The sequence below is a fragment of the Kitasatospora sp. NPDC096128 genome (assembly GCF_040303105.1).
Taxonomy (GTDB): Bacteria; Actinomycetota; Actinomycetes; order Streptomycetales; family Streptomycetaceae; genus Kitasatospora.
In genome coordinates, this window is record NZ_JBEOSP010000003.1 from 169,802 (window position 1) to 224,291 (window position 54,490).

Here is a 54,490-nt window from a genome sequence, read left to right on the forward strand (position 1 = left end):
AGCGCCGCCCCCGGGTACCGCACCGAACCGGCCGCCACCCCGACCACACCGCGCCGGTACTTGTCGCTCTCCGCGCCCGGCTGCGGCAGCAGCGCGGCCACGTCCGCGTGCTGCAGGGCCGTCACCGCCGGCTCCGGCGGCGCCAGCCCGATGTCCACCAGCTGCACCGCGCCCGCGTACGAGGCCCCCGGGTCGATCAGCAGCCCGGGCTTGTAGGTGCCGAAGCAGACCGTGACGTCCGCGCGCAGCGCCTCCCCGGGCACCTCGCCGCTGTCCGCCGCCACCCCGCTCGGCAGGTCCACGGCCACCACCACCCCGCGCCGCCCGGCCCGGGCGTACGGCACGGCCTCGGGGCGCAACCCGCCCCGGCCGCCGATGCCGACGATCCCGTCCAGCACCAGGTCCGCGCGCGAGAAGTCGGCCAGACCGACTTCCTGCTCCGCCGTCACCCGTCCGCCCGCCGCCCGCAGCGCCGCCAGCCCGCCCGGGTGCGCCTTCCCCGGCGCCAGCAGCACCGCCGTCACCCGCGCCCCGCGCCGGGCCAGCGCCGCCCCGGCGTACAGCGCGTCACCCCCGTTGTCCCCGCTGCCCGCCAGCACCGCCACCCGGCCGCCGTACACCCGCCCCCGACGCCCGATCAGCAACCGCGCGCAGGTCGCCGCCAGCCCGGCCGCCGCCCGCTGCATCAGCGTGCCCTCCGGCAGCCGCGCCATCAGCTCGGCCTCGGCGGCCCGGACGATGTCCACAGGGTGTGCATGACGCATGGGGAGAACTCCTTCAGCAGTCGGCTACCGCCGACGCTAGCCCGCGTCCCCACCCCGCGGGAGCCGGGCCTGCGGCACACTTTCGAGTGACACCCACTTCGATCCCCCACCGGCTTGAGTCCGTGCACCTACCTTGTGGCTCGACACGAACCAGCAGGAGGGAGAAGGGCCATGGTCGCCATGCCGGCAGTCGAGCACCCGCTGGACCAGGACAGCGTCCTCCAGGCGTTTCTGGAGCTGGACACGCCGCCCGGTTTCAAGGCCGAGCTCATCGAGGGGGAGATCGTCGTGACGCCACCGCCTGACGGCGACCATGAGGACGCCATCGCCCGGTTCGCCCGCGCGGTTGCCCGTGAGGCGGCCGAGGAGCTGTACGTCAGCGGCGGGAAGGGATTGATCACCCCCAAGGGCCGTTTCATTCCAGACGCAACGGTCGCTCCCGTCGGCCATTTCCGCGCCCAGGATTCGTGGTCATCCGCAGTGGGAGTCGAACTGGTCCTTGAAGTGACATCGATCAACCCACACAAGGACCGCGAGTCCAAGCGCCTGGGCTACGCCGCTGCCGGCATCCCGTGCTACCTGCTCGTCGACCGCAGCGAAGGCACGGTGACGCTGTTCACGGATCCGAAGGACGGCGACTACACCACCCTTCACGAGACCGAATTCGGTAGGCGCATCAAACTCCCCGCCCCGTTCTCCTTCACGCTCGACACGGCGCCCCTGCGGTAGGGCACAGCCACCGCAGGGGCGCCGTCGTCGGCGTGGGGCCGTACTACTCGACGGTGACCGACTTCGCCAGGTTGCGCGGCTGGTCGACCTCGTGGCCCTTGGCCGTGGCCAGCTCGCAGGCGAAGACCTGGAGCGGGACGGTGGAGACCAGCGGCTGGAGCAGGGTCGGGGTCGCCGGGATGCGGATCAGGTGGTCCGCGTACGGCACGACGGCCTCGTCGCCCTCCTCGGCGATCACGATCGTGCGGGCGCCGCGGGCCCGGATCTCCTGGATGTTGGAGACGATCTTGTCGTGCAGGATCGACCGCCCGCGCGGCGAGGGCACGACCACCACGACCGGCAGCCCCTCCTCGATCAGCGCGATCGGGCCGTGCTTGAGCTCGCCCGCCGCGAAGCCCTCGGCGTGCATGTAGGCGAGCTCCTTGAGCTTGAGCGCGCCCTCCAGGGCCACCGGGAAGCCGACGTGGCGGCCGAGGAACAGCACCGAGCGGGCGTCGGCCAGCGAGCGGGCCAGCTCGCGCACCGGCTCCATGGTCTCCAGCACCTGCTCGACCTGCTTCGGCGCGTCGCCGAGCTCGCGGATGATGGTGAAGATCTCGTCGCCCCACTTGGTGCCGCGCACCTGGCCCAGGTAGAGGGCGACCAGGTAGCAGGCGACCAGCTGGGTCAGGAACGCCTTGGTGGACGCGACCGCGACCTCCGGCCCGGCGTGGGTGTACAGCACCGCGTCCGACTCGCGCGGGATGGTCGAGCCGTTGGTGTTGCAGATCGCCAGCACCTTGGCGCCCTGCTCGCGGGCGTGCCGCAGCGCCATCAGGGTGTCCATGGTCTCGCCGGACTGCGAGATGGCGATGACCAGCGTGCCGGGGCCCATGATCGGGTCGCGGTAGCGGAACTCCGAGGCGACCTCGACCTCGCAGGGGATGCGGGTCCAGTGCTCGATCGCGTACTTGGCGATCATGCCGGCGTGGAAGGCCGTGCCGCAGGCGACGATGACGACCTTGTCGACCGAGCGCAGGTCCGCGTCGGAGATCCGCAGCTCGTCGAGGGTCAGCCGGCCGTCGGTGCCGATCCGGCCGAGGAGGGTGTCGGCGACGGCCTTCGGCTGCTCGGCGATCTCCTTGAGCATGAAGTAGTCGTAACCGCCCTTCTCGGCGGCGGAGGCGTCCCAGTCGACGTGGTACTCGCGCACCTCGGCCGGGGTGCCGTCGAAGTTGGTGACGGTCACGCCCTCCCGGCGCAGCTCGACGACCTGGTCCTGGCCCAGCTCGATCGCCTCGCGGGTGTGCGCGATGAAGGCGGCGACGTCCGAGGCGAGGAAGTTCTCGCCCTCGCCGCGGCCCACCACGAGCGGGGAGTTGCGGCGGGCACCGACCACCACGTCGGGCGAGTCGGCGTGCACGGCGACGAGGGTGAAGGCGCCGTCCAGCCGGCGGCAGACCGCCCGCATCGCCTCGGCGAGGTCGCCCTGGTAGACCTCGCCGAGCAGGTGGGCGACGACCTCGGTGTCGGTCTCGGACCGGAGGGTGTGGCCGCGCTCGGCGATCTCCGCGCGCAGCTGGGCGAAGTTCTCGATGATGCCGTTGTGGACCACGGCCACCCGGCGGTCGTCGTCCAGGTGGGGGTGGGCGTTGGCGTCCGTCGGGCCGCCGTGGGTGGCCCAGCGGGTGTGGCCGATGCCGGTGGTGCCGTCGGGCAGGGGGGACTCGGCGAGCGACTTCTGCAGGTTGCCGAGCTTTCCGGCCCGCTTGTCCGTGACGAGACCCCACTGCCCCTGGGAGTCCTGGACCTGCACCGCGACACCGGCCGAGTCATAGCCCCGGTACTCCAGTCGCTGCAGGCCCGCGATTACTACGTCGAGGGCGGACTGCGCGCCCACGTATCCAACAATTCCGCACATGCGTGCCAGCATAAGGGCGGTTCTGTGGCCGTTTTCCCGTCTTTCCCGGCTCGCGCCAACGCTGCGTGACCGACACCACAACCACGGTGAACACCGCTACGGCTCACAATGGAGCACGTGCTGACCGAACTCTGTACCCGGGGAGCTGCCGCGCCCGGCCCGTCCCCGTCCCCCTACGTGGACCTCAGCCGGGCCGAGTGGAGTGCGCTGCGCGAGCGTACGCCGCTGCCGCTGACCGCCGAGGAGGTGGAGCAGCTGCGCGGCCTCGGCACAGCCCTCGACCTCGACGAGGTGCGTGACGTCTACCTGCCGCTGTCCCGGCTGCTGAACCTCTACATCCACGCCACGCACGAACTGCGCGGCGCGGTGGGCACGTTCCTGGACACCCCGGACACCGAGCGCACCCGCACGCCGTTCGTCATCGGCGTGGCCGGCTCGGTCGCCGTCGGCAAGTCGACCACCGCCCGCCTGCTCCAGGCCCTGCTGGCCCGCTGGCCCGAGCACCCGCGGGTCGAGCTGGTCACCACCGACGGCTTCCTGCTGCCCAACGCCGAGCTGCGCCGCCGCGGCCTGATGGCCCGCAAGGGCTTCCCGGAGTCGTACGACCGCCGGGCGCTGATGCGCTTCGTCGCGGACGTGAAGGCGGGCAAGGACCGGGTCAGCGCACCGGTGTACTCGCACCTGGTGTACGACATCGTGCCCGACGAGCGGCTGACGGTGGAGCGCCCGGACATCCTGATCGTCGAGGGCCTGAACGTGCTCCAGCCGGCCCTGCCGGGCACCGACGGCCGGACCAGGCTCGCGGTGGCGGACTACTTCGACTTCTCGATCTACGTCGACGCCCGCACCGACGACATCGAGCACTGGTACCTGGACCGCTTCCGCAAGCTGCGGCAGACGGCCTTCCAGGACCCGAACTCCTACTTCACCCGGTTCACCGAGGTGCCGGAGGAGGAGGCGATGGAGTACGGCCGCCAGGTCTGGCGCACCATCAACAAGCCCAACCTGCTGGAGAACGTGCTGCCGACCCGCGGCCGGGCCACCCTGGTGCTGCAGAAGGGCTCCGACCACAAGGTCCGCCGGGCGCTGCTGCGCAAGCTCTGAACACCGGTAGAACACCCCGGTAGGCCGACGACAGGCGAAGCACACGGCGAAGGGCCCCCGCACCGCGCGGGGGCCCTTCGTGGTTCCGGGGACCGGGCTCAGCCCAGGTGGGTGCGGACCGCCTCGGCGAGGCGCTGCCCGACCGCCTCGGCCTGCACCGGGTCGGCGGCCTCGACCATGACCCGCACCAGCGGCTCGGTGCCGGAGGGGCGCAGCAGCACCCGGCCGGTGGAGCCCAGCTCGGCCTCGGCGGCGGCGACCGCGGCGCCCAGCTCGGCGCTGGTCCCCACCCGGCCCTTGTCGACGCCCTTGACGTTGATCAGCACCTGCGGCAGGCGGGTCATCACGGCGGCCAGGTCGGCCAGCGGCTGCTTGGTGGCGGCCAGGCGGGCGCCCAGCATCAGGCCGGTCAGGGTGCCGTCGCCGGTGGTGGCGTGGTCGAGCAGGATGACGTGGCCGGACTGCTCGCCGCCCAGCGCGAAGCCGTGCTCCTTCATCGCCTCCAGCACGTAGCGGTCGCCGACGGCGGTCTCCACCAGGTCGATGCCCTCGCGCTCCATCGCCAGCTTGAAGCCGAGGTTGGACATCACGGTGGCGACCGCGGTGTTGCGGCGCAGGGTGCCGGCCTCCTTCATGGCGACGGCGAGGATGGCGATGATCTGGTCGCCGTCCACCTCGTCGCCCTCGGCATCGGCGGCCAGGCAGCGGTCGGCGTCGCCGTCCAGGGCGATGCCGAGGTCGGCCCGGTACTCCTTCATCGCGGCGCGCAGCCGGTCGAGGTGGGTGGAGCCGACGCCGTCGTTGATGTTGAGGCCGGTGGGCTCGGCCCCCAGGGTGTGGACGACCTCGGCGCCGGCCCGGGCGAAGGCCTCGGGGGCGACGTAGGCGGCCGCGCCGTGGGCGCCGTCGATGACGACCCTGATGCCGTCCAGGCGGTTGGGCAGCACGCCGATCAGGTGGGCGACGTACTTGTCGAAGCCCTCGGTGTACTCGCGGACCCGGCCGACGGCCGCGCCGGTCGGGCGGTTCCAGTCCTCGCCGCCGACGGTGTGCTTGCGGTAGTGGGCCTCGATCGCGTCCTCGATCCGGTCGTCCAGCTTGTGGCCGCCGCGGGCGAGGAACTTGATGCCGTTGTCCGGCATGGCGTTGTGGCTGGCGGACAGCATCACGCCGAAGTCGGCGCCGAGCGCGCCGGTGAGGTACGCCACGGCGGGGGTGGGGAGGACGCCGACCCGGAGCACGTCGACGCCGGAGCTCGCCAGGCCCGCGATGACCGCGGCCTCCAGGAACTCGCCCGAGGCACGGGGGTCACGGCCGACCACCGCGACCGGCCGGTGCCCGTCGAAGGCGCCGGCCTCGCCGAGCACGTGGGAGGCCGCCACCGACAGGCCGAGCGCCAGCTCCGCCGTCAGGCCCTCGTTGGCCACGCCGCGTACGCCGTCCGTACCGAAGAGTCGTCCCACTGTCCCGTCCTCCATCACCATGCTCGGAACCCACCGATGATCCCGGCCGCCGCACGTTAGCCGGGGAACACGTCGCCCCGGAGTACACGAGGTACTCCGGGGCGACGGTTTGCGCAACCAGGGGGTGCACCGCCAGGGCGGGCCGCACCCCCGGGGTACGACTAGCGCTTGCTGTACTGCGGCGCCTTGCGGGCCTTCTTGAGACCGGCCTTCTTGCGCTCGACGGCGCGGGCGTCACGCATCAGGAAGCCGGCCTTCTTGAGGGCGGCGCGGTTGTTGTCCACGTCGGCCTCGTTCAGGGCACGGGCCACGCCGAGGCGCAGCGCGTAGGCCTGGCCGGAGACGCCGCCACCGCTGATGCGGGCGACGACGTCGTAACGGCCGTCCAGCTCGAGGAGCTTGAAGGGCTCGTTCACGGTCTGCTGGTGCACCTTGTTCGGGAAGTAACCCTCGAGGGTGCGACCGTTGATCTTCCACTGGCCGGTGCCGGGGACGATGCGCACGCGGGCGATCGCCTCCTTGCGACGGCCGAGGCCGGCGCCCGGGGTGGCCTCGCCGAAGCGGCCGGCCAGCGACTCGGAGGTGTAGCTCTCCTCGGAGGTGTACTCGCCCTCGACGGCCTCAACGGCCTCGTCGAAGTCGACCTCAAGGGTTTCAGTGGTCTCGGCCACGATGTTCCTCAGCTCTTTTCAGTGTTGGGGGGCTTGGTGGCCGAATTACTGCGCGACCTGGGTGATCTCGAACGGCACCGGCTGCTGGGCAGCGTGGGGGTGCTGGTCGCCCGAGTAGACCTTCAGCTTGGAGAGCATCTGGCGACCCAGGCTGTTCTTGGGGATCATGCCCTTGATGGCCTTCTCGACGGCCTTCTCCGGGTTGTTCGCCAGCAGGTCGTCGTAGCGCACCGAGCGCAGACCGCCCGGGAAGCCCGAGTGGCGGTAGGCCAGCTTCTGGGTCTTCTTGTTACCGGACAGGTGCACCTTGTCGGCGTTGATGATGATGACGAAGTCACCAGTGTCAACGTGCGGCGCGTAGATCGCCTTGTGCTTGCCCCGGAGGAGGTTGGCGGCCTGGGAGGCCAGGCGGCCCAGCACGACGTCGGTCGCGTCGATGACGTGCCACTGACGCTGGACGTCGCCGGGCTTGGGGCTGTACGTACGCACGGTCGTAGCCTTCGCTTTTCAGTGAGTGAGTCCTGACAGGAGCACCGGGACGGAAGAGCAGCCTGACCACCCTTGGACGCAATTCAAGGGTGATCGCTGGTCGTCGACCTGATGTCTCCGGCGTACCGACCTCTCACGTGAGATAGAGCGAGCCAATACGCACATCAAGCGTCCAGGTTACCGGGCGGGCGGGAAGGGGTCAAAAAACGCCGACCGCCCACCCCGCCGTCACTCAGCGTTCGCGCTCCACCCGGGTGACGTCCCAGACCGGCTCGGTCGATTCAAAGACCTTCCCGTCCGCGCCGAACACCAGGAAGCGGTCGAAGGTCCTGGCGAACCAGCGGTCGTGGGTGACGCACAGCACCGTGCCCTCGAAGGCCTCCAGCCCCGCCTGCAGCGCCTCGGCGCTCTCCAGGTCCAGGTTGTCGGTCGGCTCGTCGAGCAACAGGGCCGTCACACCGGAGAGTTCGAGCTTGAGGATCATCAGCCGGGCCTGCTGTCCGCCGGACAGCGACTCGAACTTCTGCTCCTCCTGGCGGTCCAGCTCGTACCGGCGCAGCGCGCCCATCGCGGCGCCGCGGCTGAGCGCGTGCTCCTCCTCGATGATCGAGCGCACGGTGCGGCCGAACAGCTCCGGGTGGGCGTGGGTCTGCCGGAAGTGGCCGGGGACGACCCGGGCGCCGAGCTTCCAGGCCCCGGTGTGCTCGACCGTGGTGTCCCCCGCGAGCAGCCGCAACAGGTGCGACTTGCCCGCGCCGTTGGCGCCGAGCACCCCGATCCGCTCGCCGTAGAAGACCTCCAGGTCGAAGGGCTGCATCAGCCCGGTGAGCTCCAGCCGCTCCATCGTGAAGGAGCGCATGCCGGTGCGCCCGCCCTTGAGCCGCATGGTGATGCTCTGCTCGCGCGGGGGCTCCTCCGGGCGGCCGGCCTCCTCGAACTTCTTCAGCCGGGTCTGGGCGGCCGCGTAGCGGGTGGCGAGCGCGTGGCTGACGGAGGCCGCCTGACGCAGGGTGACGACCAGCTTCTTGAGCTTGGCGTGCTCCTCGTCCCAGCGCCGGCCCAGCTCCTCGAACCGCGCGAAGCGGTCCTTGCGGGCCTCGTGGAAGCTGTCGAAGCCGCCGCCGTGCACCCAGACACTGCTGCCGGCGGCACCGGACTCGACGCTGATGATCTTGTCGGCGGACTTGGAGAGCAGCTCGCGGTCGTGCGAGATGAACAGGACGGTCTTCGAGGTGGCCTTGAGGGCCTCCTCCAGCCAGCGCTTGGCCGGTACGTCCAGGTAGTTGTCCGGCTCGTCGAGCAGCAGCACCTCCTCCGGGCCCCGCAGCAGCGCCTCCAGCACCAGCCGCTTCTGCTCGCCGCCGGAGAGGGTGTTCAGGCCGCGCCACTGGGCCTTGTCGAAGGGCATCCCGAGGGCCGCCATGGTGCAGACGTCCCAGTCGGTCTCGTAGTCGTAGCCGCCGACGTCCGCCCAGTCGGAGAGCGCCTGGGCGTAGGCCATCTGCGTCTTCTCGTCGTCCTGGGCGATCATCGCCAGCTCGGCGGCGTCCACCGCGCGGGCGGCCACGGCGATCCGCTCGGGGGCGACCGAGACCAGCAGGTCGCGCACCGAGGCATCGGCCGGCAGGGCCCCCGGGGTGGCGCTCTGGTCCTCGCGGCCGGTGGTGCCGACGAACTGGCGCATCACGCCGAGCCCGCCACTGATCGTCACCGTGCCGCCGTGCGGCTGGATGTCCCCCGCGATCATGCGCAGCAGGGTGGTCTTGCCGGCCCCGTTGGCGCCGACCAGCGCGACCGCGGCGCCCTCGCCGACCCGGAAGGACGCGTCGTCGAACAGCACCCGCCCGTCCGGCAGGTAGTACTCCAGGTGCGAAATCTCGACGTGTCCCATGGGAGCGATTGTCCCAAGCGGACGCCCCGGGCCAAAACGGATTACAAAGCCGGGGGCTGCCCCGGGAGCGTGCGCATCCGCCGGGCCTGCCGGTTGCGCTCGGCGAGCTGGTCGTCCGCCGGGTAGCCGACCTCCTCGAGGGTCAGCCCGTAGGGCCGGATCACGTTGACCGCCGAGTTGCGCACCCCGCCGGCCAGCACCTCGCCGGGGAACTCCACCGGCCGGTGCCCGTCGCCGACCAGCAGCATCGCGCCGACCAGCGCCCGGACCATGTTGTGGCAGAACGCGTCGGCCCGGACGGTGGCCACCGCGAGGCTGCCCTCCTGGCTCGCGTAGCCGTCCACCGGGACGCGGTCCCAGTGCAGCTCCAGCAGGGTGCGGATGGTCGTGGCGCCCTCGCGCTTCTTGCAGTACGCGGCGAAGTCGTGCTCGCCGAGCAGCAGCTTCGCGGCCACGTTCATCTTCTCGACGTCCAGCGGCCGGTCGTGCCACAGCACGTGCCCGCGCAGCAGCGGGTCGACCCCGCCGGGGTGGTCGGCGACCCGGTAGGCGTACCGGCGCCAGATCGCCGAGAAGCGGGCGTCGAACCCGGCCGGCGCCTCACCGACCCGGTAGATCCGGACGTCCCCGGGCAGCCGCCCGGCCAGTCGGCGCAGCAGCTTCTCCCGGTGCGCCTCCCACAACTCGGCCGGGAGGTCGACGTGGGCGACCTGGCCGCGGGCGTGGACGCCGGCGTCGGTGCGGCCGGCCACGGTCAGCGGGAACAGCTGCGGACTGCGGGTGACGACCTGCAGCGCGGTCTCGATCTCCTCCTGGACCGTCCGCCGGCCGCCCTTCTGGCGGGCCCAGCCGGAGAACTCGGCGCCCTGGTAGGCGAGGTCGAGCCGGACCCGGACGTACCCGTCCGCCGGTCCGTCCTTCACCGGCGGCTGCTCGGCGCAATCGTTGACCACTTGCTCCCGCTCCTACGAATAAGGAACGGGCCCGCTCCCCCATCGCTGGGAGAGCGGGCCCGCATCACACCTGGAGGTGTCAGGCCTGCTCGGCGGCCTCGGCCTCGTCGGCCTTGGCCTCGACCTTGGCGTCGGCCTCCTTGACGGCACGCTTGGTGGCGGCCTCGGCCTCGCCGACGGCGGTCTGCGCGACGGTCAGCGCCTCGACCAGCTCGATCACGGCCATCGGGGCGTTGTCGCCACGACGGGGACCGATCTTGGTGATACGGGTGTAACCACCCGGGCGGTTCTCGTAGCGCGGCGCGATCTCGGTGAAGAGGGTGTGCAGCACCGAGATGTCGGTGATGGTCTTGCGCACCAGGCGACGGTTGTGGATGTCGCCCTTCTTCGCCTTGGTGATCAGCTTCTCCGCCAGCGGGCGCATCCGACGGGCCTTGGCCTCGGTCGTGGTGATGCGGCCGTACTGGAACAGCTCCCGGCACAGACCGGCGAGCAGCAGCGGCTCGTGGTGCGGGCCGCCGCCGAGGCGGGCACCCTTGGTGGGACGCGGCATGGTGACTCCTTGTATCTCCGACTACGGCCGTATCAGGTACCGCAGCGGGCGTACCGGCACTGTTGCCGGTACGACTTGCCATGACGACGGGGGCGGCTCCGTGGAACCGCCCCCGCGGCCAAATCTCTTAGTACTGCTCGGTCTCCGCGTAACCCGCGTCGTCCAGGTCGTCGGCGCCGAAGGCGTCGGCGGCGGCGGTCGGGTCGAACCCGGGCGGGCTGTCCTTGAGGGCCAGGCCCATGCCGGCCAGCTTCGCCTTGACCTCGTCGATCGACTTCGCACCAAAGTTGCGGATGTCGAGCAGGTCGGCCTCGGAGCGGGCGACGAGCTCACCCACGGTGTGGATGCCCTCGCGCTTGAGGCAGTTGTACGACCGAACGGTGAGCTCCAGCTCCTCGATCGGCAGCGCCAGGTCGGCGGCCAGGGCGGCGTCCGTGGGGGACGGGCCCATGTCGATGCCCTCGGCGTCGATGTTCAGCTCGCGGGCGAGGCCGAACAGCTCCACCAGGGTCTTGCCGGCCGAGGCCATGGCGTCGCGCGGACGCATGGCGGGCTTGGTCTCGACGTCGACGATCAGCTTGTCGAAGTCGGTCCGCTGCTCGACACGGGTGGCCTCGACCTTGTAGGTGACCTTCAGCACGGGGCTGTAGATCGAGTCGACCGGGATGCGGCCGATCTCCTGGCCGGAGGCCTTGTTCTGGACGGCGGAGACGTAGCCGCGACCGCGCTCGACGGTCAGCTCCATCTCCAGCTTGCCCTTGCCGTTCAGCGTGGCGAGGACCAGCTCGGGGTTGTGCACCTCGACACCCGCCGGCGGGGCGATGTCGGCTGCGGTCACGACGCCCGGGCCCTGCTTGCGCAGGTACATCACGACCGGCTCGTCGTGCTCCGAGGAGACGACCAGCTGCTTGATGTTGAGGATGAGGTCGGTCACGTCCTCCTTGACGCCCGGCACGGTGGTGAACTCGTGCAGGACGCCGTCGATGCGGATGCTGGTGACAGCGGCACCCGGGATCGACGACAGGAGCGTGCGGCGCAGGGAGTTGCCGAGGGTGTAGCCGAAGCCCGGCTCCAGCGGCTCGATCACGAACCGCGAGCGGAACTCGTCGACGACCTCTTCGGTCAGCGAGGGGCGCTGAGCGATAAGCATGGGGGGTGTTCCTCCAGTTGTCTTCGGCACCCACTATTTGATGCCGACAGGACCAAGCGTACGGGGTCCCGCAGAAAACAGGACCCCGTACGTGGTTTAAAGCGTTACCCGCGTGCCCGAAGGCGCTGCGTCAGACGCGGCGGCGCTTCGGCGGACGGCAGCCGTTGTGCGGGGTGGGGGTGACGTCCTGGATCGAGCCGACCTCCAGGCCGGTGGCCTGGAGCGAGCGGATCGCGGTCTCGCGGCCGGAGCCCGGACCCTTGACGAAGACGTCGACCTTGCGCATGCCGTGCTCCTGCGCGCGACGGGCAGCGGCCTCGGCGGCCATCTGCGCGGCGAACGGGGTGGACTTGCGCGAGCCCTTGAAGCCGACGTGACCGGCGGAGGCCCAGGAGATCACGTTGCCCGCGGGGTCGGTGATCGAAACGATGGTGTTGTTGAACGTGCTCTTGATGTGCGCGTGGCCGTGAGCGACGTTCTTCTTTTCCTTGCGGCGGATCTTCTTCGCGCCGGCAGCCTGACGACCCTTGGGGGGCATAAGTCTGTTCTCCTACTGAGGTGGTCGGTCCGCTGACCCGCGGGCCGGAGGGATGTCCGGTTACGGGACGGACTACTTCTTGCCCGGCTTCTTCTTGCCGGCGATCGCGCGACGCGGGCCCTTGCGGGTACGCGCGTTGGTGTGGGTGCGCTGGCCGCGGACCGGCAGGCCACGGCGGTGACGCAGACCCTCGTAGCAGCCGATCTCGACCTTGCGGCGGATGTCGGCGGCCACCTCACGGCGGAGGTCACCCTCGACCGTGTAGTTGGCGTCGATGTACTGGCTCAGCTTGACCAGGTCGTCCTCGGTGATGTCGCGAACGCGGACATCCGGGTTGACACCGGTCTCGGCGAGGGTCTGCTGGGCGCGGGTACGGCCGATGCCGTACACGTACGTAAGGGCGATCTCGATCCGCTTCTCACGGGGGAGATCAACGCCGGCGAGGCGTGCCATTCAAGGCTCCTGTGGTTCTTCAGAGGTCTGACAGGCCACCTACTCCGACACCTCACGGTGAGGGAGCCCCGGCCTCTGACCGGGGGCGGCAGTCCGTCCCGTACGGGACGGATCGGGTGACCCGCGTATGACGTTTTCGCGTCGCGCGAAGTACTACGAGAAATGCGGGAGGGAGATCAGCCCTGGCGCTGCTTGTGGCGCAGGTTGTCGCAGATCACCATGACCCGGCCGTGACGGCGGATCACCTTGCACTTGTCGCAGATCTTCTTGACGCTCGGCTTGACCTTCATGTTCAGGTTCTCCGGGTCTAGATCTGACGTTCTTACTTGTAGCGGTAGACGATCCGGCCGCGCGTGAGGTCGTAGGGGCTGAGCTCCACGACCACCCGGTCGTCCGGCAGGATGCGGATGTAGTGCATGCGCATCTTGCCACTGATGTGCGCGAGGACCTTGTGACCGTTCTGCAGCTCGACCTTGAACATCGCGTTCGGAAGAGACTCGATCACGGTGCCCTCGATCTCAATGGCGCCTTGCTTCTTAGCCATGAACTGCGAGATCCACCTTCCGGGACCGGCTACCGTATGCGGAACGCTCGTGCGAACCTGGGTTCACCCCGCCCCCGAAGGGAAGAGGGCGTGCTGAAGCACGCTACGAGTGAGCCGACGGTCCATCCTACGCCAGCGCGTCCCACGGGCCAAAACGGGGGCACCGGAAGGAGTCCACCGTCACATCGGGTGCGTCAGACCCCGCTGGACACGGTGACCGGGTCGACGTGGGCGGTGCAGGCCGAGCAGCGGCGGGCGGCCTCGGGTATCTCGGTCAGGCACTCGGGGCAGGGGCGCTTCGGGGTCTTCGGCTTCTTCGGCAGGTACCGCTCGGAGGCCTTGGTGATCGGCAGAACGACGCAGAAGTACAGCACCGCGGCGGTCATGAAGAAGGCGATCAGCACGTTCAGGAACTGGCCGTACGGGAACTTCACCCCGCCGATGTCCGCCTTGTAGGAGCTGAAGTCGCCGGCCGCTCCGACCACCACACCCACCAGCGGGGTGAGGAAGGCCGACACGAAGCCGGTCACCACCGCGGTGAACGCGGCACCGATGACGACACCGACCGCCATGTCGACGACGTTGCCGCGCATCATGAAGTCGCGGAATCCCTTGAGCACTGCGCTCTCCTGCTCGCTCGTAAAGCCACTGACGGCCACTGACTGCCACTGCCAGCCGCTAAAAATAGGACAAAAGCCCTGGAGGTCCAAACCTCCAGGGCTCTGATCCCTTGTCAGGAGCGGCAGTCGACCGCCTCGGCGACTACGCCAGCGGGTCCGGAGCAGCGGTGACACCCAGCTTGGCGAGCTCGGCCTTGCCGCCGTCGAAGGCCGTCAGCACCAGCGGGCCCTCCTCGGTGACGGCCACCGAGTGCTCCCAGTGCGAGGCCCAGGTGCCGTCGTTGGTGACGACCGTCCACTCGTCGTCCAGCACCGCGGTGTGCGGGGTGCCCAGCGAGACCATCGGCTCGATCGCCAGCACGGTGCCCGGGATCAGCTTGGGGCCCTTGCCGCGGCCGCGCTCGACGTAGTTCAGCACGTGCGGCTCCATGTGCATCGCGGTGCCGATGCCGTGGCCGCCGTAGCCCTCGGTGATGCCCCACTTGCCCTTGGGCGGCAGCGGCTGGCGGCGGATGAAGCCCTCGATCGCCTTGGAGACGTCCACCAGGCGGTTGTTCTTCTTCATCTGGGCGATGCCGGCCCACATCGAGCCCTCGGTCACCCGGCTGAGCATCTCGACCTCGGGGCGGACCTCGCCGACCGCGACGGTGATCGCCGAGTCGCCGTGCCAGCCGTCCAGGATGGCGCCGCAGTCGATCGAGATGATGTCGCCCTCCTGCAGCACCCGCTCGCCCGGGATGCCGTGCACGACCTCGTTGTTCACCGAGGCGCAGATCACCCCCGGGAACCACAGGCCGCCGTGGTGGGCGCGGAAGTTCGAGGTGGCGCCGTGGTCGGTGATGACCTTGTCGGCGATGTCGTTGAGCTCCTGGGTGGTCACCCCGGGAGCGACCGCCTCGCGGCAGGCCTTGAGCGCCTCGGCGACGACCAGGCCGGCCGCCCGCATCTTCGCGATCTGCTCAGGGGTCTTGATCTCCACCATCAGGTCACGCCTTCCAAGTCCGGAATACCACTGCCTACCACCGTACGACGTCGAAAACGGCCGGGCCGCCCGCTCCACGGGCGACCCGGCCGTCACGCGTACCTCGCTGAGGGAACTCAGCCGTTCTGCTTCAGCGCCTCGATCGCGCGCTGGGTGACCTCGTCCACCTTGCCCAGGGCCGAGATCGTCGCCACCAGGCCCTGCTGGGCGTAGTAGTCGATGATCGGCTCGGTCTCCGTGTGGTAGACCTCCAGGCGGGTGCGGACCGCTTCCTCGGTGTCGTCCGAGCGCTGGTACAGCTCGCCGCCGCACTCGTCGCAGACACCCTCCGCCTTCGGCGGGTTGTACGCGACGTGGAACACGTGGCTGCCGTTCTTGCGGCACAGGCGACGGCCCGCGATCCGCTTGACGACCTCGTCCTCGGGGACCTCCAGGTCCAGGACGCCGTCCAGCTTGATGCCCTGCTCGGCGAGGAAGCCGTCGAGCGCCTCGGCCTGGCCCAGGTTGCGGGGGAAGCCGTCGAGCAGGAAGCCGTTCTCGGCGTCCGCCTGGAGCATGCGGTCCTGGGCCATCCCGATGGTGACCTCATCCGGTACCAGGCGACCCGCGTCCATGTAGCCCTTGGCCTCGAGCCCCAGCGGGGTGCCCTGGCCGATGTTGGCGCGGAACAGGTCTCCGGTGGAGATGTGGGGGATGGACAGGGTCTTGGCGAGCAAGTGCGCCTGAGTACCCTTCCCGGCCCCGGGAGGACCAACGAGGACGATACGCATCAGCGGAGGAACCCTTCGTAATTGCGCTGCTGGAGCTGGCTCTCGATCTGCTTCACAGTTTCGAGTCCGACGCCGACGACGATGAGCACGCTGGTGCCGCCGAACGGGAAGTTGGTCTGCTGTCCGAAGGCGACCAGGGCGATCATCGGGATCAACGCGATCAGGCCCAGGTAGAGCGAACCCGGCCACGTGATCCGGGTCAGCACGTAGTTCAGGTACTCGGCCGTCGGCCGGCCGGCCCGGATGCCCGGGATGAAGCCACCATACTTCTTCATATTGTCGGCAACTTCTTCGGGGTTGAAGGAGATGGCGACGTAGAAGAAGGCGAAGAAGACGATCAGCAGGAAGTAGGTGGCCATGTAGATCGGGTGGTCACCCTTGACGAAGTTCTGCTTGATCCACACCGCCCAACCCGCCTGGCTGTTGGTCAGCTGGACCACCAGCGCGGGGATGTACAGCAGCGACGAGGCGAAGATGACCGGGATGACACCGGCCTGGTTCACCTTGAGCGGGATGTAGGTCGAGGTGCCGCCGAACGCCCGGCGGCCGATCATGCGCTTCGCGTACTGGACCGGGATCCGGCGCTGGGCCTGCTCGACGAAGATGACCAGCATCACAACGATGACGCCGACCGCGACCACGGAGAGGAACTCGACCCAGCCGCCGCCGATGGTGCCCGACTGCTTGATGGCCCACATCGAGGACGGGAACTGCGCGGCGATCGAGGTGAAGATCAGCAGCGACATGCCGTTGCCGATGCCGCGGTCGGTGATCAGCTCGCCCAGCCACATGATGAACGTGGTGCCGGCCGTCATCGTGAGGACCATGACCGCGATCCGGAACACCGAGGTGTCCGGCACGATCTGGTTGGCGTACACGCAGCCCGAGAACAGCGCGCCGCTGGAGGCCGTCGCCACGATGCCGGTGCCCTGGAGCACGGCGAGCGCGATGGTCAGGTAGCGGGTGTACTGGGTGATCTTCGCTGTGCCGGCCTGGCCCTCCTTCTTCAGCGCCTCGAGTCGCGGGATCACGACGGTGAGGAGCTGGAGGATGATGCTCGCGGTGATGTACGGCATGATGCCGAGCGCGAAGATCGTCAGCTGGAGGAGCGCGCCACCGCTGAACAGGTTGACGAGTCCGAAGAGGCCGTTGTTCTTGGTCTCCTTCACGCACTCGTTCACGGCCGTGAAGCTCACGCCCGGAATCGGAATGTGCGAGCCCAGCCGGAACAGCACCATGATGCCCAGCGTGAACAGCAGCTTCTTGCGCAGGTCGGGCGTCTGGAACGCCCGCGCGAACGCACTGAGCACGGTGCCTCCTGCGCCTCCCGCGCGTCGTCGGCGGGAGGGTCGGTCCTGAATGGGGAGTTTGCGGTACGGGCCCCCGTACAGACGGCACAGGCGAGCCTACGCGCAGCCTACAAGGGAACTCCACGGACTCTAACAGTGCGCGGCCACTCGAAAGAAGCGCGCACTGTCCCTCCCCCACTCACGGGGGTACGGGATGCCCGGTTTTGCCACACAAAAGAACGAGGGCCGCAGCCACCTGATTTCGGCCCGGGAGTGAAAGCCGCGGTAAAAGCACGAGCCCCGCACCTCCCGGAGGAGATGCGGGGCTCGAAGCCGTTGATCGGCGGGTTCAGCGGGCTCAGACGAGCTCGGTGACCGTACCGCCGGCGGCCTTGATCTTCTCGGCGGCCGAGCCGGAGACGGCGTCGACCGTCACCTGCAGCGCAACCGAGACCTCGCCGGTGCCGAGCACCTTGACGAGGGAGTTCTTGCGAACCGCGCCCTTGGCGACCAGGTCCTCGACCGTGACCTCTCCACCCTGCGGGTAGAGCTCGGCCAGCTTGTCGAGGTTGACGACCTGGAACGTGATCTTGAACGGGTTCTTGAAGCCCTTCAGCTTCGGCAGGCGCATGTGGAGCGGCATCTGGCCACCCTCGAAGCGCTGCGGAACCTGGTAGCGGGCCTTGGTGCCCTTGGTACCACGACCGGCGGTCTTACCCTTGGAGCCCTCACCACGACCCACACGGATCTTGTCGGTCTTGGCACCCGGGGCGGGACGCAGGTTGTGGATCTTGATCGGGTTGTCGCCCATGATCAGTCCACCTCCTCAACCGTCACCAGGTGACGGACCGTGTGGGCCATCCCGCGGATCTCGGGACGGTCCTCCTTCACCACGACGTCGTGCATGCGCTTGAGACCAAGCGAACGCAGGGTGTCACGGTGATTCTGCTTGCTGCCGATGTACGACTTGGTCTGCGTGATCTTCAGGCGAGCCATCAGGCGCTCACCCCAGCAGCACGAGCGCGCAGCAGGGCGGCCGGGGCCACGTCCTCCAGCGGCAGGCCACGACGGGCGGCGATCTCCTCGGGGCGCACGAGGCCCTTCAGAGCAGCCACGGTGGCGTGCACGATGTTGATCGCGTTGTCCGAGCCCAGCGACTTCGACAGGATGTCGTGGATACCGGCGCACTCCAGGACGGCGCGCACCGGACCACCGGCGATAACACCGGTACCGGGGGCGGCGGGCTTCAGCAGCACGACGCCGGCGGCCTTCTCACCCTGGATCGGGTGCGGGATGGTGCCCTGGATACGGGGGACCTTGAAGAAGTTCTTCTTGGCCTCCTCGACACCCTTCGCGATGGCGGCCGGAACCTCCTTCGCCTTGCCGTAACCGACACCCACGGTGCCCTCGCCATCGCCAACCACGACGAGCGCGGTGAAGCTGAAGCGACGGCCACCCTTGACAACCTTGGCAACACGGTTGATCGCGACGACGCGCTCGACGTAAGCGGTCTTCTCGACGGCCTGGGCGTTGCCCTGACCATCACGCTTACGGTCGCGCCGCTCGCCACCCGTGCCGCGACCGGCGCCGCCTTCGCGGCGCTGGGGTCCAGCCATTGGAATTACCTCTCTCGTTTACGTCCGTCGACAGAGTCGACGAGCGGCTTAGAAGTCGAGCCCGGCCTCGCGAGCCGCGTCCGCCAGGGCGGCGATGCGGCCGGCGTACCGGTTGCCCGCGCGGTCGAAGACGACCGACTCGATGCCGGCGGCCTTGGCGCGCTCGGCGACCAGGCTCCCGACCTTCTTGGCCAGCTCGGTCTTGTCGCCCTCGGCGCCCTTGATGGACACGTCGAGGGTGGACGCCGACGCCAGGGTGTGACCCTTGGCGTCGTCGATGACCTGGGCGACCATGTGACGGTTCGAGCGCGTCACAACGAGGCGCGGACGCACCTCGGTGCCGACGACGCGCTTGCGAACGCGGATCGCGCGGCGCTTGCGAGCGGCGGCCTTGTAGGCGTTGCCCTTGCCGATCTTGACAGAGACACTCATCGCTTACTTACCACTCTTTCCGACCTTGCGGCGGATGACCTCGCCCGCGTACTTGACACCCTTGGCCTTGTACGGGTCGGGCTTGCGCAGCTTGCGGATGTTGGCGGCGATCTCGCCGACCTTCTGCTTGTCGATGCCGTCCACGTGGAACTTGGTGGGCGACTCGACGACGAAGGAGATGCCCTCCGGCGCGGTGATCAGGATCGGGTGGCTGTAGCCCAGCGCGAACTCCATGTCGGAGCCCTTCGCCGTGACTCGGTAGCCGACACCGCTGATCTCCAGCGACTTGCGGTAGCCCGCGGTCACGCCGGTGATCATGTTCGCCACCAGCGTGCGGGTCAGGCCGTGCAGGGCCTTCGAGCGACGCTCGTCGTTCGGGCGGGTGACGAGCACGGTGCCGTCCTCGCCCTTGCCGATCTCGATCGGCTCGGCGACGACGTGGGTGAGGGAGCCCTTGGGGCCCTTCACCGAGACCGCCTGGCCATCGATGGTGACGTCCACGCCAGCGGGGACCTGGATGGGCAGCCGTCCAATGCGCGACATTGCTGTACCTCCGTTTCCCGAATTACCAGACGTAGGCGAGAACTTCTCCGCCTACGCCCTTCTTGGCGGCCTGCTTGTCGGTCAGGAGGCCGGAGGACGTGGAGATGATCGCCACGCCCAGGCCGCCGAGAACCTTCGGCAGGTTGGTGGACTTTGCGTAAACGCGCAGACCCGGCTTGCTGATGCGCTTGATGCCGGCGATGGAGCGCTCACGGTTGGGACCGAACTTGAGCTCGATGGTCAGCTTCTTGCCGACCTCGCCCTCAGCCGGCTCCTCAACCTTGTAGGAGGAGATGTACCCCTCCTGCTGCAGGATCTGGGCGACGTGCGCCTTGATCTTGCTGGCCGGCATCGCCACGGTGTCGTGGTACGCCGAGTTCGCGTTACGCAGACGCGTGAGCATGTCTGCGATGGGGTCGGTCATGGTCATGATGGCCTCAGGCCTCTCTCGCCGTGGTTTCTCCGCGCCAGGTCCCCCCACCGCACTCGGAACGAGTGCGTCGGGGGCACAAGCGCAGGGGACCTGCGACGTAGTAAGACTGGGTGCGAGCCCTGGAAGGGCCACGGTCATCCATGGGGAAGCCGTGGCAGGGGGCCCGACCCCACTACCTTACGGGAATCCGTACGGCAGCCCAAAAACAGGCGGTGTGGGATCGGGCACCTCTGCTTCGCTGGTGTGCCCGGAGCTCTGGGCCCTCTACTGGGAGAGGACTACCAGGAGCTCTTGGTCACGCCCGGCAGCTCGCCGCGGTGCGCCATCTCACGGAGGCAGACACGGCACAGGCCGAACTTGCGGTACACCGAGTGCGGACGGCCGCAGCGCTGGCAGCGGGTGTAGGCCCGGACGCCGAACTTCGGCTTCCGCTCGGCCTTCGCGATGAGGGACTTCTTCGCCATGTGTTACGCCTCCTTGAACGGGAAGCCCAGAGCGCGCAGGAGCGCCCGGCCCTCGTCGTCGGTCTGGGCGGTGGTCACGACGGTGATGTCCATACCGCGCTGACGGTCGACCTTGTCCTGGTCGATCTCGTGGAACATGACCTGCTCGGTCAGACCGAAGGTGTAGTTGCCACGGCCGTCGAACTGCTTCGGGGAGAGACCGCGGAAGTCACGGATTCGCGGCAGGGCCAGCGAAACCAGACGGTCCAGGAACTCCCACATGCGGTCACCACGAAGGGTGACGTGGGTGCCGATCGGCTGGCCCTCGCGCAGCTTGAACTGCGCGATGGACTTGCGAGCCTTGGTCACGGCCGGCTTCTGACCGGTGATCGCGGTCAGGTCGCGGATCGCGCCCTCGATCAGCTTGCTGTCACGGGCGGCCTCGCCGACACCCATGTTGACGACGACCTTGACCAGGCCGGGCGTCAGCATGACGTTCTCGTACGAGAACTGCTCCTGCAGCTGACCCTTGATCTCGGAGTTGTAACGCTCCTTGAGGCGGGGGGTCACCTTCTCAACAGACGTCTCAGACATCAGATGTCCTCACCGGTTCGCTTGGCAACGCGGATCTTGTTGCCCTCGTCATCGAAGCGGTACCCAACGCGGGTGACGACCTTCTTGCCGTCCTTCTCCACGACCAGCTGGACGTTGGAGACGTGCACCGGGGCCTCGACGGTGACAATGCCACCCTGAGTGCCCGGGCCCGGCTTGGTGTGCTTCTTGACCCGGTTGACACCCTCGACCAGGACCTTGTTCTCAGCCGGCATGGCCTGGATGACCTTGCCCTGCTTGCCCTTGTCCTTGCCGGTGATGACCTGGACCAGGTCACCCTTCTTGATCTTCATGCTGTTCGCCATGAGTTAGAGCACCTCCGGCGCAAGCGAGATGATCTTCATGAACTTCTTGTCACGCAGCTCGCGGCCCACCGGGCCGAAGATGCGGGTGCCACGGGGGTCACCATCGGTGTTCTTCAGAACGACCGCGGCGTTCTCGTCGAACCGGATGTACGAGCCATCCGGACGGCGACGCGACTTCACGGTACGGACGACGACGCACTTGACGACGTCACCCTTCTTCACCGAACCGCCGGGGATCGCGTCCTTGACGGTCGCGACGATGACGTCCCCGATACCGGCGTAGCGGCGACCGGAGCCACCGAGAACGCGGATGCAAAGGATTTCCTTCGCGCCCGTGTTGTCGGCGACACGCAGTCGCGACTCCTGCTGGATCACAGCTTTCTCCTGATCGTCAACGAGAGCTGACGGGCCGGCCGCTGCTCACACCAGCGCCCGCGAGGGACCTGGTGCACATACGGCCGTACCGCATCAACTTCGTTACTTGGCCTTCTCGAGGATCTCGACGACGCGCCAGCGCTTCGTCGCGGACAGCGGGCGGGTCTCCGCGAGGAGCACCCGGTCGCCGATGCCGCAGGCGTTCGCCTCGTCGTGCGCCTTCAGCTTGTTCGTACGGCGGATGACCTTGCCGTACAGAGCGTGCTTGACGCGGTCCTCGACGGCGACGACGACGGTCTTGTCCATCTTGTCGCTGACGACGAGACCCTCACGGGTCTTGCGGAAACCGCGCGTCTCGTTGGTGTTCTCAGTCATCAGGCGTTCTCCACCGTCTCGATGCCCAGCTCGCGCTCGCGCATCAGGGTGTAGATCCGCGCGATGTCCTTGCGGACGAGCTTGAGCCGTCCGTGGTTGTCGAGCTGCCCGGTCGCCGCCTGGAAGCGGAGGTTGAACAGCTCCTCCTTGGCCTCACGGAGCTTGGCAACGAGACCCTCGTTGTCCAGCTCGCGGAGGTCAGCAGCCTTGGTGCCGGCCGACATCAGCTCTCACCTGCCTCGCGCCGGATGATCCGGCACTTCATCGGGAGCTTGTGAGCTGCGCGGGTCAGCGCCTCACGAGCCACCTTCTCGTTGGGGTACGACAGCTCGAACATGACCCGACCCGGGTGCACGTTCGCGATCCACCACTCGGGCGAACCCTTACCGGAACCCATGCGGGTCTCGGCCGGCTTCTTGGTGAGCGGACGGTCCGGGTAGATGTTGATCCAGACCTTGCCGCCACGCTTGATGTGACGGGTGACGGCGATACGAGCGGACTCGATCTGCCGGTTCGTCACGTAGGCCGGGGTGACGGCCTGGATGCCGTACTCGCCGAACGCGAGCTCGGTGCCACCCTTCGCAGCGCCGCGGCGCTTCGGGTGGTGCTGCTTGCGGTGCTTGACCCTACGGGGGATCAGCATTGGGGTCAGGCCTCCGTTCCGGTGTTCTCGGCAGCCGGAGCCTCGACGGCCGCGGCCGCGGGGGCCTCGGCAGCGGCGGGGCGACGGCCACGGCCACCGCGCTCGCCACCACGGCGCTCGCCACCGCGGGCGGGACGACCACCCTCGGGACGGGCCGGGCGGTTGCCCGAGCGGGCAGCGGCGTTCTCAGCGCGGACCTCGGCGATGTTCTTGACGTCGCCCTTGTAGATCCAGACCTTCACACCGATGCGGCCGAAGGTCGTCTTGGCCTCGAAGAAGCCGTAGTCGACGTTCGCGCGCAGGGTGTGCAGCGGCACACGGCCCTCGCGGTAGAACTCCGAACGGCTCATCTCGGCGCCGCCGAGACGACCGGAGCACTGGACCTTGATGCCCTTGGCGCCGGACTTCATGGTGCCCTGCATCGACTTGCGCATGGCACGACGGAAGGAGACGCGGGAGGACAGCTGCTCCGCGACGCCCTGAGCCACGAGCTGGGCGTCCAGCTCGGGGTTCTTGACCTCGAGGATGTTCAGCTGGACCTGCTTGCCGGTCAGCTTCTCGAGGTCGCCGCGGATGCGGTCGGCCTCGGTGCCACGACGCCCGATGACGATGCCGGGACGGGCGGTGTGGATGTCGACGCGGACGCGGTCGCGGGTGCGCTCGATCTCGACCTTGGAGATGCCGGCGCGCTCCATGCCCTTCGTCATCATGCGACGAATGGCAACGTCTTCCTTGACGTAGTCCTTGTACAGCTTGTCGGCGTACCAGCGGGACTTGAAGTCCGTGCTGATGCCGAGGCGGAACCCGTGCGGGTTAACCTTCTGGCCCATTACCGGGTCCCTTCCTTGCTGCTGACGACCACGGTGATGTGGCTGGTCCGCTTGCGGATCCGGTAGGCACGACCCTGCGCACGCGGACGGAACCGCTTCAGGGTCGGGCCCTCGTCAACGTACGCCTCGCTGATGACGAGGTCGTCCACGTTGGAGTGGTTGTAGTTGTGCGCGGCGTTGGCGATGGCGCTGTCGAGCACCTTGCCGACCGGCACGGTGGCGGCCTGCGGAGCGAAACGCAGGACGGCCTGGGCCTCCGTGGCCGGCAGGCCACGGATGAGGTCCACCACGCGGCGGGCCTTCATGGGCGTGACGCGGATGTACCGCGCCTGGGCCCTGGCTTCCATGGTTGTCCCCTTGCTGGTGTAAGTCATTGAGTCGGTAATCTCGCTGGCGACTAGCGACGCTTCGACTTGCGGTCGTCCTTGACGTGACCGCGGAAGGTACGCGTCGGCGCGAACTCGCCGAGCTTGTGGCCGACCATCGACTCGGTGACGAACACCGGGACGTGCTTACGGCCATCGTGCACCGCGATCGTGTGGCCGAGCATGGCCGGGAAGATCACGGAGCGACGGGACCAGGTCTTGATGACGTTCTGGGTACCCGCCTCGTTCTGCGCGTCCACCTTCTTGAGAAGGTGGCCGTCGATGAAGGGGCCCTTCTTGAGACTGCGCGGCATCTGACCTGCTCCTAGCGCTTCTTGTTGGTCTTGCGGCGGCGCACGATGAGAGCGTCCGACGCCTTCTTCGGGCGACGGGTGCGACCCTCCTTCTGGCCCCACGGCGAGACCGGGTGGCGGCCACCAGAGGTCTTACCCTCACCACCACCGTGCGGGTGGTCGATCGGGTTCATGGCGACACCACGCACGGTCGGGCGGACGCCCTTCCAGCGCATACGGCCGGCCTTGCCCCAGTTGATGTTCGACTGCTCGGCGTTGCCGACCTCGCCGACGGTCGCGCGGCAGCGCGCGTCCACCAGGCGGATCTCACCGGAGGGCATGCGCAGGTGCGCCATCTTGCCCTCACGCGCCAGCAGCTGGATGCCGGAGCCGGCGGAGCGGGCCAGCTTGGCACCGCCGCCGGGACGCAGCTCCACCGCGTGGATGGTGGTACCGACCGGGATGTTGCGCAGCGGCAGGTTGTTGCCCGGCTTGATGTCGGCGCCAGGGCCGTTCTCAATCCGGTCACCCTGCGTGATGCCACGCGGCGCGATGATGTAGCGCTTCTCGCCGTCCAGGTAGTGCAGGAGCGCGATGCGCGCGGTGCGGTTCGGGTCGTACTCGATGTGCGCGACCTTCGCCGGCACGCCGTCCTTGTCGTGACGACGGAAGTCGATCACGCGGTAGGCGCGCTTGTGACCGCCACCCTGGTGGCGAACGGTGATCCGACCGGCGTTGTTACGGCCGCCCTTGCTGTGCAGGGGGCGAACCAGCGACTTCTCCGGGGTGGACCGCGTGATCTCTACGAAGTCGGCCACGCTGGAGCCACGACGGCCCGGCGTAGTCGGCTTGTACTTGCGGATGCCCATTTGGCTCTCTCGTCCTCGTCCTTATCGACGATCACGATCCCCGTTAGGAGACCGGACCACCGAAGATGTCGATGCGGTTGCCCTCAGCCAGCGTCACGATGGCGCGCTTGGTGTCCTTGCGCTTGCCAAAGCCCGTCTTGGAGCGCTTGCGCTTGCCCTGACGGTTGAGCGTGTTGACGGACTCGACCTTGACCGAGAAGACCGCCTCGACGGCCTGCTTGATCTGGGTCTTGTTGGCACCGGGCGACACGACGAACGTGTACTTGTTCTCGTCGAGGAGCGAGTAGCTCTTCTCCGAGATGACCGGCTTCACCAGGACGTCACGGGGGTCCGTGAACGTCTTGCTCGTGATCTCTGCAGCCATCAGGCGGCGCTCCCTTCGAGCTCGCCCTCAGCAGCCACGGCCTTGGCGGACGCGGCCGGACCGGCCACGAAACGCTCGAAGGCGGCCTGGGTGAAGACCACATCGTCGGAGACGAGCACGTCGTAGGTGTTCAGCTGACCGGCGTCCAGGATGTGCACGTTCGGCAGGTTGCGGGCGCTCTTGAGACCCAGCTCGTCGGCACGCTCGACGACGAGGAGGATGTTCTTGCGCTCGGTGATCTTGCCGAACAGACCCTTGGCGGCCTTGGTCGACGGCGCCTCGGTCGCGGTCACGTCGGTGACGACGTGGATGCGGTTGTGGCGGGCCCGGTCGGTGAGCGCACCGCGCAGGGCGGCGGCGATCATCTTCTTCGGGGTCCGCTGCGAGTAGTCGCGCGGCACGGGACCGTGCACAACGCCACCGCCGGCGAACTGCGGCGCACGGGTCGAGCCCTGACGGGCGCGGCCGGTGCCCTTCTGGCGGTACGGCTTCTTGCCGCCACCGCGGACCTCGGCGCGGGTCTTGGTCTTGTGGGTGCCCTGACGGGCCGCAGCAAGCTGCGCCACGACGACCTGGTGCATCAGCGGAACGCTGACCTTCGCGTCGAAGATCTCGGCCGGCAGCTCGAGGCTGCCGGTCTTGTCGCCCGAGGGCGACAGGATGTCAATGGTGCTCATATCCTCACAGCCCCTTCGCCGCGGTGCGGACGAGGATGAGGCCGCCGTTCGGGCCCGGGATTGCGCCCTTGATCAGGAGCAGCCCCTTCTCCGCGTCAACGGCATGGATGGTCAGGTTCTGGGTGGTCACACGCTCGTGGCCCATCCGGCCGGCCATCCTCACGCCCTTGAACACGCGACCCGGGGTGGCGCAGCCACCGATCGAGCCGGGCGAACGGTGCTTGCGCTGCACACCGTGACCGGCGCCGAGGCCCCGGAAGTTGTGGCGCTTCATGACACCGGCGAAGCCCTTGCCCTTGGAGGTGCCGGTCACGTCGACCTTGACACCCGCCTCGAACAGCTCGGCGGTGATCTCCTGGCCCAGGGTGTACTCGGACGCGTCCGAGGTACGGAGCTCGACCAGGTGGCGACGGGGGGTGACACCGGCCTTGGCGAAGTGGCCCGCGAGGGGCTTGTTCACCTTGCGGGGGTCGATCTCGCCGAAGCCGATCTGGACGGCGTCGTAGCCGGCCGGGCTGTCGGCGGTGTGGACCTGGGTCACGACATTGGGCCCAGCCTTGACGACGGTCACCGGGACGACCCGGTTGTTCTCGTCCCAGACCTGGGTCATGCCGAGCTTCTCGCCCAGGATGCCCTTAATCTGCTTAGCCATCTTCGGTGCGCCTCTCAGAGCTTGATCTCGATGTCGACGCCAGCCGGCAGGTCGAGACGCATGAGCGAGTCAACCGTCTTCGGCGTGGGGTCGAGGATGTCGATCAGACGCTTGTGAGTGCGCATCTCGAAGTGCTCGCGCGAGTCCTTGTACTTGTGCGGCGAGCGGATGACGCAGTACACGTTCTTCTCAGTGGGCAGCGGCACCGGGCCTGCGACCTGCGCACCAGTACGGATCACCGTCTCGACGATCTTCTTCGCCGAGGAGTCGATGACCTCGTGGTCGTAGGCCTTGAGCCGGATGCGGATCTTCTGTCCCGCCATGGCTACTCAGTAGTCCTTTGTCCTTAGTCACTGCACGACTTCTCCGCCGACCCCCGCGCTCGGGCGTGTCGCACTCGCGCTTGCAAAAAACCGGCGAAGTACTTCGTCGGTTTCGAACTTTCGGGGTGAGGAGAGCCGGGTCGAGGCCCCGCACACGCTTCCCGGAAGATTCCCGTACTTTCGCCCCGCAGCTGCCGTGGCGTAGAAGTCACGCTTGACGGCCATCACGGGAACGACGAGTACATGGGACTCGCTTCCGGTCCTCCCGGCGGGAGGCGCGCAGCATCGGCACTCAACCGAGCAACTTGGACATACTGCCACATGGAGCAGCCCGGATGCCAATCGGGGCCGGTGAGGCGTACCTCACCGGCCCCGATGGGGTGGAACGGCTGCTCAGCCCTTGCGCCAGAGCACCCAGCCGCGCTCAGCGCTGTACTTCGCGACGTGCCAGCCCGGGAGCGGCTTCTCCCAGCTGGACTCCGGCTTCGGCTCGACTTCCTTGCCCTTGGCGTCCTTGGCGACGTCCTCCTTGGGCTTGGGGTAGGTCAGCAGCATGGCGGTGGCCTGCTCCGGCGGGGTGTTGCCGTGCTTGACGTTGCTGGTCCAGACCCGGCCCTGGTAGACCTCGAAGGCCAGCGACATCCGGGTGCCCCAGGGGAGGTCCCAGTCCAGGATCACGCTGTCGTCCTTGCCGATGCCGGCCTCCTTGGCCAGGCCGACGGACTCGTACTTGCGGGTCTTGGAGTGCGGCTCGGCGACGTTGTCGGTGACGGCGACCGTGGCGAAGGCGGCGAAGATCGTCAGGCAGCCCACGACGGCCGCGACCACCCGGCGCCCGCCGGCCACCCGCAGCAGCAGGCAGGCGGCCAGCACGGCGAGCGCGCCGATCGTCGTGCGGCCCATGTGCAGGCCGTCCCAGGTCGAGGCGAGGAACTGGGCGTCCGGCACGGCCCACGGGATGATCCAGACGTTGAGCTTGGAGCCCGCGTACTCGGTGACCGACAGCCCGGCGACCACGAGGACCACCGCGCCGACCCCGGCCAGCCGCAGCACCGAACGCGTCCCCGCCCGGAACAGCACGGCCAGGCCGACCACCACGAACACCGGCACCAGCACGGCGCAGTAGCGGGCGTACACCCAGTTGTCGACGCGGTTGTCGTCCGCGAGGCCGGCGGCGGAGGCCAGCGCGGTGCCGCACAGCATGGCGACCATGCAGAAGGCCACCACCCGCTCGGCCACCGGGAACCGGCGCTGGAACACGGCCACCACGCACAGCACGAAGGCGATCGCCCCGAGGCCGTAGGTGGAGATCATGAAGTACCAGAGCTCGCCGAAGGTCCGGACGATGATCGTGCCGAGGAACTTGCGGGTCTCCAGGTTGTCGAAGACCTTGTTGCCGACCCCGGCCCCCGGCACGTCCTTGAACTGGCCGGTGACGTAGGAGGCCAGCAGCTTGACGCCGAGGAAGGCCACCCCGAGCGCGCCGATCCCGACCGCCGAGGAGAGCCGCGGGGCCCAGCCGAAGGCCAGCACCACGAGCAGGACCAGCGCGGTCAGCGCCACGACCACGCCGCCGCGGTCGTGGGTGGCCATCGAGTAGCCGGCCGCCAGGCTCATCGCCACCGCGTGCAGCGAGCGCCGGCGCAGCGATCCGGGCGAGAGCCAGCCGTGCATCCCGATCAGCCAGACCAGCAGGAGCACCGGGAGGACGGCGTCCGTCATGACGAACTGGGAGTAGAAGATCACCGGCGGGAACAGCGCGACCGCGGTCCCCGCCAGGAAGGCGTGCGGCCGGCCCAGGCCCAGGCGGCGCGCCGCCACGAAGGCCAGCGGGAAGACCAGCGCGTTGAGCACCGCGTTGATGCCCATGATCAGGTGGTACGCGGTCGCGGGGTTGTCGGCGATCCGCAACGCCGGTGAGATCAGCAGCGGGTAGCCGCCGGGGATGATCACACCGGTGGGCATCTCGCTGGCGGGCCGGCCGGCCAGCACCCGCGCGATCGCGAGGTAGCCGTCCTCGTCCGCGTGCACCGAGGGGTAGTAGTTGTGGATCGACAGCGACAACCGGAAGGCCAGCTGCGCGAGGTAGCCGAGCAGGACGGCCGTCGGCCAGAACCAGCGGTGGGCGGCCAGAGCCCTCAGTCGGAGAAGCGCGGCCGGAGGGGCCTGCTTCTCGGCGGCCCCGGTCTCGTTCCCGTCACCGCCCTCCTTCAACATCTGCCCGTCGGTCGCATGGGCAGAATCGATCAGCGGCTGCACCGGGACACTTCCCTCGTTGTTGGAACCAGCACTTGTCATGTCTTTCTCACAGGTGCCCGCGAGTCGCCCACACGCACCCCCAGTCGTCGGATCGCACGGGAAGTCTGCCATGCGGCCCGATGTGCAGCCACCGTGATCATTCGGTGAATCGTGCACGTCCGAACGCCCTGGGCAACCGCCTCTCCACGTCCGCCCGCCCATCGCTCCGCGACCACCCGCACGTCGCCCGCCGTCCTGGACAACGCGGGGGCGACGGGCGGGCGTTCAGCCCCGGCCCGCCGCCCGCGGCGGATCAGCTGCTGCGGACGGCGCGACCGACCATGGCACCGGCGTGGGCGAAGTCACCCGCGCCGAGGCGCCCGGCGGCCACCATCAGCGCGTGCAGCCGGGACGACAGGTGCAGGTCGGCCGAGCGGGCCGCGGCGTTCCAGCCCTTGGCGCGCAGCTCCTTGGCGATCAGCGCGTAGTACTTCAGCTCCTCGTCGAAGCGCTTGCCGTCCTTGACCCGGTTCGAGGAGTCGCTGGCCTGGTGACGGCGGTAGCGGAACACCTCGCGCTCGTCGACCAGCAGGTTCCCGCCCTCCATGAGCATGTCGACCATGAACGCCAGGTCGTGCACGGCGTCGATGTCCGGACGGTACGGGATCTTCGACAGCGCGGACTGCCGGTAGAGGAGCGACGGGGTGTACAGCCAGTTCCCGGACAGCAGGCTCTTCACCGCGTCCTCACCGCTGATCAGACCGGCCTTGCGGGCCGGGGCGGCGATCCGGCGCTTGACCTTGTCGCCGATGCCGAGCGACGGCACCAGGTTCCCGTCGCTGTCCATCACCTTCACGCCCGGCTGGACCGCGATCGCGTGCGGGTCGGCCTTCATCCGCTCCAGGACGACGTCCAGGTAGTCGGGCTCCAGCAGGTCGTCGGCGCCCATCATCGAGACGAACTCGCGCTCGGCCAGGGTCGACGCCTTGTAGGTGTTGCCGTTGGGGCCCAGCCGCTCCTCGTTGCGGACGTAGCGGATCCGGTCGTCGTTCAGGCCCTCGATGTACTCCAGCGCCCGGTTGCCCGGGTACTGGTCGTCCACCACGGTCAGCCGCCAGTCCTGCTGGTGCTGGGCCCGGATGCTGTCGATGGTGGCGAACAGGTACTCCGGGTCGCCGTAGTACGGGATGACGAAATCGACGCTCATGACGGCGCCGCACCTCCTGGTCCTGGATCACACTTCGGTGCCGCCCGGCCGCGGCCGTCGGGCGGGTCCAGTCAACCAGCTTCCGGCCGGTGATCACCCCGCGGTGCCGTTCCCGAGCACCGCACCACCCCCTGGCGGAGCGGTCCGGTGGACCCCCCGGTTCACCACCCCCGTCGGAATCGTGGATTTCCCCGCTTCATCCGGAATCGTCGATCGACGCGGCAGGTGTCCACTTTGTCAGCGGATTCCCGGCATTCCGTACACATTCGGAGGCGATTTACCGCTCCTGTTAAAGTCCCCTTCGGGGCACCGCGCCCCCACCGGGTTTCGAAGGGCTCCCGAATGACCATCAGCGCACTCGACGAGCTCGAAGAGACGAGCCGGCCGCGCACCACTCCAGCTGATTCCACCACCTCCCCGCGGCCGTCCGCCGGCCGCCCGGAATCGCGGTGGTGGCTGATCGCCGAGGGCGCGACGGGTGTGATAACGGCCCTGTTCGCGACGTGGCTCGCGCGCTACGTGAACGTGAACCCCATGCTGCGGATGGGCCAGGTGAGCGGGCTCGCCTCGCTCCAGCTCTTTCTGCTGCTGATGCTCGGGGCGACGCTCGCCGTGGTCATTCCGACAATGCGCCGCTGGAATCTGCTCCCGGTGCAACTCGGCGCGGCCGCAATCTCCGGACTGGCCACCGGAATAACCGCGGCGGGCATCTCGGTCGCGCTGAAGGGCACCAGCTGGCCGCTGAACGGCCAGGACGGCGACTCGGTGACCCTGCAGAACTGGGCCTACCAACTGCTCCACGGCGGCTCGGTGGACCAGACCTATCCCCCGCTCTTCCCCCACCTGCTGAGCCTGACCACGCGCTTCGTCACCGACGGCGACCCGGGCCACGCGCTCAAGCTGCTCGACCTGGTGTTCACCGCGCTGCTCGGCCCCACCGCCTACCTCGCGTGGCGGCTGCTGCTGCCCCCGCTGTGGGCGCTCGGGATCGGCGTCACCGCCGCGCTCCCGCTGATGGACCCGTACAAGCCGTACACCTCGATGGTCCTGGTCGGCCTGCTCCCCGTGCTGGCCAAGCTGATCCAGCTGATCCAGCGCGCCCAACTGCTGCGCCGGCGCGAGGCCGTACTGCTCGGCGCGGCCGTCGGCGGCACCCTCGGGGTGCTGTTCCTGCTCTACTCCGGCTGGTTCGTCTGGTCCGCCGCGGGGCTGGTCGTGCTCGGCCTGGTCCTCCTGGTCCGGCTGCAGCGGGTGCACGGCTTCCGCGCCCTGGGCGTCGCCGGGCTGCTGCTGGGTACCACCGCCGGAACGTTCCTGCTGGTCTCCGGCGCCTACCTGTACCGGCTGCTCACCGCGGCCGGTGCGGCCGTCGACCGGTACTGCTACTTCGACGTCTACACCGAGCCCACCTACTTCGCGATGTCGGGCAGCGACGTGCCCGGGGCGCTGGCGTACAGCAGCTGGCCGCTGCCGGGCGAGATCGGCGGTGTCGGCCTGTTCGTGCTGCTGCTGCTCGCCGGGGCCGGCGCGGCGCTCGCGCTCGGACCGCGCAACTCCGTCGTGCTGGCGGTGGCCGCGGCGGCGGCGAGCGCCTTCCTGATGCGCTACTGGTACGCGTCGCACATGTTCCAGAACCAGGCGATCATGCTCTACCCGCGCACCAACGCCCAGCTGCTGTACTGCTTCGTCGTGCTCACCGGCCTCGCACTCTTCCTCGGCGCGGAGCGCTACCGCGGCCGGCGGCTCAAGACCGAGCGCGCGCCCGGCCCGATGGCCGTCGGCCGCACGCCGCGCGGCGCCGTGGTGGGCGCGTTCTGCGCCCTCGGGCTGCTGTTCGGCATGGCCGCCTCCTCCACCGCCAGCGCCTACATGCCGCAGGACCCGAAGCTGCGGTCCGGCTACGGCAACTTCGCCTGGACGGCGCAGACCCTGCGCTCGCCGTCGGGCAGCTGCTCGCCGTACACGACGGCGGAGGCCTGCCGGGCGTCGGCACCGCCGGAGGAGGTCGCGGTCTTCCTGGAGCAGAAGGCCGCCGAGCAGGCGCGGCAGCTACAGCTCCAGCAGGGGCAGCCGCTGAAGTCGCCCTGCTCGGACTACAACCCGTACCCGAAGGCCGGCGGCCGCGACTCCTCCTCCGGTCGGCTCACCGCCGCGATGGCCGCCCTGGTCCGCGGCTGACCGCGGCCCGGCACCCCGGTACGACGAAGCCCTTCCCGCGGATGGACGCGGGAAGGGCTTCGTGGCGTACGGGTCGGATCAGTGGCCGTCGAGGGCGTAGATCCTGACCGGGTCGTTCCCGCTGACCAGCCGGAACCGGGTCGGGGCGGTCTCCACCCGGTCGACCAGCTGCTTGTCCCGCCAGCCGGACGGGTCGAGCGCGAGGTACTGCGCGCCCGCGCGGTGCAGGGAGGCCTCGAAGGTCGTGAGGTCGTTGTCGCCCTGGACCTGGACGAGCTTGCGCTCCATCTTCATGCCCATCAGCGGCAGCCGGATGTCCGGCCCGGTGTCCGAGAGCGCGATGACCGAGCCCTTGGGCAGCTTGCGCGCGCTGGGGAAGGTGAACCACGGCCAGACCGTGTCCTGCTGGGTGCGGGTGTTGCGCATCAGGTCGACGGCCTCGTCCACCGTGTAGTGGTGCCAGTCCGAGGCCTGCACGAAGGTGGGCTCGCTGGTCCGCCACATCGAGTTGCCGGTGGTCCCCACCAGGGCGAACCCGACGGCCACCGCGACCGCCCAGCGGGCGTACCCGGCCGCTCCGGCCGGCCGCTCGCTCGTCCCGGTGACCCAGGTCAGGAACACCGCGAGGAAGACGCCGCCGAGGATCGGCAGGTAGACGGTGTAGCGCGCCCACCACGGGCCGGGGCTGGCGGCGGCCATCACCAGCATCGGCAGCAGCAGGCCCAGCAGCGGCGCCCACTGGCGGCGCACCACGAAGACGACCAGGCCCAGCAGCACGCCGGGCAGCAGCACCCAGAGCCAGCCGGTGCCCAGGCCGCCCAGCCGCTGGTCGTAGGAGAAGGGGTTGGCGACCGGGGTGGTCCAGGACTCCCAGAGCTGCGCCGGAACGCCGCCGGCGGACTTGATCACGCCCGGGGTGTTGTTGACCATGATCAGGTCCTGGACGGTCCCCTTGCCGGTGAACCCGAACATCGTGAACGGGTAGAAGGGGTTGTCGTACTTGATCCAGGTCCGGATGTACCAGTACGAGGACAGCAGCACCGAGGGCAGCACCATGGCCGTGCCGAGGACCACCAGCCGGCCCACCCCGTACCGCAGGGTCACGGCGGAGCCGGAGTCGGCGGCGGCCGCGCGGCGGTCCGCGAGGAAGGTCACCACGACCTGGCCGATGCCCACCGCGACGACGCAGGCCATGGTCAGCAGGTTGGAGGCCTTGACGCTGGTGCCGAGCGCCAGCGCGAGGCCGGCCAGCCACAGGTGGTTGAGCCGCCCCTCGACGGCGCCCCGGCCGCTCGGCAGGGCCAGCACGAACTGGAACGCGGCCGCCGCGGTGGTCGCCGCGCCCACGTCGACGTAGGAGGTCGAGGACTGGGCGATGACGGCGGGGATGGTCAGGAAGCCGAGGCCGGCCAGCAGCGCGTGGTCCCGGCGGGCGCCGAACCGCACCGCCAGTCCGACCGCGGCGGTGAAGCCGAGCAGGAAGAAGGGCAGGCCCGCGGCCCAGGACCAGCGCAGGGTGTGGGTGAAGACGCCGGCCCAGGCCCCGAGGACCTCCTGGCCCTGCGGGTAGACGTCCGACCAGAACGCGGCCGGGGTGTGGCCTATCCGGCCCTCCTGGATCCACTGCGCCGGGCCGACCAGGTGGTACCACATGCCGTCCCACTCGCTGGGCAGCACGAACGAGCCGAGCGCGATCCGCCAGCCGTACACCGTCAGCACCAGCAGCGCCAGGACGACCACGGCCGGGTTGCGCCAGATCGACCCGCAGCGGCGGACCGCGCGCAGGACGCCGGAGACCGTCTCGCGGTGGCGGATCAGCAGCGCGGGCCGGGTGCGCACCACGACCACCTCGGCCGCACCGACCAGGACGGCCGCGGCGAGCATCGGAACCGGCTTGAGGCCGTGCACCGGAACGCCGATCAGCAGGGCCAGCCCGATCAACTGGGCCACCGCCGCCATGATCCAGCCCGAGACGGCCTCAGCGGCGCGCCACGGACCTATCGCTCCGATCACATGCGCCGTTCCGACGGCCGTCGCCAAGAGAGCTGTCAACAGCCCCAGTACGCCCACGAGAGATCCTCAACCCATCCACAATGCGGCCTCATGCGGCGCTTGACAGTGACCTGGGCGACGGTACCAGAGGCATCCAAACGCCTAATCGATTACCCAACCGGAGGTAAATTGTCCGAATAGTCACCGCTCGTCCCGTGCGTAGGAGCGGCATAAGAGGGGTGTGGGGGGTGCTCGAAGGGCGTTCGAGCCGGTCTGTATCCTTGCCGTGCACGCGTGTCGCCGGGGGGCTCCCAGGGCTGCCAGGGGTCAGTGGTGCCGAGGTTTCTGCGGTACCGAGGTGACGCCCGAGTCCCCCGCACCAGGAGGCGCGCTTTCCCGCTTCTTCGTCAGAGGACAACCAGAATGGCCCAGATTCTCCGGGCGTTGCAACGGGTGGACAACCAAGTCCACCGATCGGTCCGTGAGCGGTTCGGCGACAAGCGTTCGGTTGACGTCAGCAAGGCCCTGTCCTGGACCGGCGAGCACGCCGCAGGCTGGCTCGCGCTCGGTGTCGCCGGTGCGATCGTCGACAGCGAGCGCCGCGGCAGCTGGCTGCGGGCCACCGCCGCCGTGGCCGGCGCGCACGCCGCCAGCATGGCCGTCAAGCGCGTCGTGCGCCGCCCCCGGCCGAACGGCCCGGGCATGGAGCCGCTCGTGAAGACCGCCGGGAAGCACAGCTTCCCGAGCTCGCACGCCACCTCCTCCGCCGCCGCGGTGGTCGCCTTCGCGCCGCTGCTGCCCGCGGCGACCATCGCCCCGGTCGCCGGCGCGGTGTGCTTCTCCCGCCTGGTCGTCGGTGTCCACTACATGTCCGACGTGGTCGGGGGCGCCGCGCTCGGCGCCGCCGTCGCCGCGGCCGGCCGGTCCTGGATCACCAAGGGACGCCAGGCCGATGTCTGAGGCGACCCTGGATTCCCCGATCGAGGCCGCTCCGGACATAACCGCCGCGCAGGAGTTCCGCGCCGCGGTCGAGGCCGACACCGCGCCCGCCGTCCGCCCGTTCCGGCTCAAGGCGCTCCCCGGCGGCCTGATCCGCAACGCCCGGCCCCGCCAGTGGGTCAAGAACGTGCTCGTCCTCGCCGCTCCCGGCGCGGCGGGCATGCTCACCCACAGCCACGTGCTGCGCCAGGTCGGCATCGTCTTCGTGCTCTTCTGCGCGGCGGCGTCGGCGATCTACTTCCTCAACGACGCCATGGACGTCGAGGCGGACCGCGCCCACCCGACCAAGCGCAACCGCCCGATCGCCGCCGGCATCGTGCCGCTGCCGGTCGCCTACCTGTGCGCCGCGCTCCTCGCCGGCGGCGCCATCACCGGCGCCCTGCTGCTCTGCAACACCCCGACCGCCATCGCGCTCGGCTGCTACCTGGTGATGCAGTTCCTGTACTGCACCGGGCTCAAGCACATCCTGGTGGTCGACCTCGCCTTCGTCACCTCCGGCTTCCTGATCCGCGCCATGATCGGCGGCCTCGCCGCCGGGATCCAGCTCTCCCAGTGGTTCCTGATCACCACCGGGTTCGCCGCGCTCTTCATGGTCGCGGCCAAGCGCTACTCCGAGCTGGTCAACATGGGCGACAAGGTCGGCAGCTCGCGCAAGGTCCTCGCCGAGTACAGCGACAGCTACCTGCGCTTCGTCTGGCAGGCCTCGGCCGCCGTCACCGTGCTCAGCTACTGCCTCTGGTCCTCCGACCACACCGGCAACGCCGACACCGCGCTGCGCCAGATCACCGTGCTCCCGTTCGTCTTCGCCATCCTGCGGTACGCGGTCTTCGCCGACCGCGGCGCCGCCGAGGCCCCGGAGAACGTGGTGCTGAAGGACCGTCCGCTGCTGCTGCTCGGCGCCATCTGGGCCGGGCTGTACGGCTTCTCCGTCCTGGGTACCGTCTGACATGGCGAGCCGTGAACAGCTCCGTTCCGCACTGCCGGAGCTGCTGAAGTTCGGGGTCATCGGCGGGCTCGGCTACGCCACCGACGTCGTCCTGTTCGTCCTGCTGCGCGACCCGCTCGGCCCGGTCCTCGGCAAGGTGGTCTCGCTGAGCGCCTCGACCGCGGTCGCGTTCGTCGGGAACAAGTACTGGACGTTCCGGGAGCGCCGGGCCGGCGCGCCGACCGGCGGGACCGGCCGGGAGACCGCGCTGTTCCTCGTGGTCAACCTGGTGGGCGCGCTGGTCCAGCTCGGCTGCCTCGGCTTCTCGCACTACCTGCTCCACCTGACCAGCCCCACCGCGGACCTGGTCTCCAGCAGCGTGATCGGCATGGCCCTGGCCACCGCCCTGCGGTTCTGGGGCACCAGGACCCTGGTGTTCCGCGAGGCCCGCGCCTGAACCGTCCGACCGTACGAGGAAGGGCCGCACCGATGGGTGCGGCCCTTCCTCGTATGCGCGCCCCGCCCTGCGGGGCCGCCCGGTCAGTTCTCGGAGCCGACCGGGGCGTCCAGGCGGTCGTTGTTGTGCCGGATGCCCTCGGTGATGGCCACGGTGCGGGCCAGGTCCGTGAGCTTCTTCTCCAGCGAGCGGAAGCGCAGGTAGGTGTTGAGGGTGAGGAAGCCCATCGCGATCACCATCAGGTAGAGCACCAGGTCGGTGCCGCGGCCGACGCCGAGGGCGGTGGCCAGCTTGGTCACGCCGGCCGGCCACAGGATGGCGACGACGTTGACGACCACGAACAGCGAGAAGGCGATCCGCTTCCACGCCCGGGTGTTCGCGGCGTCCCAGCGCCGGACGAACAGGAGGGCCATGGCCACCGCGGCCACGACCAGGATCAGCTGGATCCAGAGGTGATTCATCGGCGGTTACGCTCCCGCAGCGAGATGTCGAAGAGGATGTTCACGCCGTTGATCAGGGACTGGCCCTTGGCGCGCGAGTAGTCGGTGTAGAGGATGTCCACCGGCAGCTCGGCGACCCGCAGGTCCGAGCCGGCGAGGAAGGAGACGATCTCCGAAGCGTGCGCCATGCCGTTCATGGTGATCTTGATGCGGCTGGCCGCTTCGCGGTTCATCACGCGCAGACCGTTGTGCGCGTCGGTGAGCTTCAGCTTGCGGGCCGTCGGGCTGACCGCCGCGGCGGTGCGGAGCACCACCCGCTTGATCCACGGCACCTGGCCGGTCTGCTCGATGAAGCGGGAGCCGAGCACGATGTCGGCCTCGCCCTCGCGCAGCAGCGCCACCATCTTCTCGACGTCGGCGGTCTGGTGCTGGCCGTCCGCGTCGAAGGTCGCGAAGTACTCGGCGCCGTCCTGGGCCAGGGCGTACTTCAGGCCGGTCTGCAGCGCGGCGCCCTGCCCCAGGTTGACCGGGTGGCGCACCAGGTGCGCGCCGGTCGTCATGACGTGCTTGGCGGTGTCGTCGGTGCAGCCGTCGTCGATCACCACGATGTTCGGGAAGGTCTTGCGAGCCCCCTCCACGACCTCGGCGATCACCTGGCCTTCGTTGTAGGCCGGGATCACCAGCCAGACGTTGTCATACTCGGACACAGGTGCTCCATGCTTGGCGAACGGCACGGCGTCCCGTGCCTCGGGTCTGTCTGTCGGTGATGATCATGGGCGACGGCCGATCACGGTCCGGTCCCCCGCCTCAGGAGGTCCGCAGCGGCTCGGCCGCGGTCCGGTCGGCGGGTGCTGCGGGCCGGGAGGGGAAGGCGCGGTACAGCGACCACAGCATCAGTACGGCACTGACCAGCGAGCCCGCCAGGTACGCGAACTCCGCGCGGAGGCCGACGGCACCCGGAGCGAGCGCGACAGCCACCAATGCTACGGAACCGGCGGTCCAACCGACCAGCTGGCGCCGGTGCTGGGCGCTCGACATCAGCGCCTGACCGAACACCGTCGCGAGGACGTAGCAGAGCGTCCCGAAGACCAGCCAGGTGAAGTCCAGCGGGCCCAGGACGTCCTTGGCGTTGAAGAGCAGCGGGTTGAGCTTGGAGCCGAGCACGATCACCGGCAGGCCGCCGCCGATGCACATCGCGGCCACGATCGCGGTGGTGCGGGTCAGCACCTTGCGGAACTCGGCGTGGTCGCCGGCCGCGGCGGCGCCGGAGAGCGCGGAGACCATCGAGGCCTGGAGGGCGCTGTAGGCGAACAGCGGGGCACGGGCCATCACCACCGCCTGGCCGATCGCGAAGACCAGCGCGTCGGAGGCCTCGGAGTGCTTCGGCGAGAGCAGGCGGACGCAGACCACCGTCGCGTTGACGACCAGCTGGCTGAGCATCACCGAGGCGATCAGCAGGCCGAGGCCGCCGGTCAGCTGCTTCCAGGACACCTCCGGGCCGGGGGTGCGCTCGGCGAGGGTGTCGCGCAGGCCGATCAGCGAGGCGGCCAGCGGGGAGACGAAGAGGATCAGGCCGAAGACCAGCGCCGAGTGCAGGCCGACCGCCGCGGCCAGCGCGGCCAGGCCGATCCGCAGGCCGCCGTCGACCGCCAGCTGCGTGCCGTACGGGCCGAACAGCCCGAGGCCGGCCAGCGCACCGCGGGCGACCGAGCTGACCGCGAGGCCGGCCAGGCCGCCGGCCAGCGCGAGCACCAGGGCCCGGTCACCGCTGAACAGCAGGTCGGCGACCGGGCGGGCGGCGACCGCCAGCACCGCGCAGACCGCGACCAGGAGCCCCATGGCGAGCAGCAGCATCCGCCGCACCGCGGGCAGCGCGCCGTGTCCGGCGACCTTGCGGGCGGCCACCAGGCGGGTCAGTTCGAGCTCGACGGGCTGGAAGAGCCCCCACCCCACGGACATCACGATGGTCCAGAGCATCGTCACGTTGGCCTTGCCGACGGCGCTCAGGCTGTAGCCCACGAGCGCCATGTAGACGTACGCGGAAGCCCCGAGCACCACCGTGCCACCGACCACGAGCCGGGCCCCCGGGGGAAGTACCCCGAGCAGCTTGGCGATCGGGTTCTTCATCACATGACCACCGAATTCACCGGCCGGCCTTGCCACACGTCTCCGCACGAGGCCGGCCGGGCCGTGCGATTGCTGTGAATAGTAGCGGGTGGCCGTGAATGCCCGGTGCGCGTCGGTTTCCCGGCGGACTCCTCGTCGGGCCCGGGGGCAGTGCGGCCCCGGGGCTGCGTCCGGAGCACGTCCGGGTCGCCCGGTACGGCGACCGTCACCCCCTGCTCCGCCCCAGCATACCGAGCGCCCCATTACCCCATGTGGCCGAGGGGTGCAAAACGGGCGTCGGCGAACGGCCGGGCCGGGTGGCGGCCCGGCCGGTCCGGCCGGCGGTTCAGGAGCCGGAGGACGGTCCGGACGGTCCGGCGGGCCCGGCGGGCCCGGCGCGGAAGACCCAGACCTTCAGCAGGACGAACCGGGCCACCGTGGCCAGCCCGTTGGCGACCACCAGCCCGCCGACCTCGACCGGCCGGGAGGCGTCCGGCACCACCCGGTCGAGCAGGGCGAGCACCCCCGAGCTGAGGCCGAGCCCGATCAGGAAGGCCACCGCACCCTGCAGCTGGTGGCGGACCATCCCCTGCGAGCCGACCACCCCGAAGGTGAAGCGCCGGTTGGCCGCCGTGTTGGCCACCGCGCTGACGGCCAGGGCGATCAGGTTGGCTGCCTGCGGGTCGGTGAACCACCGCGCGACGACGAACAGCCCGAGGTAGAAGACGGTGCTGAGGACGCCGATGACCAGGAAGGACGGCAGCTGGCGGCGGGCCCCGGGGGCGGGCCCGGCGGGCTCCTCGGTGGGCGTCACAGCCCCCGGCCCCGCTGCTCGTCGTCCTCGGCCGAGTCGTAGCCGACGAAGTAGGTCGGCCGCGCCTGCACCGCCGAGTAGATCCGGCCCACGTACTCCCCCAGCAGCCCGACGCAGATCAGCTGCACGCCGCCGAGGAAGAGCATCCCGATGAACAGCGAGGACCAGCCGGGCACCGTCGACCCGAGCGCGTACGAGACGGTGGCGTGGATCCCCAGTGCGATGCAGACCACGAAGCTGACCAGGCCGAGGTAGGTGGCCAGCCGCAGCGGGGCGGCGGAGAAGTTGGTGATGCTGTCCAGCGCGAGCCGCACCATCTTGGACAGCGGGTAGTGGGTGCCGCCGGCCACCCGCTCCTCGCGGACGTACACCACCTCGCCGCTGGGGAAGCCGAGCCACGGCACCAGCAGCCGGTAGACCGGCTGGTGCTCGGGCAGCTGCTTGAGGGCGTCCACGGCGGCGCGGCTGAGCAGCCGGAAGTCACCGGCCTGGTTGGGCATCCGCTTGCCGACCAGCCGGCGCATCAGCCAGTAGTACGCGCCCGCCGAGCGCCGCTTGAAGGCCGTGTCGGTGGCGCGGTCCCCGCGCACCCCGTAGACCACGTCGAAGCCCTGCTCACGGGCCAGGTCGAGCATCTCCGGGATCTTCTCCGGCGGGTCCTGGAGGTCGGCGTCGATGCTGACCACGTAGTCGCCGAGCGCCCGGTGGATGCCGGCGGTGAGCGCGGCCTGGTGCCCGGAGTTGCGGGAGAAGCGGACGATGCGGAACTCGGGCCAGTCCTGCCGGATCTTCTGCATCAGCACGGGTGTGGCGTCCCGGCTGCCGTCGTCCACCCCGACGACCTCGTAGTCGACCCCCAGCCCGTCCAGGATCGGACGCAGCCGCTCGACGGTCAGCGGGAGCGCCTCCTGCTCGTTGTAGATCGGCATCACGACCGACAACAGCGGTGCCGTAGACATGCGTTGGATCCCACTTTCCGCGACGGCGGGGCTGGATGGTCAGCCGACCATAACAGTCGGCCATGAGCGGCCCGTGAGAGGAAGTGCGCCCAGGTGAGCGCGGGGTTGGACGCCGAAGGGCCCCACGCACCGCGAGGTGCGTGGGGCCCTTCGGACTGGCCTGTACGAGGCAGGCAGGTCAGAGCATCAATTACTTGATGATCTTGGTGACCTGGCCGGCGCCGACGGTGCGGCCACCCTCACGGATGGCGAACTTCAGGCCCTCCTCCATGGCGATCGGCTGGATCAGCGCGACGGTCATGGCGGTGTTGTCGCCCGGCATGACCATCTCGGTGCCCTCGGGGAGGGTCACGACGCCGGTCACGTCCGTGGTACGGAAGTAGAACTGCGGGCGGTAGTTGTTGAAGAACGGGGTGTGACGGCCACCCTCGTCCTTCGACAGGATGTAGGACTGGGCCTCGAAGTCGGTGTGCGGCGTGACCGAACCCGGCTTGATGATGACCTGGCCGCGCTCGACGTCCTCGCGCTTGATGCCACGGAGCAGCAGACCGACGTTCTCACCGGCCTGGCCCTCGTCGAGCAGCTTGCGGAACATCTCGATGCCGGTGACCGTGGTGGTGGTCTTGGTCTCCTTGATGCCGATGATGTCGACAGTCTCGTTGACCTTGAGGATGCCACGCTCGATACGACCGGTGACGACGGTGCCACGACCGGTGATCGTGAAGACGTCCTCGATCGGCATCAGGAACGGCTGGTCCACGGCGCGGGCCGGGGTCGGGATGCTCTCGTCGACCGCGTGCATGAGGCCGAGGAGCTTCTCGCCCCACTCCTTGTCGCCCTCCAGCGCCTTCAGCGCGGAGACGCGGACGACCGGCAGGTCGTCGCCCGGGAACTCGTACTCGGAGAGCAGCTCGCGGACCTCGAGCTCGACGAGCTCCAGGATCTCCTCGTCGTCCACCATGTCGGCCTTGTTCAGGGCGACGACGATGTAGGGGACGCCGACCTGGCGGGCCAGGAGGACGTGCTCCTTGGTCTGCGGCATCGGGCCGTCGGTGGCGGCGACGACGAGGATCGCACCGTCCATCTGGGCCGCACCGGTGATCATGTTCTTGATGTAGTCAGCGTGACCGGGGCAGTCGACGTGGGCGTAGTGACGCGCCTCGGTCTGGTACTCGACGTGCGCGATCGAGATGGTGATACCGCGCTGACGCTCCTCCGGCGCCTTGTCGATCTGGTCGAACGGCGTGAAGGGGTTGATCTCCGGGTACGCGTCGTGCAGCACCTTGGTGATGGCCGCGGTCAGCGTGGTCTTGCCGTGGTCGATGTGACCGATGGTGCCGATGTTGACGTGGGGCTTCGTCCGCTCGAACTTCGCCTTGGCCACTGAGTCCTCCTGAGGACAGTTCCTGTACGCCGTGCTGACGTCAGTTGGTCTTTGATACGGGCCCGGCCCGGGTGCCTGAAGCACCTCGCGCCGCCCCGTGGGTGGGGGGCGGGAGGCCCCGGGAAGATCCGTCTCCGGATCCTCCCGGGTCGCCTCTCGACAGCCTAAGGGGTGTGAATCATCCCGAATGTCGGGACGTCACTCGCCCTTGGACTTGGCGATGATCTCCTCGGCCACGGCCTTGGGGACCTCGGCGTACGAGTCGAACTGCATCGAGTAGCTGGCGCGACCAGAGGTCTTGCTGCGCAGGTCACCGACGTAGCCGAACATCTCGGAGAGGGGCACCAGCGCCGTGACGACGCGGGCACCGTGACGCTCGTCCATGGACCGGATCTGGCCACGGCGAGAGTTGATGTCGCCGATCACATCGCCCATGTAGTCCTCGGGCGTGGTGACCTCGACGGCCATCATCGGCTCGAGGAGGACCGGCTTGGCCTTCTTCGCGCCTTCCTTGAAAGCCATCGAACCGGCGATCTTGAACGCGAGCTCGGAGGAGTCGACGTCGTGCGCCTGACCGTCGAGCAGGCTCACGCGGACACCCTGCAGCGGGTAGCCGGCGAGGATGCCGAACTCCATGGCCTCCTGGCAACCGGCGTCGACCGACGGGATGTACTCCCGCGGAACGCGGCCACCGGTGACCTTGTTGACGAACTCGTAGCCCTCGGCCTGCTCGAGCGGCTCGATCGCGATCTGCACCTTGGCGAACTGACCGGAACCACCGGTCTGCTTCTTGTGGGTGTAGTCGATGCGCTCGACGGCCTGACGGATCGTCTCGCGGTACGCGACCTGCGGCTTGCCGACGTTGGCCTCGACCTTGAACTCACGGCGCATACGGTCGACCAGCACCTCGAGGTGCAGCTCGCCCATACCCGCGATGATGGTCTGGCCGGTCTCCTCGTCCGTGTTGACCTGGAAGGACGGGTCCTCCTCGGCGAGACGCTGGATGGCGACACCCAGCTTCTCCTGGTCACCCTTGGACTTGGGCTCGATGGCGACGCGGATGACCGGGGCCGGGAAGTCCATGGACTCCAGGATGACCGGGTTCTTCTCGTCGGCCAGCGTCTCACCGGTGGTGGTCTGCTTGAGGCCCATGACGGCGACGATGTCGCCGGCGCCCACCGACTCGATCTCCTCACGCTTGTTCGCGTGCATGCGGTAGATCTTGCCGATGCGCTCCTTCTTGCCCTTCACGGCGTTCAGCACCGAGGTGCCGGACTCCAGGCGACCGGAGTAGATCCGGACGAAGGTGAGCTTGCCCAGGTGCGGGTCGGACATGATCTTGAACGCAAGGGCGGCGAGGGGCTCGTCGTCCGAGGCCTTGCGGGAGATCTTGGTGTCCGGGTCGTTCGGCTTGGTGCCCTCGACGGACTCGATGTCCAGCGGAGACGGCAGGTACTTGACGACCGCGTCGAGCAGGGGCTGAACGCCCTTGTTCTTGAAGGCGGTACCGCAGAAGATCGGGGTGAAGTCCGAGTTCAGGGTGCCCTTGCGGATGACGTCCTGCAGCAGCTCGACCGGGATCTCCTCGCCCTCGAGGAAGAGCTCGGCGATCTCGTCGCTGATGGTCGAGACGGTGTCGATCAGCTGCTCGCGGTACTCGTCCGCCTGCTCCTGCAGCTCGGCCGGGATGTCGACGATGTCGTACATCTCGCCCTTGGCGGCCTCGGCCGACCAGATCAGGGCCTTCATGCGGACCAGGTCGACGACGCCCTGGAAGTCCGACTCGGCACCGATCGGGAGCTGCATCACCAGCGGGGTGGCGCCGAGGCGCTCCACGATGGTGTCGACGCAGAAGAAGAAGTTCGCGCCCGTGCGGTCCAGCTTGTTGATGAAGCAGATGCGCGGGACGCCGTAGCGGTCAGCCTGCCGCCACACGGTCTCGGACTGGGGCTCGACACCGGCGACACCGTCGAACACCGTCACCGCGCCGTCGAGGACGCGCAGCGAACGCTCCACCTCGACGGTGAAGTCGACGTGACCCGGGGTGTCGATGATGTTGATGGTGTGGTCGGCATCGTCGACGGTCCAGTGACAGGTCGTCGCGGCCGACGTGATCGTGATGCCGCGCTCCTGCTCCTGCTCCATCCAGTCCATGGTGGCAGCGCCATCGTGGACCTCACCGATCTTGTACGACACACCGGTGTAGAACAGGATCCGCTCGGTGGTGGTGGTCTTGCCCGCGTCGATGTGCGCCATGATCCCGATGTTGCGGACCTTGGCGAGGTCAAGGGAGGTTGCAGCCATGGTGGCTCGTTCTCTCTCTGTCTAGTGACGGGGTACGGACTACCAGCGGTAGTGCGCGAAGGCCTTGTTGGACTCGGCCATCTTGTGGGTGTCCTCGCGACGCTTCACGGAAGCGCCCAGGCCGTTGCTGGCGTCGAGGATCTCGTTCATCAGGCGCTCGGTCATGGTCTTCTCGCGACGGGCGCGGGAGTAACCGACCATCCAGCGCAGCGCCAGGGTGCTGGCGCGGCCCGGACGGACCTCGACCGGAACCTGGTAGGTCGCGCCACCGACACGGCGGGACTTGACCTCGAGGGCCGGCTTGACGTTCTCCAGCGCGCGCTTCAGCGTCACGACCGGGTCCGAGCCGGTCTTCTCACGAACGCCCTCGAGGGCGCCGTAGACGATCCGCTCGGCGGTGGAGCGCTTGCCGTGCAGCAGGATCTTGTTGACCAGCTGGGTGACGACAGGGGAGCCGTAGACCGGGTCGATGATGACCGGGCGCTTCGGGGCGGGGCCCTTACGAGGCATTCTTACTTCTCCTTCTTGGCGCCGTAGCGGCTGCGAGCCTGCTTGCGGTTCTTGACACCCTGGGTGTCAAGCGAACCGCGGATGATCTTGTAGCGGACACCAGGAAGGTCCTTCACACGACCACCGCGCACCAGCACGATGGAGTGCTCCTGCAGGTTGTGGCCCTCGCCCGGGATGTAAGCGGTGACCTCGATCCCGCTGGTGAGGCGCACACGGGCGACCTTGCGAAGCGCCGAGTTCGGCTTCTTCGGGGTGGTCGTGTACACACGCGTGCAGACCCCACGACGCTGCGGGGAGCCCTTCAGCGCGGGAGTCTTGTTCTTCTCGACCTTGTCCTGCCGGCCCTTTCGGACCAGCTGCTGGATCGTAGGCACCGTTTCTCCGTTTTCTGTGTGCCAAGGCTTGGTGGAACTAACCTGCGGTGTCTCCCTTGCACACAACCCCGTGGTCGACCCACGCGGTCGGGTGTGTTGGGCTTTTTCCGACACGGAATCCCATGGCTGATGTACAGCGACGGCGCTCTACGCGCGGCGCGCTTTGGGGCGCTCCGGCTTGGCGCGGCGGCCGGTGTGCATGCACGCACAAGGACCCGGGGACACCCCAGGCACAAGGTCAGAGCGTACCTAGCGCATGGGGCTCGGTCAAAACAAATGCAACGCCGCAGGTCGCGGCCTTCGACCGGGTGTCGCCCCGGTGTCCCGTGCGCGACCGGCCGGTGTCGGGCCGCCTTCCACCCGCTCTACCACAGTCGACGGGCACCCGCCAGCGGGGCGGCCGTCACGGGACCGGGGGCGGGGGCACGCCCGGGCCGCCGCTGGACACCATGACGGCGCCCAGCAGGACCATCAGCACCCAGAAGGCCAGGCCGAGGTACCCGATGACCAGCCCGGCGACCGCCGCCCAGTCGCCCTCCAGGTTCCGGCGGCGGATCTGCGACCGGGCGATGTGGCCGGTGACCACCGCGACCGGCGAGGCGCCGACCAGGCTCAGGACGAAGGAGGCGACCGCCAGCCCGCTGGTGGGGCCGGGCCGCGGCGGCGGCATCGGCAGGAAGGTCGCCGGGACGGGCTGCGCGGGCTGGGCGGGCTGGGGCGCCTGGACGAGCGGCGCGACCGGCATCGGGCCGACCGGCAGGTCGGCCACCAGGGTGGCCAGCTGGCCGTAGGTCTGGGCGGCGGCCGCCGCCTCGTGCCGCTGCTCGTACTCCTGCGCGGACAGCCGGCCCTCGGCGAAGGCGGCCTTCAGCACGTCGATCGTGCGGTCCCGGTCCGCGTGCCCGGCGCGCATCCCGACCTGGCCGACCGGCTGCGGGGCGGGCGCCCACGCCGGTTGCCGTTGCGGGTCCTGGTCGCCCCACCCCTGAACGGACATCCGCCACCTCCCGGCACCGCGGCACCCCCGCGCGCTCACTGGTCCTCATAGTGCAGGACGAACCGGGGAACTGAGTAGTTGCCGAATCGGACCAGCAGCTCTCGAAAGCCGTCACCCCGCGGCGCGCCTCACCCGTTCGGCGGACAGCCTCAGGGGATGCTCAAAGCGGGCGACAGCCCGTTCGGCCGGTGCCAGTCTGGGATCCGGAGCAACCCCACCACCCCGCGTCCACCCACGAGCACAGACAGAAGGCCGCCATGCAGGCGTCAGTACCGTCGCCCTCCGAACCGACCCCCGCCGGCCGGCCCGGACCGGACACCCCGTCCGCCGTCAGCATCCAGGGGCTGTGGAAGCACTTCGGTACCCAGGCCGCGGTCGCCGGGCTCAGCCTGGAACTGCCCGCGGGTGCGTTCATCGGCCTGGTCGGGCCGAACGGCGCGGGCAAGACCACCACGCTGTCCATGGTCACCGGCCTGCTCCGGCCCGACCAGGGCAGCGTGCTGGTGCACGGCACCGACGTGTGGGCCGACCCGGTCACGGTCAAGGCCCGGATCGGCATCCTGCCCGAGGGCCTGCGGATGTTCGAGCGGCTCAGCGGGCGCGAACTGCTCCAGTACACCGGCCGGCTGCGCGGCCTGCCCGCCGCCGAGGTGGACCGCCGCGCCGAGGAGCTGCTGGCCGTCCTGGACCTCGGCCGGGACGCCGACAAGCTGGTCGCCGACTACTCCACCGGCATGCGCAAGAAGATCGGCCTGGCCGCCGCGCTGCTGCACAACCCCGACGTGCTGTTCCTGGACGAGCCCTTCGAGGGCGTCGACCCGGTCTCCGCCCAGACCATCCGCGGCGTGCTCAAGCGGTACGCGGCGGCCGGCTCCACCGTGGTCTTCTCCAGCCATGTGATGGAGCTGGTCGAACAGCTCTGCGACTGGGTCGCCGTGGTCGACGCGGGCCGGGTGATAGCGCACGGCCCGCTGGACTCCGTCCGCGGCGGGCGCAGCCTGCACGAGGCCTTCCTGGAGCTGATCGGCGTCCGCGAGGACGACGGCCAGGCCCTCGGCTGGCTCGGCGGCGGGAGCGCCCAGTGACTCCCGCCGTACCCGACGAACGGACGGTGGTCCGCGGCCTGGTCGCGCTCAAGCTGCGGCTGCTGCGCAACGGGCTGCGCCGCAGCCGGGGCCGGGCGGCCGTGTACGTCGTCGGCGGCGTCCTCGGACTGGCCTTCGCGGGCCTCACGGCCTTCGGCATGGCGATGCTCAACGGGCGCTACGAGGGCTCCGGGAACACCGGGGTGATGCTGCTCGGCGTGCTCACCCTGGGCTGGGCCGCGCTGCCGCTGTTCCTGTTCTCCAGCGACGAGAGCGCCGACCCGACCCGGCTCACCATGCTGCCGCTGCGGCCCGGCCCGCTGCTGCGCGGCTCCCTGCTGGCCTCGCTGATCGGCCCCGGTCCGCTGATCAGCCTGGTGCTGGTGACCGGCGCGGTGCTGTCCGGCGCCACCGGCGGCGCCTCGGCCGCCACCGCCGTGGTCGCCGTCCCGCTCGCCCTGCTCTGCCTGGTCACGCTGTCCCGGGCGGTCGCGGCCGGGAACGCCCGGATGCTCTCCAGCCGACGCGGCAAGGACTTCGCGATCTTCGGCGGACTGGCCTTCGCCCTGCTCGTCCAGGTCGCCAACGTCGGCTCGCAGAGCATCTTCGGCCGGCAGCACGACAAGGACATCGACCTCAGCCCGCTCAAGCCGATCGCCGCGGTGCTGCGCTGGATCCCGCCGATCAGCGCCGCGGACGCCCCCCGCAGCGTCGGCGCGGGCGAGTACGGGGCGGCGCTGCTCCAGCTCGCCGCAGCCGGCGCGCTGCTCGTCCTCCTGCTGCGCTGGTGGCGCGACAGCCTCCAGGAGCTGATGGTCACCGCCGACTCCTCCACCCTGGAGGTGGCCCGCGGGGTGCAGAGCGCCCGCGGCTGGCGGTTCCTGCCCGAGGGCCGCACCGGCGCGGTGATGCAGCGCCACCTGCGGTACGCCTGGCGCGAGCCGCGGGCCAAGGCCGCGTTGTTCACCAGCGTCGGGATGACGCTGGTGATCTGCGTGCTGTCGGTGGTCCAGGGCTGGTCGAGCGTCTACCTGCTGGCGCTGACCGGGACCTTCCTCGGGCTGCAGATGCTCAATCTGTTCGGCATGGACGGCTCGGCGTTCTGGATGGTCGCCGCCACCCTGCGCACCCCCGCCGACGCCCGGGACGAGCTGCGCGGCCGGGCGTACGCGGTGCTGTCGTACGCCGTCCCGGTCACCGCGGTGCTCGGGCTGGTGCTGGCCGCCGTCACCGGCGACTGGGCCGGGCTGCCGTCCGCGCTCGGCCTCGCGCTGGCGGTGCTCGGCAGCGGCATCGCGCTCGGCTCGGTGTTCAGCGTGCTCGCGCCGTACACCATGCCGGCCGACAGCAACCCGATGCGCAACGCCGCCCCCGGGCAGAGCGGGCTGGTCCTGCTCAACCAGTTCGGCTCGATGCTCGGTGTCGCGGTGCTCTCGCTGCCGGTCGGCGGCTACCTGCTCTGGGCGCTGACCTCGGACGGGCCGACCTGGCCGCTGCTGCTGCTCGGCCCGCTCTACGGCGCCCTGATCGCCACCCTCGGCATCCGGGTGGCGGCCTCCCGGCTGCTGGGGCGTGTGCCGGAGATCATGGCCAAGGCCATCGAGCGGTAGGCCCGTCTCCGAGGCCCCTCCGGCATCATGGGCCGGAGGGGCCGGGTCGTCGAGGAGAGCAGGGACACACCGTGGGCAAGCGCGCGCAGCAGGGCGACGGGAACGCCGGGCCGCTGCTGGAGCAGGCGGTGCGCCCGGTGCTCACCGCCCCGGACGAGGGGCTGGACCTCGCCCTGGACACCGGGGCCTCGCTGCTGGCCGCCTCGGCCGGGCAGTGGCCGGCGGTCAGCCGGGCGGTGCTCGGGTACGCGGACACCGCGGTGGGCCGCTGCTGGTCGGCCGGGTGGCGCCCGGCCGACCTGGTGCGGGTGGTGCGGCGCGGGCTCAAGCCCGTCCACCTGGCGCTCGCGGTCGACCTGATCGCCGCCGAGGGCCGCCGCCACCCCGCCGCGAGCCTGGACCGGCGCTGGCACGAGCAGCTGCGCGAGCTGGAGGCCGAGGTCTGGTGGCCCACCGACGAGCAGTACCTGGGCGCCTTCGCCCACCGCCACCGGCTGGACCGCTTCGCACTCGCCACCGCCCTGCTGGAGCTGCTGCGCAGCTGGGGCCGGCTGCCCCCGATCGCTCCGGTCGGCCCCGCCCCGGGACAGCCGGGGCAGGCCGGGCCGGTGCGGCGCCCCGCCGCCGGGCCGCCGCGTCCCGGGGCATCGGCCGGCGAGCCGCGGATGCTGGCCCGGATCCGGGCACTGCTGGCCAAGGCCGAGTCCACCGAGTTCCCGGAGGAGGCCGAGGCGCTGACCGCCAAGGCCCAGCAGCTGATGGCCCAGCACAGCATCGACGACGCGCTGCTGGCCGCCGCCGGGGCGGACCGCAACACCCCGGCGGCGCTGCGGATCGGCGTGGACAACCCGTACGAGGGACCCAAGACGATGCTGTTGGACGCCGTCGCGGCGGCCAACCGGTGCCGGGTGGTGTGGGCGAAGGAGTTCGGCTTCTGCACCGTGATCGGCTTCGACGGGGACCTGGACGGCGTCGAGCTGCTCTACACCTCGCTGCTGGTGCAGGCCACCCACGCGCTGAACAAGGCCGGCTCCGGCAAGGACTCGCGCAGCAAGGCCTTCCGGCAGTCCTTCCTGGTCGCCTACGCGGCGCGGATCCGCGAGCGGCTGACCGCCGCCACCGAGCGGGCCACCAGCGACGCCGCGGCCGGCCGCCACCTGCGCGAGGACGGCACCGAGGAGCAGCTGCTGCCGGACGAGCGGCTGCTGCCCGCGCTGGCCGCCCGCTCGGCGGCGGTGGACGACGAGGTCGGCCGGCTGTTCCCGAAGCTGGTCTCCCAGCGGGTCCGGGTCAGCGACGGCGAGGGCTGGGCGGCCGGGCGGGCCGCAGCCGACCGCGCCGCGCTGCACGGGCGGGGCGAGATCCACAACTGACGGCCCGCCTGATAGAAACGACCCGCCATGAACGAAGGGGGATTCGACTTGACGGAGTCGGCGGCGGAGTCGGGATACCGGGACCGGGTGCGCGGTTCGCTGCTCGGCGGCGCGATCGGCGACGCACTGGGCTGGCCGGTGGAGTTCCAGCAACTCCACCAGATCCAGGACCGGTTCGGTCCGCAGGGCGTGACCGCGCTGCCGTCCCGGAGCGCCGGGTCGGTGGAGGTCACCGACGACACCCAGATGACGCTGTTCACCGCCGAGGGCCTGATCCGCGGCTTCGTCCGCGGCTGGTCGGGCGGCGGCGGCTCGGTACCGGAGGCCGTGCACGGCGCCTACCGGCGCTGGCTGCGGACCCAGTACCAGCCCGAGCCGGACACCGGGCCGCAGCCGCGCCCCTACGACGGCTGGCTGCTCGGCCGGCCGTTCCTGTACGCGCGGCGGGCGCCGGGCAACGCCTGCCTGAGCGGGGTGTCCGAGCACCCGGTGTTCGAGGCGCCGGCCCCGCTCGGGAGCCCCGGGCCGATCAACCCCGGCTCCAAGGGCTGCGGTTCGGTGATGCGCGCGGCGCCGTTCGGGCTCGCCCGGCTCGGCGTCGAGCAGTCCTTCGGGCTTGCCGTGCAGTGCGCCCAGCTCACCCACGGGCACCCGACCGGCTACCTGGCGGCGGGCGCCTTCGCTGCGCTGGTCGAGCGGCTGGCGGCCGGGACGGAGCCGTGGGCGGCGGTCGGCGAGACGGTGGAGCAGATCCGCGAACTGCCGAAGTCCAAGGAGACCGTCCAGTCGCTGGCCCGGGCGGTGCGGCTGGCCCAGGAGGCCGAGCCCTCGGCGGACACCGTGGAGCGGGTCGGGCTCGGCTGGATCGCCGAGGAGTGCCTGGCCATCGCGGTGTACTCGCTGCTGGCGGCCACCCTCGACCCCGACCCGGTGCGCACCGCACTGCTGCTGTCGGTCAACCACTCCGGGGACAGCGACTCCACCGGCGCGGTCTGCGGCAACCTGGTCGGGGCCGCGTACGGCGCCTCGGCGCTGCCCGCCGACTGGGCGGCGGCGGTCGAGGGGCGGGCCGAGCTGCTGACGGTCGCGGACGACCTGCTGGTGCTGTTCGGCAGCCGCGACCCGGGCCACCCGGCGCTCGGCGGGCGCTACCCGGCCTGGTAGCCGGACCCGCCTCAGTTCGCCTGCGGGTCGGCGACCTGACCGAGGAACAGCGGCCGCCCGGTGGCGGTGTCCCGGATCAGGAACAGGAACGGCCGGTCGATGTGCAGCCGGACGGGCTTGTCCGGGGCGGGAGCCGCCGCGACGCCCACCCCGACACCGCTGCCGGCCGCCGCGACCGTGCCCTCCTCGTCGACCTGGACGGTGGCCTTCTGCACCACCGTGCTGACGGCGAGCGGGTCCTTGGCGATACCGCCGAGGTCGGCGTGGTCGAAGGCCGAGTGGACGCCGAGCGAGCGCAGCACGGGGCTCAGCTCGTTCGAGGTGTCGAACCGGAAGCGCGGCAGCTGGAGGTCGACGGGCCGTTCGGCGAGGGCGCCGAGGATCCGGTCCAGCTGGGGCCGGTCCAGGCCCTTGGTGAAGGCGGCGAAGCCGCCCTGCGCGGGGACGATCAGGTCCATCGCCAGGTTTCCGCCCTGGTACGGGAGTTCGACGGCCTGCCAGGGCTCGCCGACGATCCCGCCGGAGCCGTCCGCGTACTTGAACTCGCCGGTCCGGCTCATCGACGGGACGGCCGGGGCGGACCCGTCGAGCTTGTGGAACGGGCGGTCCGCGGTCTCCCCGGGCTTGAACGCGGAGGCCCACTTCGCCTTGAGGTAGAGCGCGTCGGTGAGGACCAGCCGGGTGTCCCCGTTGATCGCGCCCGGTGCGAAGAGGTCCTTGATCCTCCCCTCGGTGGCCTTCTCCACGGCCGCGTTGACGGCCTGGCGGGAGCCGTTGGGGTCCTTCTCGAAGTCGGTGGTGTGCACTCCGGCGTCGAACGCGGTGGCGAGGGCGGCCAGGTAGTCGGGCTCGACCGGGAAGCCCTGCTGCGTCCAGACCTGGTCGCTCTGGCGCAGGGTGAGCCCGTCGGTGGTCGGGGCGGGCCGGTTCAGCGCGCCGGTGGCGAGGGCGTACTGCTTCGGGTCGAGGTCGGTGTGCAGGGCCTTGGCGAGTTCCTCGGCGGTCGCCCCGCGCGCGCCGGGCAGCAGCATGGCGAGCACGGTGGACAGCCCGGACGGGGAGACCACCAGGTTGCGTCCGGCTGCGTCCGGCGGCGCGGTGAGGGCGTGCAGGAGGTCCAGGCCGAAGGCGTCGGTGGCCTTGGCGGTGGCGGCCACCGCGGCCGGGTCGACGGCGGGCCGGCTCGCCGGTGCGGAGGCCCGAAGCTCCCCGGTGGCGGCGGCGCCGGTGCTGCCGCAGCCGCTGGCCAGCGGGGTGGCGAGCGCGGCGGCGAGGAGCAGCGCCGCGGGGCGGCGGGGCGGGCGACGACGGGTTCCGCTGCTGCTGTTCGTCATGGCCCTTCGACGCGGCACCGCCGCCCCGGGTTCCGCTCAGTCCCAGAGCGCGCCGAACTCCAGCAGTTCGTCCCGGTGCTCGATCCGCTCGACCCACTCCGCGGGCCAGACCTCCTCGCCGTGGTGGGCGCCGGCGAAGGCGCCGGTCAGGCAGGCGAGCGAGTCGGAGTCGCCGCTGGAGTAGGCGGCCCGGCGGACGGCCGCCGCCGGGTCGTCGGGCATGAGCAGGAAGCACAGCAGGCCGGTGCCGAAGGCCTCCTCGGCGACCCAGCCCTCGCCGGTGGCCAGGCACGGGTCGGCCTCGACGTCGGGCGCGGCGAGCGCGGCCTCCAGCTGGTCGAGCACCTTGAGGCAGTCGTCCCAGCCGCGGGCGAGGACGGCCTGCGGGGAGGCGCCGTGCCAGCGGTCGGCGAGGTCGCCGAGCCAGAACTCGTCGTACGTCTCGCGGCTCGCCAGCGCGTACGCCCGCAGCACGGCGGGCAGTCCGGCGGGCGGGACGCCCTCGGCGAGCTTGCGCACGGCGTACGCGGTGAGGTCACTGGCGGCGAGCGCGGTCGGGTGGCCGTGGGTGAGCGCGGACTGGAGCTGGGCGGCGCCGGAGAGCCGGCGGGCGTCCAGTTCGCGGATCAGCCCGACCGGGACGACCCGCATGTTGGCGCCGCAGCCCTTGGAGCCCACGTCGCTGGCCTGCTGCCAGCGGTACTTGTCGTGGCTGAGCCGCTCGCAGGAACGCAGGCAGGTCATGCCGGGGGCGCGGTTGTTCGCCGGGGAGCGCCACCAGTCGACGAACTCCTCGCGGACCGGGCGCTCCAGTCGCAGCGGGGTGAGCGGACCGCGCGCCAGGGCGGTGCGCAGGCCGCGGGCGAGGGCGAGGGTCATCTGGGTGTCGTCGGTGACCAGCGCCTTCTTCGGCAGCGGGAGTCGCCGCCAGTGCGGGTGCTCGGCGGCGATCCGCTCGACGTCCTGGAATTCGGTCAGCCGGCCCATCGCGTCGCCGATCGCCAGCCCCAGCAGTGCCCCCGTCGCC

Annotated in this window: 63 protein-coding genes (2 of these 63 cut by a window edge); 10 read left to right on the forward strand and 53 right to left on the reverse strand. The window is 69.9% G+C overall.

Annotation, left to right across the window (positions count from 1 at the left end; all coding sequences use genetic code 11):
• Positions 1–764, reverse strand: the 5' portion of a protein-coding gene (locus ABTY61_RS05160; RefSeq protein WP_350503551.1) for an NAD(P)H-hydrate dehydratase. It extends 712 nt beyond the left edge of the window; only the first 764 of its 1,476 coding nucleotides appear in the window; the start codon lies at positions 762–764; its stop codon lies off the left edge, out of view.
• Positions 765–935: 171 nt separating this feature from the next.
• On the opposite strand from ABTY61_RS05160, the gene ABTY61_RS05165 reads away from it, so the two are divergent.
• Entirely contained in the window at positions 936–1,493 is a 558-nt protein-coding gene (locus ABTY61_RS05165) for a Uma2 family endonuclease (protein WP_350503552.1), read from the forward strand.
• Between the two features lie 43 nt (positions 1,494–1,536).
• Here ABTY61_RS05165 and glmS read toward each other — a convergent pair whose 3' ends face one another.
• Positions 1,537–3,393 carry a glutamine--fructose-6-phosphate transaminase (isomerizing) gene (gene glmS / locus ABTY61_RS05170; protein WP_350503553.1) on the reverse strand — a complete coding sequence of 619 codons (1,857 nt, stop codon included), beginning with the start codon at positions 3,391–3,393 and terminating at the stop codon, positions 1,537–1,539.
• Positions 3,394–3,501: 108 nt separating this feature from the next.
• Between glmS and coaA the strand changes: the two genes are divergently transcribed.
• The gene (gene coaA / locus ABTY61_RS05175) at positions 3,502–4,497 is read left to right on the forward strand and encodes a type I pantothenate kinase (protein ID WP_350503554.1); all 996 of its coding nucleotides are present in this window, start codon (positions 3,502–3,504) and stop codon (positions 4,495–4,497) included.
• Between the two features lie 98 nt (positions 4,498–4,595).
• On the opposite strand, the gene glmM is transcribed toward coaA, so the two are convergent.
• The 38 genes from glmM to ABTY61_RS05365 form a co-directional block, all read right to left on the reverse strand.
• Positions 4,596–5,960: a phosphoglucosamine mutase gene (glmM, locus tag ABTY61_RS05180; protein ID WP_350503555.1), complete on the reverse strand. Its 1,365-nt coding sequence runs from the start codon at positions 5,958–5,960 to the stop codon at positions 4,596–4,598.
• A gap of 161 nt (positions 5,961–6,121) precedes the next feature.
• Positions 6,122–6,631, reverse strand: a complete 510-nt coding sequence (gene rpsI, locus ABTY61_RS05185) for a 30S ribosomal protein S9 (protein ID WP_350503556.1) — start codon at positions 6,629–6,631, stop codon at positions 6,122–6,124.
• Positions 6,632–6,676: 45 nt separating this feature from the next.
• Positions 6,677–7,120: a 50S ribosomal protein L13 gene (rplM, locus tag ABTY61_RS05190; RefSeq protein WP_030055846.1), complete on the reverse strand. Its 444-nt coding sequence runs from the start codon at positions 7,118–7,120 to the stop codon at positions 6,677–6,679.
• A 232-nt stretch (positions 7,121–7,352) separates the two neighbouring features.
• Complete coding sequence (locus ABTY61_RS05195) at positions 7,353–9,011, reverse strand: ABC-F family ATP-binding cassette domain-containing protein (RefSeq protein WP_350503557.1); 1,659 nt, start codon at positions 9,009–9,011, stop codon at positions 7,353–7,355.
• A 41-nt stretch (positions 9,012–9,052) separates the two neighbouring features.
• Positions 9,053–9,964 carry a tRNA pseudouridine(38-40) synthase TruA gene (gene truA, locus ABTY61_RS05200; protein WP_350503558.1) on the reverse strand — a complete coding sequence of 304 codons (912 nt, stop codon included), beginning with the start codon at positions 9,962–9,964 and terminating at the stop codon, positions 9,053–9,055.
• Between the two features lie 79 nt (positions 9,965–10,043).
• Positions 10,044–10,517: a 50S ribosomal protein L17 gene (gene rplQ / locus ABTY61_RS05205; RefSeq protein ID WP_350503559.1), complete on the reverse strand. Its 474-nt coding sequence runs from the start codon at positions 10,515–10,517 to the stop codon at positions 10,044–10,046.
• 127 nt (positions 10,518–10,644) lie between these two features.
• Positions 10,645–11,667, reverse strand: a complete 1,023-nt coding sequence (locus ABTY61_RS05210) for a DNA-directed RNA polymerase subunit alpha (protein ID WP_030055844.1) — start codon at positions 11,665–11,667, stop codon at positions 10,645–10,647.
• A 130-nt stretch (positions 11,668–11,797) separates the two neighbouring features.
• Positions 11,798–12,205 (reverse strand): 30S ribosomal protein S11, encoded by a 408-nt coding sequence (rpsK, locus tag ABTY61_RS05215; RefSeq protein ID WP_030232513.1) that lies wholly within the window; start codon positions 12,203–12,205, stop codon positions 11,798–11,800.
• A gap of 72 nt (positions 12,206–12,277) precedes the next feature.
• On the reverse strand, positions 12,278–12,658 hold the full coding sequence (rpsM, locus tag ABTY61_RS05220; protein ID WP_316523629.1) for a 30S ribosomal protein S13: 381 nt from the start codon (positions 12,656–12,658) through the stop codon (positions 12,278–12,280).
• Positions 12,659–12,834: 176 nt separating this feature from the next.
• Positions 12,835–12,948 (reverse strand): 50S ribosomal protein L36, encoded by a 114-nt coding sequence (gene rpmJ, locus ABTY61_RS05225; protein WP_003956441.1) that lies wholly within the window; start codon positions 12,946–12,948, stop codon positions 12,835–12,837.
• A gap of 32 nt (positions 12,949–12,980) precedes the next feature.
• Positions 12,981–13,202, reverse strand: coding sequence for a translation initiation factor IF-1 (gene infA / locus ABTY61_RS05230; RefSeq protein WP_003956442.1), 222 nt, complete (start codon positions 13,200–13,202; stop codon positions 12,981–12,983).
• A 194-nt stretch (positions 13,203–13,396) separates the two neighbouring features.
• A complete protein-coding gene (gene mscL, locus ABTY61_RS05235) occupies positions 13,397–13,822 on the reverse strand; it encodes a large conductance mechanosensitive channel protein MscL (RefSeq protein ID WP_350503560.1) in 426 nt (141 codons plus the stop codon).
• Between the two features lie 142 nt (positions 13,823–13,964).
• Positions 13,965–14,804 (reverse strand): type I methionyl aminopeptidase, encoded by an 840-nt coding sequence (gene map, locus ABTY61_RS05240; protein WP_350503561.1) that lies wholly within the window; start codon positions 14,802–14,804, stop codon positions 13,965–13,967.
• A 116-nt stretch (positions 14,805–14,920) separates the two neighbouring features.
• Entirely contained in the window at positions 14,921–15,574 is a 654-nt protein-coding gene (locus ABTY61_RS05245; RefSeq protein WP_350503562.1) for an adenylate kinase, read from the reverse strand.
• Complete coding sequence (gene secY / locus ABTY61_RS05250) at positions 15,574–16,884, reverse strand: preprotein translocase subunit SecY (RefSeq protein ID WP_350503563.1); 1,311 nt, start codon at positions 16,882–16,884, stop codon at positions 15,574–15,576. Before secY ends, ABTY61_RS05245 begins: the two co-directional genes overlap by 1 nt.
• A 337-nt stretch (positions 16,885–17,221) precedes the next feature.
• On the reverse strand, positions 17,222–17,674 hold the full coding sequence (rplO, locus tag ABTY61_RS05255; RefSeq protein WP_030280790.1) for a 50S ribosomal protein L15: 453 nt from the start codon (positions 17,672–17,674) through the stop codon (positions 17,222–17,224).
• Between the two features lie 2 nt (positions 17,675–17,676).
• On the reverse strand, positions 17,677–17,859 hold the full coding sequence (rpmD, locus tag ABTY61_RS05260) for a 50S ribosomal protein L30 (protein ID WP_030055835.1): 183 nt from the start codon (positions 17,857–17,859) through the stop codon (positions 17,677–17,679).
• The gene (gene rpsE / locus ABTY61_RS05265; RefSeq protein WP_350503564.1) at positions 17,859–18,479 is read right to left on the reverse strand and encodes a 30S ribosomal protein S5; all 621 of its coding nucleotides are present in this window, start codon (positions 18,477–18,479) and stop codon (positions 17,859–17,861) included. The genes rpmD and rpsE overlap by 1 nt, the downstream gene beginning before the upstream one ends.
• Before the next feature lie 48 nt (positions 18,480–18,527).
• On the reverse strand, positions 18,528–18,911 hold the full coding sequence (gene rplR / locus ABTY61_RS05270) for a 50S ribosomal protein L18 (RefSeq protein ID WP_218198393.1): 384 nt from the start codon (positions 18,909–18,911) through the stop codon (positions 18,528–18,530).
• A 3-nt stretch (positions 18,912–18,914) separates the two neighbouring features.
• Positions 18,915–19,454: a 50S ribosomal protein L6 gene (rplF, locus tag ABTY61_RS05275; protein WP_350503565.1), complete on the reverse strand. Its 540-nt coding sequence runs from the start codon at positions 19,452–19,454 to the stop codon at positions 18,915–18,917.
• Between the two features lie 22 nt (positions 19,455–19,476).
• The gene (gene rpsH / locus ABTY61_RS05280; RefSeq protein ID WP_350503566.1) at positions 19,477–19,884 is read right to left on the reverse strand and encodes a 30S ribosomal protein S8; all 408 of its coding nucleotides are present in this window, start codon (positions 19,882–19,884) and stop codon (positions 19,477–19,479) included.
• Between the two features lie 281 nt (positions 19,885–20,165).
• Positions 20,166–20,351: a type Z 30S ribosomal protein S14 gene (locus tag ABTY61_RS05285; protein ID WP_030393303.1), complete on the reverse strand. Its 186-nt coding sequence runs from the start codon at positions 20,349–20,351 to the stop codon at positions 20,166–20,168.
• 3 nt (positions 20,352–20,354) lie between these two features.
• On the reverse strand, positions 20,355–20,924 hold the full coding sequence (gene rplE / locus ABTY61_RS05290) for a 50S ribosomal protein L5 (RefSeq protein ID WP_030300393.1): 570 nt from the start codon (positions 20,922–20,924) through the stop codon (positions 20,355–20,357).
• Positions 20,924–21,235 (reverse strand): 50S ribosomal protein L24, encoded by a 312-nt coding sequence (gene rplX, locus ABTY61_RS05295; RefSeq protein ID WP_030232484.1) that lies wholly within the window; start codon positions 21,233–21,235, stop codon positions 20,924–20,926. The genes rplE and rplX overlap by 1 nt, the downstream gene beginning before the upstream one ends.
• 15 nt (positions 21,236–21,250) lie before the next feature.
• Positions 21,251–21,622, reverse strand: a complete 372-nt coding sequence (gene rplN / locus ABTY61_RS05300; RefSeq protein WP_030393301.1) for a 50S ribosomal protein L14 — start codon at positions 21,620–21,622, stop codon at positions 21,251–21,253.
• A 102-nt stretch (positions 21,623–21,724) separates the two neighbouring features.
• Positions 21,725–21,997, reverse strand: a complete 273-nt coding sequence (gene rpsQ, locus ABTY61_RS05305; RefSeq protein WP_030055826.1) for a 30S ribosomal protein S17 — start codon at positions 21,995–21,997, stop codon at positions 21,725–21,727.
• A complete protein-coding gene (gene rpmC, locus ABTY61_RS05310; RefSeq protein ID WP_063348970.1) occupies positions 21,997–22,221 on the reverse strand; it encodes a 50S ribosomal protein L29 in 225 nt (74 codons plus the stop codon). The genes rpsQ and rpmC overlap by 1 nt, the downstream gene beginning before the upstream one ends.
• A complete protein-coding gene (gene rplP, locus ABTY61_RS05315) occupies positions 22,221–22,640 on the reverse strand; it encodes a 50S ribosomal protein L16 (RefSeq protein WP_030055824.1) in 420 nt (139 codons plus the stop codon). The genes rpmC and rplP overlap by 1 nt, the downstream gene beginning before the upstream one ends.
• A 5-nt stretch (positions 22,641–22,645) precedes the next feature.
• On the reverse strand, positions 22,646–23,470 hold the full coding sequence (gene rpsC, locus ABTY61_RS05320) for a 30S ribosomal protein S3 (RefSeq protein ID WP_030280775.1): 825 nt from the start codon (positions 23,468–23,470) through the stop codon (positions 22,646–22,648).
• Complete coding sequence (rplV, locus tag ABTY61_RS05325) at positions 23,470–23,817, reverse strand: 50S ribosomal protein L22 (RefSeq protein ID WP_030055822.1); 348 nt, start codon at positions 23,815–23,817, stop codon at positions 23,470–23,472. Before rplV ends, rpsC begins: the two co-directional genes overlap by 1 nt.
• Positions 23,818–23,867: 50 nt before the next feature.
• A complete protein-coding gene (gene rpsS, locus ABTY61_RS05330; RefSeq protein WP_030055821.1) occupies positions 23,868–24,149 on the reverse strand; it encodes a 30S ribosomal protein S19 in 282 nt (93 codons plus the stop codon).
• An 11-nt stretch (positions 24,150–24,160) separates the two neighbouring features.
• Positions 24,161–24,997, reverse strand: coding sequence for a 50S ribosomal protein L2 (gene rplB / locus ABTY61_RS05335; protein WP_350503567.1), 837 nt, complete (start codon positions 24,995–24,997; stop codon positions 24,161–24,163).
• A gap of 43 nt (positions 24,998–25,040) precedes the next feature.
• Positions 25,041–25,361 (reverse strand): 50S ribosomal protein L23, encoded by a 321-nt coding sequence (gene rplW / locus ABTY61_RS05340; RefSeq protein ID WP_063348967.1) that lies wholly within the window; start codon positions 25,359–25,361, stop codon positions 25,041–25,043.
• Positions 25,361–26,038 carry a 50S ribosomal protein L4 gene (gene rplD, locus ABTY61_RS05345; protein ID WP_350503568.1) on the reverse strand — a complete coding sequence of 226 codons (678 nt, stop codon included), beginning with the start codon at positions 26,036–26,038 and terminating at the stop codon, positions 25,361–25,363. The genes rplW and rplD overlap by 1 nt, the downstream gene beginning before the upstream one ends.
• Before the next feature lie 4 nt (positions 26,039–26,042).
• Positions 26,043–26,690, reverse strand: coding sequence for a 50S ribosomal protein L3 (rplC, locus tag ABTY61_RS05350; RefSeq protein WP_350503569.1), 648 nt, complete (start codon positions 26,688–26,690; stop codon positions 26,043–26,045).
• A gap of 14 nt (positions 26,691–26,704) precedes the next feature.
• On the reverse strand, positions 26,705–27,013 hold the full coding sequence (gene rpsJ, locus ABTY61_RS05355; RefSeq protein WP_012785157.1) for a 30S ribosomal protein S10: 309 nt from the start codon (positions 27,011–27,013) through the stop codon (positions 26,705–26,707).
• Positions 27,014–27,406: 393 nt separating this feature from the next.
• Positions 27,407–29,311 carry a glycosyltransferase family protein gene (locus ABTY61_RS05360; RefSeq protein WP_350503570.1) on the reverse strand — a complete coding sequence of 635 codons (1,905 nt, stop codon included), beginning with the start codon at positions 29,309–29,311 and terminating at the stop codon, positions 27,407–27,409.
• A gap of 253 nt (positions 29,312–29,564) precedes the next feature.
• The gene (locus ABTY61_RS05365; RefSeq protein ID WP_350503571.1) at positions 29,565–30,458 is read right to left on the reverse strand and encodes a glycosyltransferase family 2 protein; all 894 of its coding nucleotides are present in this window, start codon (positions 30,456–30,458) and stop codon (positions 29,565–29,567) included.
• Positions 30,459–30,800: 342 nt separating this feature from the next.
• Between ABTY61_RS05365 and ABTY61_RS05370 the strand changes: the two genes are divergently transcribed.
• A complete protein-coding gene (locus ABTY61_RS05370) occupies positions 30,801–32,636 on the forward strand; it encodes a hypothetical protein (protein WP_350503572.1) in 1,836 nt (611 codons plus the stop codon).
• Between the two features lie 78 nt (positions 32,637–32,714).
• Here ABTY61_RS05370 and ABTY61_RS05375 read toward each other — a convergent pair whose 3' ends face one another.
• Complete coding sequence (locus ABTY61_RS05375) at positions 32,715–34,586, reverse strand: hypothetical protein (protein ID WP_350503573.1); 1,872 nt, start codon at positions 34,584–34,586, stop codon at positions 32,715–32,717.
• A gap of 465 nt (positions 34,587–35,051) precedes the next feature.
• On the opposite strand from ABTY61_RS05375, the gene ABTY61_RS05380 reads away from it, so the two are divergent.
• From ABTY61_RS05380 to ABTY61_RS05390, 3 genes are read left to right on the forward strand one after another with little or no spacing between them, the layout of a single operon-like run.
• Positions 35,052–35,588: a phosphatase PAP2 family protein gene (locus ABTY61_RS05380; protein WP_350503574.1), complete on the forward strand. Its 537-nt coding sequence runs from the start codon at positions 35,052–35,054 to the stop codon at positions 35,586–35,588.
• Complete coding sequence (locus ABTY61_RS05385) at positions 35,581–36,573, forward strand: decaprenyl-phosphate phosphoribosyltransferase (RefSeq protein ID WP_350503575.1); 993 nt, start codon at positions 35,581–35,583, stop codon at positions 36,571–36,573. The genes ABTY61_RS05380 and ABTY61_RS05385 overlap by 8 nt, the downstream gene beginning before the upstream one ends.
• Before the next feature lies 1 nt (position 36,574).
• On the forward strand, positions 36,575–37,009 hold the full coding sequence (locus ABTY61_RS05390) for a GtrA family protein (RefSeq protein WP_350503576.1): 435 nt from the start codon (positions 36,575–36,577) through the stop codon (positions 37,007–37,009).
• Between the two features lie 83 nt (positions 37,010–37,092).
• Here ABTY61_RS05390 and ABTY61_RS05395 read toward each other — a convergent pair whose 3' ends face one another.
• From ABTY61_RS05395 to ABTY61_RS05440, 10 genes are all read right to left on the reverse strand, one after another.
• Positions 37,093–37,470, reverse strand: coding sequence for a DUF2304 domain-containing protein (locus ABTY61_RS05395; RefSeq protein ID WP_350503577.1), 378 nt, complete (start codon positions 37,468–37,470; stop codon positions 37,093–37,095).
• The gene (locus tag ABTY61_RS05400; protein WP_350503578.1) at positions 37,467–38,156 is read right to left on the reverse strand and encodes a glycosyltransferase family 2 protein; all 690 of its coding nucleotides are present in this window, start codon (positions 38,154–38,156) and stop codon (positions 37,467–37,469) included. The genes ABTY61_RS05395 and ABTY61_RS05400 overlap by 4 nt, the downstream gene beginning before the upstream one ends.
• A gap of 100 nt (positions 38,157–38,256) precedes the next feature.
• Entirely contained in the window at positions 38,257–39,576 is a 1,320-nt protein-coding gene (locus ABTY61_RS05405) for a hypothetical protein (protein WP_350503579.1), read from the reverse strand.
• 325 nt (positions 39,577–39,901) lie between these two features.
• Positions 39,902–40,369: a GtrA family protein gene (locus ABTY61_RS05410; protein ID WP_350503580.1), complete on the reverse strand. Its 468-nt coding sequence runs from the start codon at positions 40,367–40,369 to the stop codon at positions 39,902–39,904.
• Entirely contained in the window at positions 40,366–41,328 is a 963-nt protein-coding gene (locus tag ABTY61_RS05415; RefSeq protein WP_350503581.1) for a glycosyltransferase family 2 protein, read from the reverse strand. The genes ABTY61_RS05410 and ABTY61_RS05415 overlap by 4 nt, the downstream gene beginning before the upstream one ends.
• A 190-nt stretch (positions 41,329–41,518) precedes the next feature.
• A complete protein-coding gene (gene tuf / locus ABTY61_RS05420; protein ID WP_031063092.1) occupies positions 41,519–42,712 on the reverse strand; it encodes an elongation factor Tu in 1,194 nt (397 codons plus the stop codon).
• 198 nt (positions 42,713–42,910) lie between these two features.
• Complete coding sequence (gene fusA / locus ABTY61_RS05425; RefSeq protein WP_350503582.1) at positions 42,911–45,016, reverse strand: elongation factor G; 2,106 nt, start codon at positions 45,014–45,016, stop codon at positions 42,911–42,913.
• 39 nt (positions 45,017–45,055) lie between these two features.
• Positions 45,056–45,526, reverse strand: a complete 471-nt coding sequence (gene rpsG / locus ABTY61_RS05430) for a 30S ribosomal protein S7 (RefSeq protein WP_030055803.1) — start codon at positions 45,524–45,526, stop codon at positions 45,056–45,058.
• 2 nt (positions 45,527–45,528) lie between these two features.
• A complete protein-coding gene (rpsL, locus tag ABTY61_RS05435; protein WP_014144289.1) occupies positions 45,529–45,900 on the reverse strand; it encodes a 30S ribosomal protein S12 in 372 nt (123 codons plus the stop codon).
• Positions 45,901–46,303: 403 nt separating this feature from the next.
• Positions 46,304–46,897: a DUF1707 and DUF4190 domain-containing protein gene (locus tag ABTY61_RS05440; protein ID WP_350503583.1), complete on the reverse strand. Its 594-nt coding sequence runs from the start codon at positions 46,895–46,897 to the stop codon at positions 46,304–46,306.
• A gap of 257 nt (positions 46,898–47,154) precedes the next feature.
• Here ABTY61_RS05440 and ABTY61_RS05445 point away from each other — a divergent pair, with 257 nt between their 5' ends.
• The 4 genes from ABTY61_RS05445 to ABTY61_RS05460 all read left to right on the forward strand — a co-directional run bounded on the left by ABTY61_RS05445 (position 47,155) and on the right by ABTY61_RS05460 (position 52,129).
• Entirely contained in the window at positions 47,155–47,982 is an 828-nt protein-coding gene (locus tag ABTY61_RS05445) for an ABC transporter ATP-binding protein (protein ID WP_350503584.1), read from the forward strand.
• Positions 47,979–49,592: a transporter gene (locus tag ABTY61_RS05450; protein ID WP_350503585.1), complete on the forward strand. Its 1,614-nt coding sequence runs from the start codon at positions 47,979–47,981 to the stop codon at positions 49,590–49,592. The genes ABTY61_RS05445 and ABTY61_RS05450 overlap by 4 nt, the downstream gene beginning before the upstream one ends.
• Before the next feature lie 71 nt (positions 49,593–49,663).
• Positions 49,664–50,965, forward strand: a complete 1,302-nt coding sequence (locus ABTY61_RS05455; RefSeq protein ID WP_350503586.1) for a DUF2786 domain-containing protein — start codon at positions 49,664–49,666, stop codon at positions 50,963–50,965.
• Positions 50,966–50,992: 27 nt separating this feature from the next.
• Complete coding sequence (locus tag ABTY61_RS05460) at positions 50,993–52,129, forward strand: ADP-ribosylglycohydrolase family protein (protein ID WP_350503587.1); 1,137 nt, start codon at positions 50,993–50,995, stop codon at positions 52,127–52,129.
• Between the two features lie 11 nt (positions 52,130–52,140).
• On the opposite strand, the gene ABTY61_RS05465 is transcribed toward ABTY61_RS05460, so the two are convergent.
• Positions 52,141–53,463 carry a serpin family protein gene (locus ABTY61_RS05465; RefSeq protein WP_350503588.1) on the reverse strand — a complete coding sequence of 441 codons (1,323 nt, stop codon included), beginning with the start codon at positions 53,461–53,463 and terminating at the stop codon, positions 52,141–52,143.
• 36 nt (positions 53,464–53,499) lie between these two features.
• Positions 53,500–54,490, reverse strand: partial view of an ADP-ribosylglycohydrolase family protein gene (locus ABTY61_RS05470; RefSeq protein WP_350503589.1) — the 3' portion only. The gene runs 8 nt beyond the window's last position; the window shows 991 of its 999 coding nt (coding positions 9–999); the start codon falls outside the window, past its right edge; it ends in the stop codon at positions 53,500–53,502.

What these genes read in the sequence shown, in the direction of transcription:
- fusA (WP_350503582.1), bottom strand. Translation starts at nt 45,016, where the DNA reads ATGGCTGCAACCTCCCTTGACCTCGCCAAGGTCCGCAACATCGGGATC.
- ABTY61_RS05245 (WP_350503562.1), bottom strand. Translation starts at nt 15,574, where the DNA reads ATGCGTATCGTCCTCGTTGGTCCTCCCGGGGCCGGGAAGGGTACTCAG.
- rplE (WP_030300393.1), bottom strand. Translation starts at nt 20,924, where the DNA reads ATGTCTGAGACGTCTGTTGAGAAGGTGACCCCCCGCCTCAAGGAGCGT.
- rplV (WP_030055822.1), bottom strand. Translation starts at nt 23,817, where the DNA reads ATGGAAGCCAGGGCCCAGGCGCGGTACATCCGCGTCACGCCCATGAAG.
- rplR (WP_218198393.1), bottom strand. Translation starts at nt 18,911, where the DNA reads ATGAGTGTCTCTGTCAAGATCGGCAAGGGCAACGCCTACAAGGCCGCC.
- rpsE (WP_350503564.1), bottom strand. Translation starts at nt 18,479, where the DNA reads ATGGCTGGACCCCAGCGCCGCGAAGGCGGCGCCGGTCGCGGCACGGGT.
- ABTY61_RS05285 (WP_030393303.1), bottom strand. Translation starts at nt 20,351, where the DNA reads ATGGCGAAGAAGTCCCTCATCGCGAAGGCCGAGCGGAAGCCGAAGTTC.
- infA (WP_003956442.1), bottom strand. Translation starts at nt 13,202, where the DNA reads ATGGCTAAGAAGCAAGGCGCCATTGAGATCGAGGGCACCGTGATCGAG.
- rpsK (WP_030232513.1), bottom strand. Translation starts at nt 12,205, where the DNA reads ATGCCCCCCAAGGGTCGTCAGGCTGCCGGCGCGAAGAAGATCCGCCGC.
- ABTY61_RS05165 (WP_350503552.1), top strand. Translation starts at nt 936, where the DNA reads ATGGTCGCCATGCCGGCAGTCGAGCACCCGCTGGACCAGGACAGCGTC.
- ABTY61_RS05415 (WP_350503581.1), bottom strand. Translation starts at nt 41,328, where the DNA reads ATGTCTACGGCACCGCTGTTGTCGGTCGTGATGCCGATCTACAACGAG.
- rpsS (WP_030055821.1), bottom strand. Translation starts at nt 24,149, where the DNA reads ATGCCGCGCAGTCTCAAGAAGGGCCCCTTCATCGACGGCCACCTTCTC.
- ABTY61_RS05445 (WP_350503584.1), top strand. Translation starts at nt 47,155, where the DNA reads ATGCAGGCGTCAGTACCGTCGCCCTCCGAACCGACCCCCGCCGGCCGG.
- coaA (WP_350503554.1), top strand. Translation starts at nt 3,502, where the DNA reads ATGGAGCACGTGCTGACCGAACTCTGTACCCGGGGAGCTGCCGCGCCC.
- ABTY61_RS05370 (WP_350503572.1), top strand. Translation starts at nt 30,801, where the DNA reads ATGACCATCAGCGCACTCGACGAGCTCGAAGAGACGAGCCGGCCGCGC.
- ABTY61_RS05440 (WP_350503583.1), bottom strand. Translation starts at nt 46,897, where the DNA reads ATGTCCGTTCAGGGGTGGGGCGACCAGGACCCGCAACGGCAACCGGCG.
- ABTY61_RS05405 (WP_350503579.1), bottom strand. Translation starts at nt 39,576, where the DNA reads ATGAAGAACCCGATCGCCAAGCTGCTCGGGGTACTTCCCCCGGGGGCC.
- rplP (WP_030055824.1), bottom strand. Translation starts at nt 22,640, where the DNA reads ATGCTGATCCCCCGTAGGGTCAAGCACCGCAAGCAGCACCACCCGAAG.
- rpsJ (WP_012785157.1), bottom strand. Translation starts at nt 27,013, where the DNA reads ATGGCGGGACAGAAGATCCGCATCCGGCTCAAGGCCTACGACCACGAG.
- rpmJ (WP_003956441.1), bottom strand. Translation starts at nt 12,948, where the DNA reads ATGAAGGTCAAGCCGAGCGTCAAGAAGATCTGCGACAAGTGCAAGGTG.
- ABTY61_RS05395 (WP_350503577.1), bottom strand. Translation starts at nt 37,470, where the DNA reads ATGAATCACCTCTGGATCCAGCTGATCCTGGTCGTGGCCGCGGTGGCC.
- rpmC (WP_063348970.1), bottom strand. Translation starts at nt 22,221, where the DNA reads ATGTCGGCCGGCACCAAGGCTGCTGACCTCCGCGAGCTGGACAACGAG.
- ABTY61_RS05210 (WP_030055844.1), bottom strand. Translation starts at nt 11,667, where the DNA reads ATGCTTATCGCTCAGCGCCCCTCGCTGACCGAAGAGGTCGTCGACGAG.
- ABTY61_RS05385 (WP_350503575.1), top strand. Translation starts at nt 35,581, where the DNA reads ATGTCTGAGGCGACCCTGGATTCCCCGATCGAGGCCGCTCCGGACATA.
- ABTY61_RS05365 (WP_350503571.1), bottom strand. Translation starts at nt 30,458, where the DNA reads ATGAGCGTCGATTTCGTCATCCCGTACTACGGCGACCCGGAGTACCTG.
- ABTY61_RS05390 (WP_350503576.1), top strand. Translation starts at nt 36,575, where the DNA reads ATGGCGAGCCGTGAACAGCTCCGTTCCGCACTGCCGGAGCTGCTGAAG.
- ABTY61_RS05460 (WP_350503587.1), top strand. Translation starts at nt 50,993, where the DNA reads ATGAACGAAGGGGGATTCGACTTGACGGAGTCGGCGGCGGAGTCGGGA.
- rplX (WP_030232484.1), bottom strand. Translation starts at nt 21,235, where the DNA reads ATGAAGATCAAGAAGGGTGACCTGGTCCAGGTCATCACCGGCAAGGAC.
- rpsQ (WP_030055826.1), bottom strand. Translation starts at nt 21,997, where the DNA reads ATGACTGAGAACACCAACGAGACGCGCGGTTTCCGCAAGACCCGTGAG.
- rplO (WP_030280790.1), bottom strand. Translation starts at nt 17,674, where the DNA reads ATGGGCGACAACCCGATCAAGATCCACAACCTGCGTCCCGCCCCGGGT.
- rpsM (WP_316523629.1), bottom strand. Translation starts at nt 12,658, where the DNA reads ATGGCACGCCTCGCCGGCGTTGATCTCCCCCGTGAGAAGCGGATCGAG.
- ABTY61_RS05360 (WP_350503570.1), bottom strand. Translation starts at nt 29,311, where the DNA reads ATGACAAGTGCTGGTTCCAACAACGAGGGAAGTGTCCCGGTGCAGCCG.
- rplB (WP_350503567.1), bottom strand. Translation starts at nt 24,997, where the DNA reads ATGGGCATCCGCAAGTACAAGCCGACTACGCCGGGCCGTCGTGGCTCC.
- rplQ (WP_350503559.1), bottom strand. Translation starts at nt 10,517, where the DNA reads ATGCCGCGTCCCACCAAGGGTGCCCGCCTCGGCGGCGGCCCGCACCAC.
- rpsG (WP_030055803.1), bottom strand. Translation starts at nt 45,526, where the DNA reads ATGCCTCGTAAGGGCCCCGCCCCGAAGCGCCCGGTCATCATCGACCCG.
- rplF (WP_350503565.1), bottom strand. Translation starts at nt 19,454, where the DNA reads ATGTCGCGCATTGGACGGCTGCCCATCCAGGTCCCCGCTGGCGTGGAC.
- glmS (WP_350503553.1), bottom strand. Translation starts at nt 3,393, where the DNA reads ATGTGCGGAATTGTTGGATACGTGGGCGCGCAGTCCGCCCTCGACGTA.
- ABTY61_RS05380 (WP_350503574.1), top strand. Translation starts at nt 35,052, where the DNA reads ATGGCCCAGATTCTCCGGGCGTTGCAACGGGTGGACAACCAAGTCCAC.
- map (WP_350503561.1), bottom strand. Translation starts at nt 14,804, where the DNA reads ATGGTGGAGATCAAGACCCCTGAGCAGATCGCGAAGATGCGGGCGGCC.
- ABTY61_RS05465 (WP_350503588.1), bottom strand. Translation starts at nt 53,463, where the DNA reads ATGACGAACAGCAGCAGCGGAACCCGTCGTCGCCCGCCCCGCCGCCCC.
- rpsH (WP_350503566.1), bottom strand. Translation starts at nt 19,884, where the DNA reads ATGACCATGACCGACCCCATCGCAGACATGCTCACGCGTCTGCGTAAC.
- rpsC (WP_030280775.1), bottom strand. Translation starts at nt 23,470, where the DNA reads ATGGGCCAGAAGGTTAACCCGCACGGGTTCCGCCTCGGCATCAGCACG.
- rpmD (WP_030055835.1), bottom strand. Translation starts at nt 17,859, where the DNA reads ATGGCTCGCCTGAAGATCACGCAGACCAAGTCGTACATCGGCAGCAAG.
- rplC (WP_350503569.1), bottom strand. Translation starts at nt 26,690, where the DNA reads ATGGCTAAGCAGATTAAGGGCATCCTGGGCGAGAAGCTCGGCATGACC.
- rplW (WP_063348967.1), bottom strand. Translation starts at nt 25,361, where the DNA reads ATGGCTGCAGAGATCACGAGCAAGACGTTCACGGACCCCCGTGACGTC.
- rplD (WP_350503568.1), bottom strand. Translation starts at nt 26,038, where the DNA reads ATGAGCACCATTGACATCCTGTCGCCCTCGGGCGACAAGACCGGCAGC.
- ABTY61_RS05195 (WP_350503557.1), bottom strand. Translation starts at nt 9,011, where the DNA reads ATGGGACACGTCGAGATTTCGCACCTGGAGTACTACCTGCCGGACGGG.